The sequence below is a fragment of the Bergeyella porcorum genome (genome assembly GCF_042427575.1).
In the GTDB taxonomy this organism is placed as follows: domain Bacteria; phylum Bacteroidota; class Bacteroidia; order Flavobacteriales; family Weeksellaceae; genus Bergeyella; species Bergeyella porcorum.
This window is the reverse complement of the sequence record NZ_JBHMFD010000005.1, coordinates 1-57,671: the sequence shown is the minus strand read 5'-3', so window position 1 is coordinate 57,671 and position 57,671 is coordinate 1. Positions and strand designations below refer to the sequence as shown.

53 protein-coding genes (1 of these 53 running past the window's edge) are annotated in these 57,671 nt (G+C 37.3%); 17 read left to right on the top strand and 36 right to left on the bottom strand.

Annotated features, from left to right (window positions below):
- Positions 1 to 554, bottom strand: the start of a protein-coding gene (uvrB, locus tag ACFFUE_RS03255) for an excinuclease ABC subunit UvrB (RefSeq protein ID WP_376832786.1). The gene continues 1,438 nt to the left of window position 1, outside the view; the window shows 554 of its 1,992 coding nt (coding positions 1-554); it begins with the start codon at positions 552 to 554; its stop codon lies off the left edge, out of view.
- A gap of 289 nt (positions 555 to 843) precedes the next feature.
- On the opposite strand from uvrB, the gene ACFFUE_RS03250 reads away from it, so the two are divergent.
- Complete coding sequence (locus tag ACFFUE_RS03250; protein ID WP_376832785.1) at positions 844 to 969, top strand: hypothetical protein; 126 nt, start codon at positions 844 to 846, stop codon at positions 967 to 969.
- A gap of 335 nt (positions 970 to 1,304) precedes the next feature.
- On the opposite strand, the gene ACFFUE_RS03245 is transcribed toward ACFFUE_RS03250, so the two are convergent.
- The 3 genes from ACFFUE_RS03245 to ACFFUE_RS03235 form a co-directional block, all read right to left on the bottom strand.
- The gene (locus tag ACFFUE_RS03245; RefSeq protein WP_376832784.1) at positions 1,305 to 2,849 is read right to left on the bottom strand and encodes a S41 family peptidase; all 1,545 of its coding nucleotides are present in this window, start codon (positions 2,847 to 2,849) and stop codon (positions 1,305 to 1,307) included.
- A 39-nt stretch (positions 2,850 to 2,888) separates the two neighbouring features.
- Positions 2,889 to 3,569, bottom strand: a complete 681-nt coding sequence (tsaB, locus tag ACFFUE_RS03240) for a tRNA (adenosine(37)-N6)-threonylcarbamoyltransferase complex dimerization subunit type 1 TsaB (protein WP_376832783.1) — start codon at positions 3,567 to 3,569, stop codon at positions 2,889 to 2,891.
- 119 nt (positions 3,570 to 3,688) lie between these two features.
- Positions 3,689 to 5,809 (bottom strand): carboxy terminal-processing peptidase, encoded by a 2,121-nt coding sequence (locus ACFFUE_RS03235; RefSeq protein WP_376832782.1) that lies wholly within the window; start codon positions 5,807 to 5,809, stop codon positions 3,689 to 3,691.
- Positions 5,810 to 5,930: 121 nt separating this feature from the next.
- On the opposite strand from ACFFUE_RS03235, the gene surE reads away from it, so the two are divergent.
- The 3 genes from surE to ACFFUE_RS03220 all read left to right on the top strand — a co-directional run bounded on the left by surE (position 5,931) and on the right by ACFFUE_RS03220 (position 7,921).
- Positions 5,931 to 6,704 carry a 5'/3'-nucleotidase SurE gene (gene surE, locus ACFFUE_RS03230; protein WP_376832781.1) on the top strand — a complete coding sequence of 258 codons (774 nt, stop codon included), beginning with the start codon at positions 5,931 to 5,933 and terminating at the stop codon, positions 6,702 to 6,704.
- A gap of 88 nt (positions 6,705 to 6,792) precedes the next feature.
- Positions 6,793 to 7,059, top strand: a complete 267-nt coding sequence (locus ACFFUE_RS03225; protein ID WP_376832780.1) for a hypothetical protein — start codon at positions 6,793 to 6,795, stop codon at positions 7,057 to 7,059.
- 58 nt (positions 7,060 to 7,117) lie between these two features.
- Entirely contained in the window at positions 7,118 to 7,921 is an 804-nt protein-coding gene (locus ACFFUE_RS03220; RefSeq protein WP_376832779.1) for a GLPGLI family protein, read from the top strand.
- A gap of 139 nt (positions 7,922 to 8,060) precedes the next feature.
- Here ACFFUE_RS03220 and ACFFUE_RS03215 read toward each other — a convergent pair whose 3' ends face one another.
- The 3 genes from ACFFUE_RS03215 to ACFFUE_RS03205 all read right to left on the bottom strand — a co-directional run bounded on the left by ACFFUE_RS03215 (position 8,061) and on the right by ACFFUE_RS03205 (position 10,441).
- Entirely contained in the window at positions 8,061 to 8,696 is a 636-nt protein-coding gene (locus tag ACFFUE_RS03215; protein ID WP_376832803.1) for a DUF502 domain-containing protein, read from the bottom strand.
- 10 nt (positions 8,697 to 8,706) lie between these two features.
- Entirely contained in the window at positions 8,707 to 9,285 is a 579-nt protein-coding gene (locus tag ACFFUE_RS03210; protein ID WP_376832778.1) for a MiaE family protein, read from the bottom strand.
- Between the two features lie 61 nt (positions 9,286 to 9,346).
- On the bottom strand, positions 9,347 to 10,441 hold the full coding sequence (locus ACFFUE_RS03205; protein WP_376832777.1) for an acyltransferase family protein: 1,095 nt from the start codon (positions 10,439 to 10,441) through the stop codon (positions 9,347 to 9,349).
- Between the two features lie 156 nt (positions 10,442 to 10,597).
- On the opposite strand from ACFFUE_RS03205, the gene ybeY reads away from it, so the two are divergent.
- Positions 10,598 to 11,023: an rRNA maturation RNase YbeY gene (gene ybeY / locus ACFFUE_RS03200; RefSeq protein WP_376832776.1), complete on the top strand. Its 426-nt coding sequence runs from the start codon at positions 10,598 to 10,600 to the stop codon at positions 11,021 to 11,023.
- Positions 11,024 to 11,065: 42 nt separating this feature from the next.
- On the opposite strand, the gene ACFFUE_RS03195 is transcribed toward ybeY, so the two are convergent.
- The 6 genes from ACFFUE_RS03195 to rpsL form a co-directional block, all read right to left on the bottom strand.
- Positions 11,066 to 11,860 (bottom strand): GLPGLI family protein, encoded by a 795-nt coding sequence (locus ACFFUE_RS03195; RefSeq protein WP_376832775.1) that lies wholly within the window; start codon positions 11,858 to 11,860, stop codon positions 11,066 to 11,068.
- 5 nt (positions 11,861 to 11,865) lie between these two features.
- Positions 11,866 to 12,093, bottom strand: coding sequence for a hypothetical protein (locus ACFFUE_RS03190; RefSeq protein ID WP_376832774.1), 228 nt, complete (start codon positions 12,091 to 12,093; stop codon positions 11,866 to 11,868).
- 190 nt (positions 12,094 to 12,283) lie between these two features.
- On the bottom strand, positions 12,284 to 12,589 hold the full coding sequence (rpsJ, locus tag ACFFUE_RS03185) for a 30S ribosomal protein S10 (RefSeq protein WP_002661363.1): 306 nt from the start codon (positions 12,587 to 12,589) through the stop codon (positions 12,284 to 12,286).
- Positions 12,590 to 12,608: 19 nt separating this feature from the next.
- Complete coding sequence (gene fusA, locus ACFFUE_RS03180; RefSeq protein WP_376832773.1) at positions 12,609 to 14,726, bottom strand: elongation factor G; 2,118 nt, start codon at positions 14,724 to 14,726, stop codon at positions 12,609 to 12,611.
- 6 nt (positions 14,727 to 14,732) lie between these two features.
- Positions 14,733 to 15,209, bottom strand: a complete 477-nt coding sequence (gene rpsG / locus ACFFUE_RS03175; protein WP_376832772.1) for a 30S ribosomal protein S7 — start codon at positions 15,207 to 15,209, stop codon at positions 14,733 to 14,735.
- A 25-nt stretch (positions 15,210 to 15,234) separates the two neighbouring features.
- Positions 15,235 to 15,618 carry a 30S ribosomal protein S12 gene (gene rpsL, locus ACFFUE_RS03170; protein ID WP_327983541.1) on the bottom strand — a complete coding sequence of 128 codons (384 nt, stop codon included), beginning with the start codon at positions 15,616 to 15,618 and terminating at the stop codon, positions 15,235 to 15,237.
- A gap of 500 nt (positions 15,619 to 16,118) precedes the next feature.
- On the opposite strand from rpsL, the gene ACFFUE_RS03165 reads away from it, so the two are divergent.
- The 4 genes from ACFFUE_RS03165 (at position 16,119) to ACFFUE_RS03150 (ending at position 21,346) form a co-directional block, all read left to right on the top strand.
- Positions 16,119 to 17,774, top strand: coding sequence for a leucine-rich repeat domain-containing protein (locus ACFFUE_RS03165; protein WP_376832771.1), 1,656 nt, complete (start codon positions 16,119 to 16,121; stop codon positions 17,772 to 17,774).
- Positions 17,775 to 17,841: 67 nt separating this feature from the next.
- Positions 17,842 to 18,216: an HU family DNA-binding protein gene (locus ACFFUE_RS03160; RefSeq protein WP_376832770.1), complete on the top strand. Its 375-nt coding sequence runs from the start codon at positions 17,842 to 17,844 to the stop codon at positions 18,214 to 18,216.
- 403 nt (positions 18,217 to 18,619) lie between these two features.
- Positions 18,620 to 20,494, top strand: a complete 1,875-nt coding sequence (locus tag ACFFUE_RS03155; RefSeq protein WP_376832769.1) for a M1 family metallopeptidase — start codon at positions 18,620 to 18,622, stop codon at positions 20,492 to 20,494.
- A 93-nt stretch (positions 20,495 to 20,587) separates the two neighbouring features.
- On the top strand, positions 20,588 to 21,346 hold the full coding sequence (locus ACFFUE_RS03150) for a type III pantothenate kinase (protein ID WP_376832768.1): 759 nt from the start codon (positions 20,588 to 20,590) through the stop codon (positions 21,344 to 21,346).
- Between the two features lie 29 nt (positions 21,347 to 21,375).
- Here the strand turns inward: ACFFUE_RS03150 and ACFFUE_RS03145 are convergent, their stop codons facing one another.
- A complete protein-coding gene (locus tag ACFFUE_RS03145; protein ID WP_376832767.1) occupies positions 21,376 to 21,807 on the bottom strand; it encodes a nucleoside deaminase in 432 nt (143 codons plus the stop codon).
- Between the two features lie 344 nt (positions 21,808 to 22,151).
- Here ACFFUE_RS03145 and ACFFUE_RS03140 point away from each other — a divergent pair, with 344 nt between their 5' ends.
- The 3 genes from ACFFUE_RS03140 to ACFFUE_RS03130 all read left to right on the top strand — a co-directional run bounded on the left by ACFFUE_RS03140 (position 22,152) and on the right by ACFFUE_RS03130 (position 26,055).
- On the top strand, positions 22,152 to 22,823 hold the full coding sequence (locus ACFFUE_RS03140) for a C40 family peptidase (protein ID WP_327983806.1): 672 nt from the start codon (positions 22,152 to 22,154) through the stop codon (positions 22,821 to 22,823).
- Between the two features lie 110 nt (positions 22,824 to 22,933).
- Entirely contained in the window at positions 22,934 to 23,302 is a 369-nt protein-coding gene (locus ACFFUE_RS03135) for a hypothetical protein (protein ID WP_376832766.1), read from the top strand.
- Between the two features lie 110 nt (positions 23,303 to 23,412).
- The gene (locus ACFFUE_RS03130; protein ID WP_376832765.1) at positions 23,413 to 26,055 is read left to right on the top strand and encodes a TonB-dependent receptor domain-containing protein; all 2,643 of its coding nucleotides are present in this window, start codon (positions 23,413 to 23,415) and stop codon (positions 26,053 to 26,055) included.
- A gap of 325 nt (positions 26,056 to 26,380) precedes the next feature.
- Here ACFFUE_RS03130 and ACFFUE_RS03125 read toward each other — a convergent pair whose 3' ends face one another.
- The 10 genes from ACFFUE_RS03125 to msrB form a co-directional block, all read right to left on the bottom strand.
- Positions 26,381 to 29,503, bottom strand: coding sequence for a type I restriction endonuclease subunit R (locus tag ACFFUE_RS03125; protein ID WP_376832764.1), 3,123 nt, complete (start codon positions 29,501 to 29,503; stop codon positions 26,381 to 26,383).
- Positions 29,504 to 29,752: 249 nt separating this feature from the next.
- Positions 29,753 to 30,481, bottom strand: coding sequence for an Abi family protein (locus ACFFUE_RS03120; RefSeq protein ID WP_376832763.1), 729 nt, complete (start codon positions 30,479 to 30,481; stop codon positions 29,753 to 29,755).
- 311 nt (positions 30,482 to 30,792) lie between these two features.
- A complete protein-coding gene (locus ACFFUE_RS03115; RefSeq protein ID WP_376832762.1) occupies positions 30,793 to 31,956 on the bottom strand; it encodes a hypothetical protein in 1,164 nt (387 codons plus the stop codon).
- Entirely contained in the window at positions 31,946 to 33,001 is a 1,056-nt protein-coding gene (locus tag ACFFUE_RS03110; protein ID WP_376832761.1) for a nucleoid-associated protein, read from the bottom strand. The genes ACFFUE_RS03115 and ACFFUE_RS03110 overlap by 11 nt, the downstream gene beginning before the upstream one ends.
- Before the next feature lie 13 nt (positions 33,002 to 33,014).
- Entirely contained in the window at positions 33,015 to 34,064 is a 1,050-nt protein-coding gene (locus ACFFUE_RS03105; RefSeq protein ID WP_376832760.1) for a restriction endonuclease subunit S, read from the bottom strand.
- 8 nt (positions 34,065 to 34,072) lie between these two features.
- On the bottom strand, positions 34,073 to 34,198 hold the full coding sequence (locus tag ACFFUE_RS03100; RefSeq protein ID WP_376832759.1) for a hypothetical protein: 126 nt from the start codon (positions 34,196 to 34,198) through the stop codon (positions 34,073 to 34,075).
- Positions 34,188 to 35,741 carry a type I restriction-modification system subunit M gene (locus ACFFUE_RS03095; RefSeq protein ID WP_376832758.1) on the bottom strand — a complete coding sequence of 518 codons (1,554 nt, stop codon included), beginning with the start codon at positions 35,739 to 35,741 and terminating at the stop codon, positions 34,188 to 34,190. Before ACFFUE_RS03095 ends, ACFFUE_RS03100 begins: the two co-directional genes overlap by 11 nt.
- A gap of 2 nt (positions 35,742 to 35,743) precedes the next feature.
- A complete protein-coding gene (locus ACFFUE_RS03090) occupies positions 35,744 to 37,120 on the bottom strand; it encodes an RNA/DNA-binding domain-containing protein (protein ID WP_376832757.1) in 1,377 nt (458 codons plus the stop codon).
- Entirely contained in the window at positions 37,107 to 37,361 is a 255-nt protein-coding gene (locus tag ACFFUE_RS03085) for a hypothetical protein (protein ID WP_376832756.1), read from the bottom strand. The genes ACFFUE_RS03090 and ACFFUE_RS03085 overlap by 14 nt, the downstream gene beginning before the upstream one ends.
- Before the next feature lie 197 nt (positions 37,362 to 37,558).
- Positions 37,559 to 38,017 (bottom strand): peptide-methionine (R)-S-oxide reductase MsrB, encoded by a 459-nt coding sequence (gene msrB / locus ACFFUE_RS03080; RefSeq protein ID WP_376832755.1) that lies wholly within the window; start codon positions 38,015 to 38,017, stop codon positions 37,559 to 37,561.
- A gap of 111 nt (positions 38,018 to 38,128) precedes the next feature.
- Here msrB and ACFFUE_RS03075 point away from each other — a divergent pair, with 111 nt between their 5' ends.
- A complete protein-coding gene (locus tag ACFFUE_RS03075) occupies positions 38,129 to 39,370 on the top strand; it encodes a DUF445 domain-containing protein (RefSeq protein WP_376832754.1) in 1,242 nt (413 codons plus the stop codon).
- Between the two features lie 35 nt (positions 39,371 to 39,405).
- Here ACFFUE_RS03075 and ACFFUE_RS03070 read toward each other — a convergent pair whose 3' ends face one another.
- From ACFFUE_RS03070 to ACFFUE_RS03025, 10 genes are all read right to left on the bottom strand, one after another.
- Complete coding sequence (locus ACFFUE_RS03070; protein ID WP_376832753.1) at positions 39,406 to 40,413, bottom strand: quinone-dependent dihydroorotate dehydrogenase; 1,008 nt, start codon at positions 40,411 to 40,413, stop codon at positions 39,406 to 39,408.
- A 116-nt stretch (positions 40,414 to 40,529) separates the two neighbouring features.
- Positions 40,530 to 42,206 carry a DUF6909 family protein gene (locus ACFFUE_RS03065; RefSeq protein WP_376832752.1) on the bottom strand — a complete coding sequence of 559 codons (1,677 nt, stop codon included), beginning with the start codon at positions 42,204 to 42,206 and terminating at the stop codon, positions 40,530 to 40,532.
- A gap of 221 nt (positions 42,207 to 42,427) precedes the next feature.
- Positions 42,428 to 43,165, bottom strand: coding sequence for a sulfite exporter TauE/SafE family protein (locus ACFFUE_RS03060; protein WP_376832751.1), 738 nt, complete (start codon positions 43,163 to 43,165; stop codon positions 42,428 to 42,430).
- On the bottom strand, positions 43,156 to 43,611 hold the full coding sequence (locus ACFFUE_RS03055; RefSeq protein WP_376832750.1) for a FixH family protein: 456 nt from the start codon (positions 43,609 to 43,611) through the stop codon (positions 43,156 to 43,158). Before ACFFUE_RS03055 ends, ACFFUE_RS03060 begins: the two co-directional genes overlap by 10 nt.
- A gap of 20 nt (positions 43,612 to 43,631) precedes the next feature.
- Entirely contained in the window at positions 43,632 to 45,089 is a 1,458-nt protein-coding gene (ccoG, locus tag ACFFUE_RS03050; RefSeq protein WP_376832749.1) for a cytochrome c oxidase accessory protein CcoG, read from the bottom strand.
- A 163-nt stretch (positions 45,090 to 45,252) separates the two neighbouring features.
- Positions 45,253 to 46,134 carry a c-type cytochrome gene (locus ACFFUE_RS03045; RefSeq protein WP_376832748.1) on the bottom strand — a complete coding sequence of 294 codons (882 nt, stop codon included), beginning with the start codon at positions 46,132 to 46,134 and terminating at the stop codon, positions 45,253 to 45,255.
- 6 nt (positions 46,135 to 46,140) lie between these two features.
- Positions 46,141 to 46,338, bottom strand: coding sequence for a cbb3-type cytochrome oxidase subunit 3 (locus ACFFUE_RS03040; RefSeq protein ID WP_327983799.1), 198 nt, complete (start codon positions 46,336 to 46,338; stop codon positions 46,141 to 46,143).
- Positions 46,339 to 46,362: 24 nt separating this feature from the next.
- Complete coding sequence (gene ccoN, locus ACFFUE_RS03035; RefSeq protein ID WP_376832747.1) at positions 46,363 to 48,618, bottom strand: cytochrome-c oxidase, cbb3-type subunit I; 2,256 nt, start codon at positions 48,616 to 48,618, stop codon at positions 46,363 to 46,365.
- Between the two features lie 13 nt (positions 48,619 to 48,631).
- Complete coding sequence (gene ccoS / locus ACFFUE_RS03030; protein WP_376832746.1) at positions 48,632 to 48,820, bottom strand: cbb3-type cytochrome oxidase assembly protein CcoS; 189 nt, start codon at positions 48,818 to 48,820, stop codon at positions 48,632 to 48,634.
- Positions 48,821 to 48,935: 115 nt separating this feature from the next.
- On the bottom strand, positions 48,936 to 51,323 hold the full coding sequence (locus ACFFUE_RS03025) for a heavy metal translocating P-type ATPase (RefSeq protein WP_376832802.1): 2,388 nt from the start codon (positions 51,321 to 51,323) through the stop codon (positions 48,936 to 48,938).
- Positions 51,324 to 51,415: 92 nt separating this feature from the next.
- On the opposite strand from ACFFUE_RS03025, the gene ACFFUE_RS03020 reads away from it, so the two are divergent.
- Both ACFFUE_RS03020 and panB read left to right on the top strand, forming a co-directional pair.
- On the top strand, positions 51,416 to 52,132 hold the full coding sequence (locus ACFFUE_RS03020) for a Crp/Fnr family transcriptional regulator (protein ID WP_327983797.1): 717 nt from the start codon (positions 51,416 to 51,418) through the stop codon (positions 52,130 to 52,132).
- A gap of 25 nt (positions 52,133 to 52,157) precedes the next feature.
- The gene (gene panB / locus ACFFUE_RS03015; protein WP_376832745.1) at positions 52,158 to 52,973 is read left to right on the top strand and encodes a 3-methyl-2-oxobutanoate hydroxymethyltransferase; all 816 of its coding nucleotides are present in this window, start codon (positions 52,158 to 52,160) and stop codon (positions 52,971 to 52,973) included.
- A gap of 146 nt (positions 52,974 to 53,119) precedes the next feature.
- On the opposite strand, the gene ACFFUE_RS03010 is transcribed toward panB, so the two are convergent.
- On the bottom strand, positions 53,120 to 54,079 hold the full coding sequence (locus tag ACFFUE_RS03010; RefSeq protein ID WP_376832744.1) for a hypothetical protein: 960 nt from the start codon (positions 54,077 to 54,079) through the stop codon (positions 53,120 to 53,122).
- 208 nt (positions 54,080 to 54,287) lie between these two features.
- On the opposite strand from ACFFUE_RS03010, the gene ACFFUE_RS03005 reads away from it, so the two are divergent.
- Positions 54,288 to 55,895, top strand: coding sequence for a fumarate hydratase (locus ACFFUE_RS03005; protein ID WP_376832743.1), 1,608 nt, complete (start codon positions 54,288 to 54,290; stop codon positions 55,893 to 55,895).
- A gap of 90 nt (positions 55,896 to 55,985) precedes the next feature.
- Positions 55,986 to 56,906 (top strand): GLPGLI family protein, encoded by a 921-nt coding sequence (locus tag ACFFUE_RS03000; RefSeq protein WP_376832742.1) that lies wholly within the window; start codon positions 55,986 to 55,988, stop codon positions 56,904 to 56,906.
- Here the strand turns inward: ACFFUE_RS03000 and ACFFUE_RS02995 are convergent.
- A partial coding sequence (locus ACFFUE_RS02995) for an IS30 family transposase (protein WP_376832741.1) occupies positions 56,890 to 57,671 on the bottom strand: 782 nt, incomplete at its 5' end. The genes ACFFUE_RS03000 and ACFFUE_RS02995 overlap by 17 nt on opposite strands.

Genomic DNA, 57,671 nt, shown 5'->3' with positions numbered 1-57,671 from the left:
TTAAGCGTTCTTGAGTATAACGCATTAACCAAAGAATGCAGAAGAGCCGTACGGGTCATTTTGTCTCCAATAGCGATTGAAACGAGCGATTTGTGAAATTCGGTAGGGTTTCCAATACCATAAATGCAAGATACCGAAGCCACAATCAGTACATCTCGCCGCCCCGAAAGCAAACTTGCCGTAGCCGAAAGTCTTAGTTTTTCCACTTCCTCATTGATGGAAAGGTCTTTTTCTATATAGGTTCCTGTGCTGGCAATGTACGCCTCTGGCTGGTAATAATCATAGTATGAGACGAAATATTCCACTGCATTTTCTGGAAAAAACTCTTTAAACTCCATAAATAGCTGTGCCGCCAAAGTTTTATTGTGAGCCAAAACAATGGTGGGGCGTTGCACTTGGCTAACGACATTGGCAATGGTAAAGGTCTTTCCAGAGCCTGTAACCCCCAATAGCGTCTGGTATTTCTCCCCCGAAACAATCCCTTCACTAAGTTTTTGGATGGCTTGTGGCTGGTCTCCCGTAGGTTGGTATTCTGAATGCAGTTTGAATTTCATCTCAATAAATAAAAAACAAAGATAGTACAAAATAATATTACGCTGTAAGCGTTAAGCCGTAAGCTTTAGGCTGAAATAATTTTAATTAATTCCCAACAAATCAGCATACAGAAAGTACAAAAAAATCACTATTTAAAGAGGAGTTGGGGATGTTATGACATTCATTTTCGGCTAAAGCCTCTTCGGAAAACCATATTAAAAGTCGGGTTAAAACCCGCCCCTATTGAAAAGTGAAAGGATAGAACATTGACATTAAAAAGCTAGGAAATTAAAAGGCAATCTTTCTAAAATGAGAAATATTTTTTCTGCTGCTTCATTTAATATAAAGACCCAATTGGGTTTCACCAAAAAGGAAGCTTCGTTTCATATAAAAGGAAGCTTCGTTTTGGGTAAAAAGAAGCTTCGTTTCGCATAAAAGGAGGCTTCGTTTTAATATATATAAAGTCAATAGTTTTTAATAACCTCACTTAATTTTGATAATCAATAAGTTAACCACTATTTAAACTAAAGGTTATTGATAAGTATTTAAAACCTAAATTGAGTAGGCTTTAAGTGGTAATTCCATTTGCTATACTGAATGATGCTAACCTCAACAAGATTTTCTAATTGGGCTAAAGCCCTTTTGGAAAAACATCTCAGAAGTCGGGTTAAAACCCTATTGAAAATTGAAAAGGATAGAAAATTAATTTTCTTTTAGAATAAAAAAGAGCGAGAATAAACCTCGCCCTCGAAAAAATTACTATGAAAAATCTAATCTCTCTTTCGTTCCAAATAAGCCTTCATATCATCCAGATGCAATCCTTTGGCTGCATTGTGAGGTTTAGTAATGACTTTCTGTGGTGTATCTACAAAGGTAGTTGCCCCTGCTCTCCCTGTGGTTTGCCCCGTGATGCGGGCTAAAGCCATCTTAAGCTCTGGGTCTGTGGTTACGCCAAATTCTTTAACATTGTTAATCCATTCAAATGGGTGCACTCTGTTTTGGGATAAAGGCAGGATAGCCTCTTTGGTACTTCCATCAGCATACTGTACTATTGGATGAGCGTCTCTATCTTTGTTGAAATACTTGAATGTGATGGGTTGCAATTGCCAATTGTGGGTTTTGTTTCTGTTCTCATAGCTGATGTATTCATTATTAGGCGAATCGTATAATGTATGAGACCCTACAAATTTACCTCTAGTAGCGTAGCCAATGGTTTCTACATTGATGAGCTTGCTAAGACATATTACTGTAAGCTCACTCGCTGATGCTGAAGATATAGATACCAAAGCATAAATCTTAGGTAGAGAAAGGCTATTAATATTTTCTGTTCCTATTTTTTCTGGATGACCATTGACCAGATTGTAGGTATCCAACTTATCAGAGAGCACATCATATCCAGAATATTTGGTGTTCTTTTTATTATACTCCATATACAGATAGTTTTGTCCTGTATAACTTCCGTTAATCATCTGTGCTAAGCCCAAAGCAGATGTAAGCGAGCCCCCACCATTGTATCTTAAATCTAAAATCAAATCGGTAATACCATCGGCTTTCATCTTGGCAAACTGAGCGTTGAGCTCATCATTATACTCTATCTTGAAAGCATTGTACACCAGATATCCTATTTTTTTACCATTTTGCTCAAACACTTTATAGAATGCTATAGGATTTTCTTCTACGCTCGTTTTCGCGATGGATAGATTCTCACTTTTATCTGTAGTTGATATTTGGTACGAACCATTAACGATGCTTACGGTAGTAGTTTCTGCTCTAGTGATGGTGAAAGAGCTATCATCAAAAAGGGTATCATAGTTATAATCATTGATATAGGAACCATTCACTTTGGTAATGACATCCCCTCTTTTCACCCCTGCGTTTGCGGCAGAGGAGTTGGGCACCACATAATTAACAAACGCAATATAGTTGCTCCCAGAGCCAGGGAAAAGAGTTAAATCTAAACCTGTAATAGCTTCAAATTCAGATGCCATTCTTCCCGTGGCAGAAACCACTTGATTGTTATTTTCTATCCAAGAATACAAGTCCACATTACCGTATTGGTACAATAAACTTTTATAAAACAAATCATTGGGAGTTCTACCATTAATCAAAGTAGTATATCGGGCATTATCTGCTGGGAGGTTGTCTGCCAGATTTGGATTTTCAGCTTGCCAATAATACCATAAATTCATTGCCTTCCATACAAAATCATTGATGGCGTCAACTTCTGTAGTAGTAGTAGTAGTAGGCTCATCCTCTCTACAAGACATTATCCAAAATAGCGATAATATGGATAATATTAATACTTTATTTTTCATAATTTCAAATATTTTCATCAAAACTCAAAAACATCTTTTTTATTGTGCCTTATCTTTTTTCTTTATGCCTTGAAACTCTTTCAAGTAAAATGGCTCAAAATAGGCAATATCTTCAAATGCTTTATTTTCATACTTTTTTACCACTGGATGTATCAAATACTTGGCAGATGGATAGACATTTTCCCGATATTCTGCCGAGCTTAGTGCAAGGCATTCTTTGGCTTTGGTACACCCATCTCCCACAAAAAGTATCTTGTTCCCCTCATAAGTAGCAAACGAGGTTTCATCTAAAATCAAATTGTGCGTTGCGGTAATTTCTTCTCCTGTTATACCAGAGTACACCGCTGTATAAACTTCCATTCTTCTGGCATCTAATAAGGGGATAATCAGTTCAAATCCTTGGTTTAGAAATGGCTCTACCATTGTTTCCATAGAATTGATGGCAATAAGAGGTTTGCCTAGTGCAAAACAAAAACCCTTGGCTGTAGCCGCACCTATCCGCAGCCCTGTATAAGAGCCTGGCCCCATCCCCAATGCTACCGCATCTATATCTCCTAGCCGAATATCAGCTCCCTCCAATGCCCACTCTACAAAGGTATGCAGGCTCTCACTTTGCTTGTAGTTTTCTGAGATTTCTTCGCATAAACAGAGTAATTGCTCTCCTTCCGAAATGGCTACAGAACAGTTCTTAGATGAAGTTTCAAGATGTAATATTTTCATTTTATTGAGATATCGGATAGAATTGAAATGACAAATTTAGGCTTTTCTAAACTTCTTTACACGCTTTGCTTAAATATTTTTCCACAAAAAAGACCGCCCGAAAGCAGTCTTTAACAATGTTACTTCATCTCCGAAATGATATTCACTGTTTCTTTCAGATAAAGGTCTCTCTGAAGGTTTTTCACCCAGTTTTCAGATTTTTTCTTGAATACATCATCTGTTTTCTCTCTGGCAAGTTCATCATTGTATCTGATGAATTTCAGTCCATTATTAAGTTTTATAAGAGATTCAAACTTTTTTATCTGCGTTTTTCTCTCCTTCATCACTTCATTGAATTTGGTTTCATTCAAAGTAATGGATTCCTCTTTATTGAGTGCCTCTCTCCATTTTGCAGATTCCTGAAGCAACTGATAATCTTTATCCTTTGCCAATCGTGCAGCACTATTCTTCTTCAGTGTTGCAATATCCAGAGTGGTGATTCTATTGAATGCCGCGGGCTGTATTTTATCCCAAGCCAAAGCGTAATCATCATAGCGTTCGCCAATCTCTGCGTGTGTGAACAAGTCATTCATCTTGACATCCGCTTCTATACCCTTCTTCTGAGTAGATTCTCCCGTTACTCTATAAAACTTCTGAATGGTAAGCTTCAACGAGCCAAAATCATCATTGGTACTAAGAAATCTATTAAGATCCACAAAGGTCTGTACCGTTCCTTTTCCGTAAGATTGCGGAGAACCTACCACAATACCTCTGCCGTAATCTTGTACCATACCTCCTAAAATTTCAGATGCCGATGCTGAAATTTCATTCTGCATAATCACCAGAGGGCCTGTCCAAATAGGTGTATTGGTTTTACTTTTCAAGGTTTCTATTTTGCCGTTACCATTTTTCACTTGCACATAAGGTCCTTCGTTCATAAAGAGTCCCATAATATCTCCTACCTCCGTGAGTGAACCTCCTCCATTATTTCTAAGATCTAAGATAATCCCAGAAATACCGTGGGCTTTCAGTTTATTGATTTCATTTTTGACATCATCAGAAGCGTTTCTTCCATCTTTTTTCTCAAAATCCGCATTGAAACTTGGCAGATTGATAAACCCATACTTCTTACCATTGGGTGCACTGATGATGATGCTTCTTGCAAAGGTATCCTCTATAGACACTTCCTCTCTCACCATTGTTACCTCTCGGATAGACTTATCTTTCTTCTCCACCGTAAGGGTTACTTTAGTTCCTTTCTCACCACGGATAAGCCTTACCGCTTCATCTACCAACATTCCAGATACATTTACGGGTTCTTCATTGGGTTTGCTCTGTACTTTGAGAATTTTATCACCTTCACTAAGCTGTTTAGACTTCCACGCTGGTGCTCCTATGGTAAGCGTCCCCAGATACAGGTGCCCTTTTTTCTCTTGTATCAATGCCCCGATACCGATAATCTCTCCTTTGAACAAAGAGTCAAAATCATCTTTATCTTTTGGTGAAAAATAATTGGTATGAGGGTCAAATACTTGGGTATAAGCATTGATGTACATTGTAAACCAATCAATTTTCTTTCTTTTCTTAATTCTTCTAAAAGATTGTGCAATAAGGTCTTTCACCTCGTCTGTCGCTTTGATTCTTTTTTGCTCTGGAGTAAGCACTTCCACCTTGATGGTATCCACCATTTTATGCTTAATAACAGAATCTTTTTTCTTTCTTTGAGATTCTTCTCGGGAATTAAGTGTTTCTATTTCTTGCAAAATATTATACTTGATGAATTTTTTCCACTCGTTGTATTGCTCTTGCTCTGTTGCGGGATACTTTTTAGATTTCGGTTCTAGGATAAAGGTTTCCTCCTCATTCAGGTCAATAGATTTGCTAAGGATGTCTTGTGTCATCTTATCAATCTTATCCATCCTTTCAAAAAGACGATTATAGGTTAGATTATAAAACTGCAAATCCCCTTTATTGAGGTAATCATCCAATTTTGTTCTATGCTTAGAAAACTCATCTACATCCGTCTGAAGGAAATAGCGTTTTGCTGGGTCCATCATTTCCAGATATAGATCATAGACATTTTGAGAATAAGCATCATTAATAGGCTTAGGGCTATAATGAAGATAGCTGAGGGTATTTCTTACACTGATCATAATGGTTTGCATCTTCTCATCATCATTCTTAGGTGAATTGAAGCAAAATATCAGTGTGGTAAGTGGTAATAAAAATAAAAGCGTGTTCAGTTTAATTTTTTTAAACATATAATGTTGTCTTGGGTTAAAATACTTTGGGTTAATTCATCTTTTTGAGGAATCAAATTTAATACCTTATTTATAAATAGCGGTACTTTTTTTATTTATTTTTGCTAAAAATAATACTATAATGCAAAAACCCCTGATTTTAGTAACCAATGATGATGGCATCACGGCACCAGGCATAAGACATCTGGTAGAGTTTATGAACGAAATTGGCGAAGTGATTGTTGTTGCTCCCAACTCGCCACAGTCTGGCAAAGGACACGCCATTACCATCAATTCTACCCTTACTTTTGAAGAAATCTCGTTAGATGGTCCTCAGACGGATTACGCTCTGAGCGGAACTCCTGTAGATTGTGTAAAATTTGCTTTGGATAAAATCCTCACCAGAAAGCCAGATGTAGTAGTTTCGGGGATTAATCATGGTGCCAATTCTTCCATCAATGTAATCTATTCTGGGACGATGTCTGCCGCTGTAGAAGCTGGCATTGAAGGACTTAACGCCATTGGTTTTTCCTTGCTCGATTTCAGTTGGGATGCAGATTTTACTCAGGCTAAAGAACATATCCAGAGAATTGTAAAAAAGGTTTTAGAACATCCACTTCCCAAAGGCGTTGTGCTGAATGTAAACATTCCGAAACTAAAGAAAGAAGACATCAAAGGCGTAAAGGTTTGTCGCCAAGCGTATGCCAAATGGGAAGAGAGCTTTGACGAGCGTACCAATCCTCACGGAAAAAAATACTATTGGCTTACAGGATATTTTAACAATATGGATACCGATGAAAATGCCGATGAAAACGCTCTTGCGGACGGCTATATCTCCATAGTTCCAGTAAAATTTGATTTAACCGCCCACGAGTATTTAAACCCTCTAAGTGAATTACTAGCACACAACCCTTAATACAAATCATTAAAAAAAGCAATATGAATTTTGTCATATTATTTTTTTTATTAGCTTTACAATCGATAATTTAAAAACTCTTATTTTTATGAAAAAGCTCTTATTAATTGCAGCGCTAACTACTGTTGGTGCTCTGTCAGCCAAATCTAACCCTGTAAAAGAATCAAAAGATTCTGAGAGAAAAGCTCAATCTGAAAGAAAGGCTACTGCTAATAGTCATAAACTAAACGAAGTATCCAACGATATGACCTGCTGGGTGGTTATGTTTGATTGTGGAAAAACAGGAATGGTGTGCGCGAAAACATTTGAAGGAAGACTTAAACTTGCGGCCGAGATGGCAGGTGAGGTATGCTAAAACAAATCTACACCTTTAATGTTGATTAAACATTAAAGGTGTCTTTTATCATTTTGCAATGAAAACAATATACTTTATTCTATTATTCATTATCGCTGGGCTTTTGCAAGGACAGACCATTGATAAAAAACATCTGAATGTTTATTATCGCTTGTCTTATCAACCAGATTCTACGAACACTCATAGGCTGGAAGAAGATTTTTATCTTAATATTGATGAAGAGACTTCCGCTTTTCTCTCTGTTAATAAGCTCAAAGGTGACCTATACATTGCCCAAAAATCTCAAAATCTTACAGAGGATTCATTCGCTTCTGCATTGGCTGGCGTTCCGAAAACACGCTTCAAATTTCTAATCATCAAAAAAGAAGATGAACTCAATTTTTATGACGAAATTTTAAACTATCAATTTCATTACAAGGACAATATCCCTACGAAATGGAAACTCTATAATGACACCAAAACACTTCACGGATACACTTGCAAAAAGGCAGAATTAAACTATGGTGGCAGAATTTGGACAGCTTGGTACACCGAGGATATACCCATTCCTGAAGGTCCGTACAAATTCAAAAATTTACCCGGATTGATTATTGAAGTTTCTGATTCGCAAGATTTCTTTGCATTTGAATTGATAGAAATAAAAAAGGGACATCAGAACTTTGTGTCGACTTATTATCCTGATAAGATTTTGGACAAATTCAAGAAGGTATCCAAAGAGGAGTATTTTAAAGCAATGAGAAACATTAATGATAATTATATCAAAGAAATGGAAATGGCAGGAATGTTTCTTGATGAAAGCGGAAAAGAAAACGTTTTGAAAAACAGAAAGAAAAGAAACAATGCTCTGGAAAAATCAAAATAAAACGGGATACCTTCAAGCATCCCCGTTTTATTTTGATTTAACCGCCCACGAGTATTTAACGCAATTGGGAGATATTTACAATCAATAGATTAAACAAAAAAAAGAAACTATCCCGAATTCGAGATAGTTTCTTTTGATATTAAAGTTCATTTTCTTTTTCCTCGGAAGAAAAACTCACATCCCCACCGTGAAAGCCAGCCACACCACCACTCACTGCAAACTTCATTGCAGAGGCTGCGTTCATCCCTACTACAGGTTTTATATTTTTCTTTTCGGTAATGATAACCCAACCCGAAATAGCATAAGAATGTGGTAAATACACCGCTACAAACTGATGCTTACCCACAGCTCCCATATCCTTCTGGGTAAGAAAGCCTATCCTCCACATTTCAGGATTTTCATTGGTTTTCACCCACACAGGGTCATTAAATTTCTTTTTATCTCCCACAAAGGAAGACATTACCTCTTTAGTTGGAGTGTAGATATGCTTCACCCCAGGGGTTTTCTCCAAAAAACCATCTATCCTATCAAAGATAAACCTTCCAAATACCAGTTTATTTCCCAGATAGCCAATGCCCACCGTAGCCATCACCACGATGAGGAAGGTAATCCCCGGATATAGATTTTCCGAGAGAAAAGGAATATTGCTATCAATAGATGAAATGATAGACCATATCACAAAAACCGTAAGGGTGATAGGTCCAATAATCATCAATCCCTGAAAAAGATATTTCAGGAATTGATTCAAAAAGTATTCGCTATTTTTTCTTGGCATTGAATGAAAATTATCCGTGGATGGTTTCTTTTTTACCATAACTTTGGATGACTTTCGCCTCGTATTCTAGCCATTCCTCCCAGCGTTTATTCACTTTTTCAGGGTCTCCCAGTTGGCGTGCAAAACCTATAAAAGTGGTATAATGGTTGGCTTCGGAAATCATCAGTTCACGGTAAAATACTTTCAGTTCTTCATCTTTGATGTTTTCTGTAAGCACTTTGAAACGCTCACAGCTTCTGGCTTCTATCATTGCAGCAAATAGCATTCTATCAATAATCAAATCCTCGCGAGAGCCTTGCACGATGAACTTTACCAAATCGTTCACATAATCATCTTTTCGTGCTCTACCCAATTCAAAACCACGGGCTTTGATAATCTCGTGCACTTGATTGAAATGCTCCAACTCTTCCTGAGCAATCGCCAAGAGTTCGGTTACAATTTCAGGATATTCTGGTAGCATTGTGATGAGCGTAATGGCATTAGAAGCAGCTTTTTGTTCGCACCAAGCGTGGTCGGTAAGGATTTCGCTAATGTTTCCTTCGGCAATATTTGCCCATCTCGGGTCGGTAGGAAGTTTTAGTTTAAACATTGTAATAATTTTATGCGAAAATAGTGATTATTAATTAATTTCTTATTTCGTATTTTTAGTTTCAGTGCTTTGAAGCTGTTTTGGCTCTCAAAAACTCCAAAATTTTCCACCCTTGTGCGTCTATCCATTTCAGTACTTCGGCAAGAATAACGGCAAGGATAACATTAACCACGAAGATGATTACCAATAAAACTGCCCAGTGCATCATCTCTTTCATCGGAACAACCAAAAAGTAAACTAAAGAAGAAGAAATTCCCTGTGCAAAGTAATAGAAAATCGCATTTTTCCCTATGTAATTGATAAAATTCGGTTTTGTGATTTTCAATCGGTTATATAGTACAAAGAGTGTTACGAGCGAGAATAACGCCCATACAATATAAGGGATTTTTGGTGGAAACTTCTGTTTATTAATTTTATAGAAAATATCCGTTCCGTAATACCAAAACATCACTCCCAAAGCCGCAGCCACAGCAATATACAGTATAGGAATCCATCGCGTAGGGATTTGCTTGCCTTTCATCTTATTGGCAATAAGGAATATCGCTAAGTAAATCGCCACATAGCCCACTTGCCCCGATGGATAATACCCTGGATAAACATTAAATAACAAGGTAAGCCCTAGACAAAGCCCTATAAACCAATGGATATGTTTCGGGAAAAATCTCAAAATCAAAACACCGAAAACCGTTAGAATAAAATAGACTTTCAGATACCAAAAACTTCCCATCACCACAGGGAAGGTATCAGCATTGGTGTAACTATGAAGGTACCAATTTCCCAAATTTTGCCACTGAGGATATTCTGAAAGGCTGGTAGGGGTATATTTCGCCCCAAAGGTGGAATAAAACGCTTTCATTTTTTCAAAACCAAAAATATTCAGTCCGAAAACTTTAAAGAAATAATCTACAAAGAAAAGGAATGTCACGAAAATCATAAAAGTAATCTGTAAGCGCAACAATCGGTAAAGCGTTTTTTCTATATTCCCCCCCGATGTAATACCACTAAGGGCATAGAACAAAGGTACATCAAACAGTAAAGATAGAACTCTAACCTCCGTAGGAACATAAAACTGACCGCTCCAAAAAACGGTATGGATAAAAATAATGGAAAGGGTAGCCGCTCCCTTAGCAAAATCAATATATAAATCTCTTTTCATAGGCCATTAAATGATTTTCTTTTTCTAAAAATTTATTAACTTGCAGTCGGTAAACTTTACAATTTATAACCATCTCAATTCGCTTCAAAGATACTTAAAGTTTTATTTTTGTACAATGAAAAACATTGAGTAATCCTTAAATAAACCATCTGAAAAATGCTCAACTTCTTTTTTGAAAACATTGAAAATCTTTCAATCAACGAAAACATAACATCTTGGATAGAGTACATCATTACCCACGAGGGTAAAAAGCTGGGGGATATCAATTATATTTTCTGTGATGATGAGTATCTTCTAAAGATTAACCAAGATTACCTTCAACACGATTATTACACCGATATCATCACCTTTGATTATGTAAAAGGGAAGAAAATTTCTGGCGATATCTTTGTCTCCGTTACACGAGTTTCAGAGAACGCTCCCCTGCTATCCAAATCCTTTGAGGAAGAGCTTCATAGGGTATTGGCTCACGGAGTACTCCACCTCTGCGGTTATAAAGACAAAACAGAAGCAGAAATAAAAGAAATGCGAAGCAAAGAAGATTTTTACCTTAATGCGATTTCTGAATTTATAGCCCTCTAAAAACAAAACTCCCTCTACGCTGTTACATAGAGGGGAATTGTATTATGGTTTAAGTTCAAGCGGATTGTTTTTCTTTTTTTGTCTCTGATGGTAATTCCTTTCCTGCTCTATTGAAACCACGCCACCCATCTCTTTGAGAGCATTAATCATATTATCTTTCTCGCTTTCAATGGCTTCGTAAAACTTTTTCTTTGAAGTTTGCTTAGCTTGTTCTAATATTTTCTTAGGTAGTTCTAAGCCAGCATCTTCCACTGTGTAACTCTGCACAAGTTCAAAGCTATAATGCTTCTTGCTATCTTCTATCTTTAGAATTAAACCTGGAAGATTTTTGAAAATATAAGGTCCATCAAAAACAGGAATTTCATCAGAAAACCACGCTCCAAAATGTCTCCCAGAAAAATCGACCTCTGCATATCTGGCTTTCATCCCTTGTATAGAAGCCACTTTATCATTATTGATTTTCCAGTGCAATGGAGTGGTTTCAACATAATAAAAATTTCCTCTATCAATTCTTTGTTTCACAAAAACAGAATCATTGGTCTTCAAGACTTGGTATTTAAAGTCCGTTTTGGGCATCTTAGTAGCATCAATACGCGTGAGCGTACCTCTATCAAAATCCTTTTGTAAAGTAGATGCAATGGAATCTCTTTTATGTAAATTGAGACTTAAAAATGTAGAATGGGTTTTACTATGGGTTAAAATAAAATATTCTGTTTTTTTACTCCCAACATCTAAAGAGTCTGGCTGATAGTCCAACTTATAAACAAAACGATGCGTCTGAGCCACCATACAAGCAAAGTTCATTATAAAAATAAACTGTAAAATTTGTTTTATCATTCTTATCATTTATTTCCTCCACAAAAAGCCTCTTCTGCTTTTTCCCAATAATCGATTAATTCTTGTAAACTTTTAGCTCCACACTTTTTAGAAAATGTACAAGACAAATAAATCCATGTACAATTATCCGAAGAGGAGGCAAGATACTTTTCTATCTTAGTATTTTTCTTTTGAACAATACCTGTACTCGCACTCACTAATCCTGCAACTCCAAGAGCTGCCACTAATAACATTTTTTTCATGATAAATCAACTAACGGGGTTTAATGTTAGTGATTCAAAACTAAAACTAAAACTAAAACTACGCAAATTTTATATGACAAAAATCACATAATATCACAAATTTATAATCATTCTAAATAAACAAATCTCCCTCTACGCTGTTGCATAGAGGGAGATTGCTTATCTTAAAATGGAATTAAAATCACACTTTAATTTCTACATCTACTCCTGAAGGAAGCTCTAGTTTCATAAGAGCATCTACAGTTTTAGAAGAAGAAGAGTAGATATCCATCAAACGCTTGTGTGCAGAAAGTTGGAACTGCTCTCTTGCTTTCTTGTTTACGTGTGGCGAACGAAGAACCGTAAAGATTCTTTTGTTCGTAGGCAATGGAATAGGCCCATTAACCACAGCACCAGTAGCTTTTACTGTTTTTACGATTTTTTCAGCAGATTTATCCACCAAGTTGTAATCGTAAGACTTAAGTTTTATTCTGATTCTTTGTGACATTTCAATTTAATTTTAAAGATTATCCTTTAGCTTTAGCGATTACTTCGTCAGCAATGTTTTGTGGTGCTGCTTCGTATCTTTCAAACTCCATAGAAGAAGTTGCTCTACCAGAAGATAGTGTTCTCAATGAAGTTACATAGCCAAACATTTCTGAAAGTGGAACGAAAGCTTTGATAACTTTAGCGTTATTTCTATCGTCCATACCATTCACGGTACCTCTTCTTCTGTTAAGGTCTCCTACGATGTCCCCCATATACTCTTCAGGCGTTACTACCTCAAGTTTCATAATAGGCTCCATAATCACCGCCTTAGCTGCTTTTCCTGATTCTTTGAAACCAAGCTTCGCTGCCAATTCGAAAGACAATTGGTCTGAGTCTACCGCGTGGAAAGAACCATCTTTCAAGGTAACTTTCATTGCATCTACTTCAAAACCGGCTAGTGGTCCGTTTTTCATTGCTTCTTTGAAACCTTTTTCTACAGAAGGGATAAATTCTTTTGGAATGTTACCACCTTTGATTTCATTGATGAATTCAAGACCAGATTTACCTTCATCAGCAGGACCAATTTCGAATACGATATCCGCAAATTTACCTCTACCTCCTGATTGCTTTTTGTAAACCTCTCTGTGGTTAGCTGTTTGCGTAAGAGCTTCTTTGTACTCTACCTGTGGCTGACCTTGGTTTACCTCTACCTTGAACTCTCTTCTCAAACGATCTACGATGATATCCAAGTGAAGCTCACCCATACCAGAGATGATGGTTTGTCCAGAAGCTTCATCTGTTTTCACAGTGAAAGTAGGATCTTCTTCTGCCAATTTCGCCAAAGCGTTACCCATTTTATCTTGGTCTGCCTTAGTTTTAGGCTCTACTGCGATACCGATTACTGGATCTGGGAAGATCATAGATTCTAAAACGATAGGGTTTTTCTCATCAGAAAGGGTATCCCCCGTTTTGATATCTTTGAAACCTACTGCTGCACCAATATCTCCAGCTTCGATGTACTCTACTGGGTTTTGCTTGTTAGCGTGCATTTGGTAGATTCTTGAAATTCTTTCTTTGTTTCCAGATCTTGTGTTCAACACATAAGAACCAGCATCTAATCTACCAGAGTAAGCTCTAAAGAATGCTAGACGACCTACGAATGGGTCTGTAGCGATTTTGAAAGCTAATGCTGCGAAAGGATCTTTCACATCTGGTTTTCTGGTGATTTCTTCGTCTGTATCTGGATTAGTTCCTTTGATATCATCTTTATCCAATGGAGAAGGTAGGTAACGGCAAACCGCATCTAGCATAAACTGAACTCCTTTGTTTTTGAAAGATGAACCACAAGTCATCGGGATGATAGAAAGGTCTATAGTAGCAGCTCTCAACGCAGCGTTGATTTCTTCTTCTGTGATAGAATCTGGATCTTCGAAGAATTTCTCCATCAAAGTTTCATCATATTCAGAAACAGCTTCTACTAGTTTTTCTCTGTAAAGTAGTACATCATCCTTCATATCATCAGGAATTGGCACTACATCAAAAGTAGCTCCTTGAGTATCTTCGTGCCATACGATGGCTCTGTTTTTAATCAAGTCCACTACCCCTTTGAAGTCTTCTTCAGCTCCGATAGGAAGTACGATAGGCACGGCATTAGACCCGAGCATTTCTTTTACTTGATTCACTACATTAAGGAAGTCTGCACCTTGTCTGTCCATTTTGTTTACGAAGCCCATACGCGCAACTTTATAGTTGTCTGCAAGTCTCCAGTTGGTTTCAGACTGAGGCTCTACTCCATCTACCGCAGAGAAAAGGAATACCAATCCATCTAATACTCTAAGAGAACGGTTTACCTCTACGGTAAAATCCACGTGCCCCGGTGTATCGATGATGTTGAAGTGATAACCTTTTGTTTCTGGAAGCGTTTTCCCTTGGTCTGTAGGGAAGTTCCAGTTACAAGTGGTAGCTGCAGAAGTAATGGTAATCCCTCTTTCAGCTTCTTGCTCCATCCAGTCCATTGTAGAAGCTCCTTCGTGTACTTCTCCCAATTTGTGGGTTTTTCCTGTATAGAACAAAATTCTTTCTGTTGTGGTGGTTTTACCGGCATCAATGTGAGCGGCAATACCAATATTTCTTGTGTATTTAAGATCTCTTGCCATTTCAGATTAGAATTTAAAGTGAGAGAAAGCTTTGTTAGCTTCTGCCATTTTGTGAGTATCTGTTTTCTTTTTGAAAGCTGCACCTTCTTCTTTAGAAGCGGCGATAATTTCTGCGGCTAATTTAAGTGCCATAGACTTATCGTTTCTTGCTTTCGCGTATTTGATTAACCATTTCATTGCCATAGAGATTTTTCTATCAGCTCTGATAGGCATTGGAATTTGGAAGTTAGCACCCCCTACTCTTCTTGAACGCACTTCTACATGTGGCATTACATTGGTAAGGGCATCTTTCCAAATTTCAAGAGAAGATTTTTCATTATCTCCTTTTTTAGATTCTACGATATCTAATGCATCATAGAAAATCTTGAATGCGATGGATTTTTTACCATCAAGCATCAAGTTGTTCACGAATCTAGTTACCAACTGATCATTAAATTTTGGATCTGGTAACAACGGTCTTTTTTTCGCTTTTGTTTTTCTCATTGTTCTTCGTCTTAAAATTTAATGATTACTTTTTAGCTTCTTTAGGTCTCTTCGCTCCGTACTTGGATCTTCTTTGAAGTCTTCCATTTACACCAGCGGTGTCTAAAGCTCCACGAACAATGTGATAACGAACTCCCGGTAGGTCTTTCACCCTTCCGCCTCTTACCAATACTATCGAGTGCTCTTGAAGATTATGTCCTTCGCCCGGGATATAAGCGTTTACTTCCTTACCGTTAGAAAGTCTTACCCTTGCTACTTTTCTAAGTGCAGAGTTTGGTTTCTTCGGTGTAGTTGTATATACTCTCGTACATACACCTCTCTTTTGTGGACAAGAATCAAGGGCAGCCGATTTGCTCTTCTTGGCAAGTGAGGCTCTTCCTTTTCTTACTAATTGTTGAATAGTAGGCATTTAATTGCTTTTTATTTTAGGGTGCAAAAATATAAATTTATTTTGAAATGAAAAAATTTTATGCTGATTTTTTAGGCTAAATTTAAGCTTATTATAATTTTGCGTTTCAAAAAAAAGTTTTACATTTGTAGCCATCTAACACACAGAAAAAACATAAAAAAGTGGAAAAGTTTTTACTAAATAGCTTGCACACTTCCCTAAAAAGCGTATGGGGGGGGTAAAACTTCTTCTTATATAGCAAGTTATACACTTTTATCGGAAATATTTCTAAGGTTTCATTCCCTCTCGGAGAGTGAAACCTTTTTTGTGTTGTTAGGGATAGGTTGTTAGTTGATAGTTGATAGTTGTTAGTTGACGGCTGATGGTGAACGACCCAAAACTCAGCACTCAAAAATGGTTGCTAGTTGACGGTTGATGGTAATTCCCCCTTCGGGGGTTAGGGGGCTTTCCTTCGGGGGACAGGGGGCTGATTCAAAACTTAAAACTTAAAATTTATATAGATGAAAAAACAATTTATTTTAGTGGGACTGCTAGTAGCTGGATTTGCTAGTGCCCAACAGAACGAAGACGAAAAGTATTGGGGTAAAGTAGGGATTAATACAATAACGCCACAGGCGACCATAGACATCCGCCCGAATGATGATAACAGACAAGAAACCGCTACAACCAACGAGGGAATCCTTATCCCAAAAGTTTCTAAAGCCCGCATAGCCAATATTGCAGATGCTAATCTTGTGAAAGGTACTTTGATCTTTGTAGATGAAACCACCTACGCTGGTACCAATACTAAAGTGGAAAATATCTCTTCTGAAGGGTTTTATTTCTATGATGGTGCTACTTGGCAGCCTATGCAAAAAAGCACCCCAAAACTAGACTACATTGTGAGTGCTGATGGCACCATCCTTATGCAGTGGTTTAATATATATACCAACAGCATAGATATGAACAATTTTGCGGATATGGCAAATGTAAGTATGATTGCATCTGGTCTACTAGAAAACTCTAAAGTGCAAAATTTTGTAATAAGAGAAGGCGTAACTACCATTGAAGAGCGTGCTTTTTACAACAACCCACAGATGACCGTTTCTTTTCCTAACAGCCTTCTGCATATAGAAAAAGATGCTTTTTACAACTCTAGAATTCCTTCTCTAGATCTCCCCAATCTTCTTACCATAGGGCAGAGTGCATTTTACGGTAACACCTCGCTTACCAGCATTAGCCTTCCTGCTGCTACTACAATAGGGCAGAGTGCATTTTACGGTAACACCTCGCTTACCAGCCTAAGCCTTCCTGCAGCTACTACCATAGGACAGTATGCATTTAGAGATAACACCGCTCTTACCAGCATAAGCCTTCCTGCTGCTACTACCATAGAAAGGGGTGCATTTCAAGGTAACACCTCGCTTACTAGTATTAACCTTCCTGCAGCTACTACCATAAGGGATTATGCATTTAGAAATAACACCGCTCTTACCAGCCTAAGTCTTCCTGCTGCTACTACAATAGGAAGTAGTGCATTTCAAGGTAACACCTCGCTTACCAGCTTGAGTCTTCCTGCTGCTACTACAATAGGAAGTAGTGCATTTCAAGGTAACACCTCGCTTACTAGTATTAACCTTCCCGTAGCCACTACAATAGGAAATAGTGCACTTGCTGGAAACACCGCGCTTACTAGTATTAACCTTCCCGTAGCCACTACAATAGAAGCTGGTGCATTTTCTGACAACACCTCGCTTACCAGCATTAACCTTCCCGTAGCCACTACCATAGGGGATTATGTATTTGCTAGAAACATCGCTCTTACTAGTATTAACCTTCCCGTAGCCACTACAATAGGGAATTATGCATTTAGGGATAGTACCTCGCTTACTAGTATTGACCTTCCTGCAGCCACTATCATTGGACATAATGCATTTTATAATAACACCGCTCTTACCAACGTTACCATAGGACCAAATGTTACAATAATGGGAGGTGATACCTTTTATAACACTTCATCTAATCTCGAAGTAACGATACAGGCTACTACACCTCCTAGTTTTCAAGGAAGCTTAGGAAATCCTAGTGTGACCATCAAAGTGCCTATGGCAAGTGTAAATGCTTATAAAACAGCACCAGGATGGTCTTACTATGCCAATCAAATAGTGGGGTATTAAGAGCAATGATGTTTTTGTGTTTTAGAGATAAATCTATTTTTGTTTAACCAATGTTATTTTTTAAATTATGCCAATAAAATACAAAACCGTAGAAAAGCCATTACCAGGCAAGTCTGAAAAGAAATGGTACGCTTCTGCTAATACTAGCGGAGAGAAAACTTTAGAGGGGCTCACCACAGATATAGAAAAAATATCTACCGTAAGTGGTGCAGACATCCGTGCAGTACTGTATGCCTTAGTAGATGTAATGACCACCTCCCTTGCCGATGGGCAAATTATTAGGCTGGGTGAGTTGGGCAGTATGCGTGTAAATATCAGTAGTGAGGGCAAAGACAAGGCAGAAGAGGTAACAGCAGCAGCCATCAAAGGAGCTAAAATCATCTTCACTCCAAGCACGAAGATTAAAACAATGCTCAATAATCTTAAATACGAGAAAATGTAGCGTTTCATTTTTATCGTAACAAGCTCTTAAACGAGATGCGTCTTTTTTCAAATGAGACGCGTCTTTTTTATTTTTAGTCGTGTCTTTTTTCAAACGAGACGCGTCTTTTTTTCGTCCTTACTGATAGATGGCTAGCTTCAATAAGGTCGCTCTGATAATGGTAGGGCATTACAATGTAGGGGCGAATTGCATTCGCCCTATTATGATGGAACAATGCCCCCCGCAAATATAATGGGCGTATGCGATACGCTCCTACAAATTTCCCCTATTACCATCAACCGACAACTAACAACTATCAACCAACTACCGCATAATCTGGGATAAAACAGGCCAAACGCCAACCACAAATTGCACACTATCACAAAAAAAACGTATCTTTCCCACATCAAAAAAATAAAATGCTATGACCCAAAGAGTTTTTTTACTTTTTTTATCCCTATGGATGGGCTGGAACTTTGCCCAGCAACACCCTTACTATCAGCAGTATGCTAAATACAAAATGGATATAGATGTAGATGCTGAAAACTTCACTTACAAAGGCTCCCAAACCCTGAGCTATACCAATAATTCTCCCGACGAGCTTCGGGTGGTCTATTTTCATCTTTATTGGAACGCCTTCAAAGCAGGCTCTATGATGGACCAAAGAATCCAAAGCCAAGGCACTAATGGTGATGGCAGATTGCAGGAAAAAGGCATTTCCAGATTGGCTTCCATTCCTAGTAATGAAGAAGGCCAACAAAACATCCATTGGATAAAACAAAACGGAAAACCACTGAAATTTGAAATCCAAGAGACCATTATGAAAGTAGAATTGGCAGAAGCCATCAAGCCAAACTCTACCACTACTTTCACTATGGAATGGGATGCTGTAATCCCGAAACAGATTCGCCGCTCTGGGCGTAATAATAGGGAAAACATCGCAATGTCTATGACGCAGTGGTACCCTAAAATCGCAGAATACGACTACCATGGTTGGCATACCTTTGATTATATCGGGAGAGAATTTCACGCTCCTTTTGCTGATTTTGACATCAATATCAAAATTGATAAAGACTACATCATCGGTGCGGGGGGCACTCTGAAAAACCCGAATGAAGTGAAAGGCTATTCTGATAACGCCCGTATTGCCGAAGATGAGAGTGGTAAAGCCACTTGGAAATGGACCGCTCGCAATATGCTAGACTTTGCCTGGGCTGCCGACCCCAAATACACTGTAGAGAGTTTCACTATCTTAGACGGCCCAGAAATCTTTTTCGTGTATCATAAAAATGAAAAGACCCTATTTTGGGAAGAAAGCAAACCTTACATCACCAAGTTTTTCCAAATAATGAACGCCACATTTGGACGATACGCATACCCAAGCTATAGCTTCATACAAGGGGGCGATGGCGGTATGGAGTACGGAATGTCCACCCTTATCTTGGGCGAGCACCGCAGCTTAGAACGCCTTGTAGGGCTTATGGTACACGAGGGGGCACACTCTTGGTTTCAGCAGATGCTGGCATCCAATGAAAGTACCCAGCCGTGGATAGATGAAGGCTTCACCAGCTACGCTGAAAGCCTCGTAATGCATCAGCTCTTCCCACCGAAAGAAGCCACTCCAAATCCGTTTTTGGGTTCCCTTAATTCTTATATCAACTTTTCCAAAACAGGCAAAGAAGAGCCTGCCGCTTGGCTAGCAGACCACCACGATGATGGCAGAGCATACTCTGTGGCAAGCTATACCAAAGGAGAACTGTTTTTGGTACAGCTGGGTTATATTATGGGAGAGCAAAATTTATCTTTAGTGATGCGAGATTTTTTCAACCAATGGAAGATGAAACATCCATCAGATAAGGATTTTCTACACATCGCCCAGAAAGTTTCAGGAATGGACTTAAAATGGTTTCAGCACTATTGGATTAATACCACCAAAACCATAGACTACGCCATAGAGAAAGTAGAATATGGCAAAGATACCACTACCATCACCCTTGCCAATAAAGGCGGTATCCCTATGCCAATTGACTTTAGTCTCCTTACCAAAGACAACACCGTTGTTACCTATCATATCCCTATGAATATGACCCGCATTTGGAAAAGGCAAGACCTCTTTGGTAGTTTCCAAACCTTGCCATATTGGGCGTGGACGCAGAAAGAATACCAGCTTACCGTACCCTATACCAAAGAGCAAATCACAGCGATGGGCATAGACTTTTCCCAAAGAATGGCAGATGTAAATCCTCAGGATAATTTTGTAGAAACCACTCTTCAATCTCCAAAGGGAAAGAATCGTTAAATTGGGGTAATGGTTGCTTAAAGCATTTGAGCTACTGATAAAAAGCTCATCAGCTTCAGCCTAAATCTCCTTAATCTCTCATTCCTAAATTTTATGAAAACTATTGTAATCAATATCGGAAATACCAATATTCGTTTTGGACTTTTTAATGACGACCAATGCGAACGCTCTTGGGTCATTAATACCAAGCCTTACAGAACTAGTGATGAAATGATGATACAGTTTATGATGATGTATCAGACCCATCATATTGATGCAGATAAGATAGACCGCATCATCATCGGCTCGGTAGTACCACAGATTACCCAAGATGTGCAAAGAGCCATCAAAAAACTGCACAACAAAGCACCTATCTTAGTAGATAGAAATACGCCATCAGGCGTACAGCCCAAATCGAAACAAATGGGCACCGATATCTATGCCAATCTGGTTGCTGCCCATCATCTCTATCCAGAGGGAAAGAAAATCATCATTGATTTTGGCACCGCCCTTACGGCAAGCTGCATCGCCGAGAATGGCGAGACCATAGGCGTTATCATTGCCCCAGGCATTATCACCTCGCTCAATTCATTGGTGGGACAAACGGCACAGCTCCCCGAGATAGAACTGGTAAAACCCCAGTCGGTACTCGGTTTAGACACTATTTCTTGTATGCAAAGCGGTATGGTATATGGCTTTCTAGGAATGGTAGAAGGCTTTGTAGAGCGTATTAATGAAGAGGTGGAAGACCAATGTATGGTGATTGCCACAGGTGGGGTATCTCATATTTACAAGCCACTTACCAGCAAAATCCATATTGCAGATAGACTGCACACCTTGAAGGGACTTTACCATTTAGGAGCAAATATTTAGCAACAGAGAAGCCTCACATCGAGGCTTCTTTATCTTTTACTTTTAAAAAAATCTAAAAGTAATTGTGAACATTCATTTTCCAAAACCCCAATGATGACTTCCGTTTTAGGATGAAGACTTAGGTTTTTACTCATAAATCCTCGCCGTTCGTCCCTTGCACCTATCACCACTTTAGAAATCTGCGACCAAGCCAAAGCTCCAGCACACATCACGCAAGGCTCCAGCGTAATATACATAGTGCAGTTTTTCAAGTATTTCCCTCCAAGATAGTTAGCCGATGAAGTGATGGCTTGCATTTCTGCGTGAGCTGTTACATCATTTAGCATTTCGGTAAGATTGTGAGTCTTCGCAATGATTCTATTTTGAGAGACCACCACGCACCCTACAGGGACCTCATCTTGTTCCATAGCCATCAACGCTTCTTGCAAAGCTATTTTCATAAAGTACTCATCTGTGAACATAAGCTTATTTTCCTGCAAAGATACATCACCGGTTGATAGGTTGTTTTGATTTCACTGAAAAACCATAATGATAGGAACCCACCTCTCCATAGTTGGAATTATATAAAAGCGGAAGATTAAAGTATAAAATGTTAAGAAACCTTAAAAACAAAAAAGCCGCAACTCCCATTTTATTGGGGACTACGGCTTAAATGTATTTAACATTCATAAAATAAATGTTAAAAATTGTTAAATTCCAACTCCTCCAATTCCGAAAAAACACCTAGTTTTAGGTAATTCTCTACTTTTGTAAAGCAAAACAAAGGAGAAATCTTTTTAACAACACTAATTAAATAATAATATATATGAAGAAAAGAGTCTTATTTTACTTAGCTGTAATTACTTCTATATTTTCATTACAATCTTGTGTTACCAACTATGTTGTTTCACAACCTACAACATACAAAACCGATGCCAAACTGGCTGCTGTTCCTACAATCAACATCGCTAATGAGGCAAAAAAAATATCTCCTTCTAAGCAAATTGATATGGCTTTAGCAAGTATAGAAAAAGCCAACAAAAATGCTGAAATCCAAAAAACCATCCTTTTTGAAAAAACAATGGATGGGCTTTTAGCCGAAGCCGAATCTTACTTGGGAACACCTTACAGATACGGTGGCACTACCAGAAGAGGAATTGATTGTTCAGCATTTGTTCTTTCTGTTTTCGGAGCTACATTGGGAATGAATCTTCCGCGTGTTGCCGCTTCACAAGCTTTGGAAGGCGAAAGAATTTCTAGAGAAGAAATGAAAAAGGGAGACTTGGTATTCTTTTCAAGAGGAGGGAGAATCTCTCATGTAGGCATCGTTCATCATACAGATGAAAATGGCGAAGTACACTTTATACACTCTTCTACTTCAAAGGGCGTTATCATCTCTCCACTCAGTGATTCTTATTGGGGACCGAAATTTAGATTTGCAAAAAGAATCGTTGATGAGAACACAGTAGATACTTCTTCTCTTGCTAATAATTTGTAAGATAATAAATAATTGATAATAATTTGTTTCATAAAAGTTGCTTTCTCCTAAGAGGCAACTTTTATCATTTTTTTAATTAAGAATAAAATTATATCTTTGTCGTCTGTAAAATGAAAAAAAGACTTCAAATATTGCTGATGATTTTTGCTTTGGGCATCTTTGTAATGCCTAAACAGATGCTTTTGGCTCAGTTTGAAGCTTCTGCAATGGCGTGTTGCTCCACTTCTAATAGCGATGACAACTGCCACCATACCTCAGAGCAAGAAAACCCTTGTAAGGACAGCAAGCAACCTTGTTCTACCAATTGTTGTACTACTTGCAGCAGTTGTGCTTATGGTTTTACCCCATTGGCTAAACCTCAAGTTTTTCTCATATCAGAAGCCTTGATTGCCATTGAGAAAAAATCTGAGTTCAACTATGAAACGCCCCATTTTTCCACTTATTTAAAAGACATTTGGCAACCGCCTAAGATAGCTTAATCATTTCATCCTTTGGTTAAATCCACTATGATTTAACCCTATCTTCACATTCCATTGTTTTGAACCAATAGATTCAATGGATTCCTATTAATTATTTAAACTATCTAAAAATGAAAAATATTTTAAAAGCAAGACTTTCCTTGCTATTTGCGGTATGCTTTCAAATCTTTGTTTTTGCTCAAAATACCGCACAATTAGCCGTAAAAGGCAACTGCGAAATGTGTAAGGCAACCATAGAAAAAGCCGCTAAAAAAGCTGGTGCAACCTCTGCCGTTTGGGATATAAAAACCAAAACTTTACAAGTTAATTTCAATATTGAAAAAACTTCGATAGACCATATCCTAAAAAATATTGCCAATGCAGGATACGATAATCAAAAATATACCGCTCCTACCAGCGTGTATACCGCACTCCCTGCCTGTTGCCATTACAGAGAAAATCCAGAACATCACACCACGAAAACATCTTTTCTAGTAAAAGGCAACTGCGATATGTGCAAAACCAGAATAGAAGATAATGCCAAAAAAGCAGGAGCCACCACAGCGGTTTGGGATGCTGAAACCCAACTATTAACATTAGATACTGATGCTGCCAAAAACAGAATAGAAGAAATCCTAAAACAGATTGCTAATGCTGGGCACGATAACGAAAAATACCAAGCCCCCGATGAGGTTTATAACAATCTCCCTGGGTGCTGCCTTTACAATAGAGCCTCTACGAGCCAGCCCACAACAGAGCATTCCAAACAACAGCACAGCTCAGAGGAGACTCAACCCTCTTCAGCCCTAGAAAAAACACCAGTTGACAAACTCATAGAAGGCGTTACGCTCACCAAATACCAAGCTGCTACTGCTATTGACAGTAAAAGTGCTGGGCTAACATTCAATATTGGAGAAAAAGAGCTTTTGAAAGCAGCGTGCTGTAACCTTTCTGAAAGCTTTGAAACCAATGCTACAGTAGATGTGTCTTTTAGCAACGCCGTTACAGGAACTAAGCAACTGAAAATGCTAGGATTAGACCAAAAATACACTTCCTTGACCAAAGAACTTCTTCCCGAAATCCGAGGATTGGCAACGCCTTATGGTCTCAATTTTATCCCAGGACGATGGATTGGCAGTATCCAACTCACCAAAGGAGGAAGCACCGTTAGCAACGGCTATGAAAGCATCACAGGACAAATCAATACCGAATTGGTAAAATTCCAAAAAGAACCCGAAACAACGCTGAATGTTTTTGCTGATAATAACGCAAGAACCGAGGCTAACATCACCCATACCTCTACCCTTGGTGAGCATTGGAACCATACCATATTGCTTCACGGCAATGGCACCTTAGCCAAAATGGACTATAACCACGATGGCTTCTTAGACCAACCTACAGGCACTCAGATTAATATGGCTTATCTATTAAATTACAATGATTTAGACCACACAGGATGGGGCAGCCACTTCGGGGTTAATTTTCTTCAAGACAAAAGAAAAGCGGGGCAAATGGATTTCAACCACAGCTTACATCCTTCCCAGCAAAATGCTTATGGTGTGGGGATTGACATTTCAAGATTTCAAATTTGGAATAAAACAGGACATATCTTTAAAGGAAAGCCGTATCAAAGCATTGGATGGATGAATCAATTCACTTACCATCAGCAGAATAGCTTTTTCGGACAAAGATTTTACGATGGCAAACAAACTACCTTCTACTCTAATCTCATCTTTGAAAGCATCTTTGGAAACACCAATCATAAGTACAAAACGGGAGCCAGTTTCCTCTACGACCGCTATAACGAAAGCTATCTCTACCTTCCTATAAAAAGAACCGAAACCGTCCCAGGATTGTTTTTTGAATATACCCTTACGGGGAGCAAATATACCCTCGTAGCAGGTGCTAGAACAGATTTTCATAATCTTGCAGGAACTCAATTTACCCCAAGATTAAATTTCAAATATGATTTCACTAAAAATACCATTCTAAGACTTTCCGCAGGAAGGGGATTCCGTACGGCGAATATTTTTGCCGAAAGCCAAGGCTTTTTTGCCTCAAACAGAGCCATTGAAATAAAAGATAATGGTGGCAATATCTATGGATTAAAACCTGAAATTGCGTGGAATTATGGTGCGAGCCTTCAGCAAGATTTCAAATTTCTAGGAAGAAAGTCTACCATCATTGCTGATATTTTCAGAACAGATTTTAAAAACCAAGTGCTTTTAGATTTAGACCAATCTCCTAATAAAATAGTATTTTACAATTTGGAAGGAAAATCGTTTGCTAAGAGCTTTCAAACCCAATGGGATTTCATTCCTTTCAGAAATTTTGAAGTAAGAATGGCTTATAAGTATTATGATGTACAAGCCGACTTTGAAGGCGGTAGAAGAGCGGTTCCATTTATGGCAAAATACCGTGGCTTTTTCAATATCGGATACAGTACTACCAAAAACAATAAAGGAAGATTTTGGAATTTTGACACCACGCTTAATCTCGTAGGAAAGCAAAAACTACCTAACCTGAATAGAAACCCAACAGCCTATCAACTCCCAGAATATTCCAACAGCTATGCAACGCTCAATGCTCAGATTGCCAAACACTTTAATGATAATATCAGGGTTTATTTGGGCGGAGAAAACCTTACTTCTACCAGACAAAACAATCCCATCATAGATGCTCAAAACCCGTTTAGCAACTACTTTGATGGTGGAATGATTTACGCCCCAATAATGCCTGCAATGCTATATGTAGGTGCTGATTTCAAATTCTAACCCCAAAAGATTCCCCTCCTAAATCCTCTTTTTGCTACTTGTGAAAAGGGGATTTTCTTTCTACCAAAAGAACGGTTTCTTTTCCTTTCCAATTTCAAGGTGCCAACAATCTGTTCTGGCGAATAATCTTTTGATAACAAATCTATTACCTCTCTTTGAACTTCTTCTGCAAATCCAATTCTCTTAGATTTCCCTTTTTTATTTGCTCTCTAAAAAGTTACCTTTGTGAGTTGAATGTGCCCTTAAATATATAACGATACAAAAATGAGATAAATACATTTAATTTTCATTAGAAAAATTTCTTTACTCCCCATCACTACCTCTCTCAAAAATTCCCTGCTTGCTCTAGGACTTCTTTATACACTTCCTCTTGGGTAATGGGCGGATATTTGTACTGGTGCAGCTTTACAATAATTTCCATTTTTAGTTGGGCTTTCAAATCTTCTCTATCTCTCCAAGAAGGATATTTGGTTGTATTTTCCACTATTTGCTTAATTTCTTTCGCGAGTTCCCACATTTTATTTTGCTCAAATTCAAAGCCGTGTTTTTTCTGCACAAACTCCAAAATATCATAAAAGGCTTTTAATTGACAATCAACTCCTTGTTCAGGATTTAGTTCCTGACGAAGTTTGATTATTAAATCTAACATTTGCTCGGCAGTATCCGTTTGAATAGCTTCATAATCCAAAATATCGGCCTCGTTGCGTTCGTTATATTGATTTACAATTCCTTGCAATCTTTCAGAAAATTCCACGCCCTTTATTTTATTAACCTCTTTAAGTTTCCCAATATTTTCTTTTAGCAATCGCTCCAAAATTTTGACTTTCACATTGGGCAGTTCCAACACACTAATTTTTTCAATAAATTTATCATTAAAAAGGTCAATGGCATTGGCTTTATGGTCATCTATTTTGAAAATTTCTTCCACACCCTGCGAAATAATCGCCTCTTCTACCATTTTGAGAACTTTAGCATTCATCTGCTCAGTATCTGGTGCTTCGCCTTTGGTGAGTTTGGCAATGATGGATTTCACAGCAAAATAAAAATGAATTTCATCTACTTCTTCTTCGGAAAAAAGCCCCGAACCGCTGACCAAATTATACGCCGATTTGAGTTTTTTCGTAAGGTCAAAAAATAATTTTTCGCTTTCCTGCGTTTTCAAAACATAGTCCGATGCTTTTTGCAAACACGCCAATCGCTCATTGGGATTTCCGTTGAAATAAGGTTGGGTATCAAAATGATGAAAAAGCTGGCGGAGGAGTTCCATTTGGTCGCGAATAACAATTTCCACTTGGCTTAAATCTTTGAAATCCTCGGGGTCATTTTGATTGTTAAACTGTCCCAATGCTTCGTTTAATCGTTTTTTAATACCGATATAATCTACCACCAAGCCATTTTGTTTGCCTTCAAATTTACGATTCACCCTTGAAATAGTTTGTATCAAGTTGTGCGTTTTCAGAGGTTTATCTATGTAAATGGTATCCAAAAACGGCACATAAAAGCCCGTGAGCCACATATCTACCACGATGGCAATTTTGAAGTTGGAGTTCTCTTCTTTGAATTGGCGGTCTAATTCTTTTCGGCTTTCCTTATCGCCCAATAACTCGTACAACTCTTTTTCATCATCTTTATTGCGAGTCATCACCATTTTAAGACGTTCAATGGGTTTTATTTTCTTTTTTTCTTCTTTGGAAAGGTTATCAGCAATCTTAATTTCTCCCCATTCTGGGCGAATATTCAAGATTTCTTTATACAATTTGTAGGCAATTTCACGCGAAGCACACACAAACATTGCTTTTTGAGCTACGGTGGCTTTTTCCTCTATTCGTTTTTCATAATGAGTTACAAAATCTTTGGCAATGGCTTTAATGCGGTCTTTGCCACCCAAAATAATTTCCATTTTCGTGGTCGCCTTTTTGCTAGCTTCTACCTGATATTCAGACGCCCCTTCGGCTACTGCACTTCCGTAATATTCCTCTATTTCTTGTACCTTTTGGTTGTCTAAATTCACTCTGGCAGCTCTTCCTTCATACACTAAACGCACGGTAATTTCATCATTGACAGATTCAAACATTGTGTAAGAATCTACTACATCGCCAAAAACTTCCAAAGTTTTGTCAATGGGCGTACCTGTGAAGCCTACAAAAGTAGCGTTAGGCAAAGAATCGTGCAGATATTTGGCAAATCCGTAAGATTTTTTTACCGTATTGTCTTGGTGATTTACTTTTACTTTCAAGTCCAAATTAACCTGCGAGCGGTGGGCTTCATCGGAAATACAAATAATATTGTCTCTTTCCGAAAGCAATTCGGTATCTTCGGAAAACTTTTGAATCGTGGTCAAAAATACGCCTCCACTTTCCCTACCACGGAGTTTTTCTCGCAAATCTTCCCGCGATGCAATTTGGATAATATGCTCATCGCCAATGAATTTCTTGGCATTCATAAAATCTTTGGAAAGCTGATCGTCCAAATCATTCCTATCGGAAATAATAACAATAGTAGGAGCCGAAAAATCGGTAGAACGCATCAGAAGGCGTGTAAGGTAAAGCATCGTAAAGCTCTTTCCGCAGCCTGTTGCCCCAAAATATGTCTCACCCTTTCCGTCGCCGTGTGGTTTCTTATGAGTTAAAATATTCTGATACAATTTATTAGCGGCGTAATATTGCGGATAACGGTACAGAATTTTAGTTTCTTTTTTAGAATTGTCAGGAAAAAGTACAAAATGATGAATAATATCTACCAATCTTTGAAGATTGAGCATTCCTTGTATAAGCGAATGAAAGCCCTCTATCCCTTGTAAAGCTTTTTTCTCTTCACCTGTGATTTTATTCCAGCCGTAGAAAAATTCATAAGGTGAAAAAAGTGTTCCTGCCTTGCTATTCATCCCATCAGAAATGATGCAAAACACATTGTATTTCAAAAGTTCTGGAATATCTCGGCGGTAGCGAATGGTGAGTTGCTTAAAAGCATCGTGAATGGTAACTTCTTCATTGATAAGTGTTTTCAGCTCTGCAACTACCACAGGAATTCCGTTGATGTACAAAATAAGGTCGGGAATACGCTTTTCAGAGCCTTGAATTTCTAACTGATTGACCGCCTTGAAGGTGTTGTTTTTCCAATTTTTCACATCTATATAACAGATATACAGGTCTTTATGAGCAGGATTGTTTCTTTTAAAAATAAAACCTTCGGACAATAATCTGCCGATATTTCTGTTAGATTCATACAAATTAGAAGCCGACTGATAGGCAATTTGGTTGATAATGGTTTCCACCTCTATCGCCTCCAAATCAGGGTATTGGCTTAAAAGAAATTTTTGCAAATCCTCGCGGAGCAAAACTTCTTTTTCGCTACTTCGCACCACATTTTTACCGTTTTCATAGGTGTAGCCCTGCTCGGTAAGGAGCTGAATAAAAGCCTGTTCTAATTGGGATTCGGTGAATTTCATTTTTATTTAGAATTATTTATAAAATACTATTTTTTAAGATTGCCATAATGGTTGTTTTTCCCAATCTAATAAATTACCATTACCATCGGAAGGAATACCTAAATATTGAATAGGTACATTGGTGTATTTTTCAAATAAAAGGCGTAATTTCTCTGTAAAACTATTGTTAGGATTTACCCGAATCAAAAAATATTTCAATACACAAAGGAAATAAAATACTCTTTTGTTATTGTCAAATTCTTTACTAATTCAAGCTCCCTTAGGTTTTACTAATTGTATAGGCTCTACGGCTAAATCTTTGTTCCACAACCTGCTATGATGTGCACAAATGTTTCGTACATAAGTAAGAGTGTGAAGCCAAGAGGTAAAAACAGTAGGATGCAAATCAAAAAAACTCGCAATTCGTTTTTTATCTTCTTTGTGTTTCAATCCGCGATAAAGATGAGACAATTCTCCAATAGTCAAAAGTTCAAAACACATCCACGAAGGCGGATTTTTGGGCATATCGTAGTTCTCTGTATAATGTTTGATAAACACTTCGGGGCGTTGGGCTGTTTTAGCTTTGGAAATAACCGCTTGAAAATCAGAAAATGGGTCTATTTTTGTCCCAACTTTATTATAAAATGGAGGAATAAATAAATTTTGATTGTCTTGCCAATGGCTGTCATTATAATGTATTGCCATTTGATAAATAAACTGCGTGCGGATAGCCACCTCTATGCGTTCTATACAATCAAAAACAAGCAGTCGTAATTCTCTATCAAAGGAATATAGATTGACAATTTGCCTAAAATCTACTTTTTCATTGAACTTATCTTTTTCTTTCTGAAACGGCAAAAAATATGCACTGAGCCTAAAATAACTTATTTGGCTCAATTTTTCCAAAGCATAATGCTCCTCTGAAACCAAAAGACCTCTATCCTTTAGCGTTTTTAACTGATTGTCAAAAGTTAGCGGTGACTTATCAAATTTTTTCATTGCCTTAAAAAGAAAAGACCTCCCAAGTGTGCTACCTAAAAGGTAAGCCTGAGAGGTGTATTATTATTCAGTGAAAAAACTATCAATACAAGAAAATCCACAATAGGATATTGCAGTGCAGATGTACGACATTTTATTACATCTTGAATCATTTTAACCCATTTATTTTTTTTTACCAATTTACATTTTACTATTTTCATAGGTATAGCCCTGCTCGGTAAGAAGCTGAATAAAAGCCTGTTCTAATTGGGATTCGGTGATTTTTTTCATAGGTTTTCGCTCGTTTTATTTATTTTCTTTATTGATTTTAATTATTTAATGTTTGTAAAATACATTCTAAAAAAAATCAAAATCGTTTTATAATAATTGATTACTAAAACAACAAAAATAGGCAAAATTAGTGTTAGCCATAATAATATTTGAATATATTGAAGCCTTGTATTTTGCTTATCTCTTTCACTATCAACTTTACAAAAAGATTTATTCAACTCCTCTTGATTATCTTTATGAGTATTTTTATAGTATTCTATATTTTCCTCTATAAATTTCAAGGCTGATTTCTGATTGTTAATAAATATCTGAATAAATAGACAAAATATTATCAAACCTAATATAATTAGATAGTTTTTTAAATCATTAACACTATCATAATTTAATGTAGAGAAGGCAAAAATTAAAGCAGTAGGTATAGCGACTAATTTTGTTTGAGAATCATTAACAATCCCCTGTAATTTTTGATAATATTCCAATGCTTTTGTATCGAGTTCCATTTTCAATTTGTTATACGAAAAATTTCTTAAATAAAAATTGTAACTTGCCGAAGCTCTATGTATAAAATCATCAAATTTTTGAATGAAATATGAAAATCTATCTTTTTCATCTATCAAAACTAAAAAATCTATCATCTCATTGATATAAATATTTTTTCTATCAGGTGTAATATCTTCATTTAAAATATCAATAAAATTCTTTAATGATTTTAATTTTATATCATCAATAGTCTCCAAATCTTTTATAAAATACTGCAAATATAAAGGTAAAGACTTATCCTCTTGAATTATTAAAAGTTGTAATATTTCAATCTCCTTGTGTAACCATTTAGAACTTTTTTCTAATCCTCTAATTAATTCTACAATAGTTGAATATTGTTCGTTAAATAAACTATCATTACTTAAAAAATTGTTTATTTGATGAATATAAACATTATTTGTTGGAATATTATAATAATTCCATTGTAAAAAAGATTCTTTTGTAAGATAAAATCCTTTTGGTCTTAAACTTGAAATTAAAAATTCCAAAACAATTGTATCATTTTCCTTATAATCATCTATAACAGAATTTGCAATTAAATTGTTATCATATAAAGAATTTAAAAAGTTTATATCATTAATTAAATATTTACAAAGTAATAAATCATCTTCTATTGTTACAGATGATTTATTTTTTGTTATTATTTCAACAATTTTATTGAGCATTGAATTCTACTATCTGTTGTTTCAGTGAATTTGGAACATTTTTAATTGTTATTCTATTTTTCTTTTCATCGTAATGAACCGTTTGATCAGCAAGTAATTTTGTAGCAAATTCTAGTTTTAAATCATCATCTTTATAAGTAATCATTCTTGATAATCTTAATCTTGATTTATCTCCACTGATAACAGCACTCACTTTACGCCCATCTTCTGTGGCAAAATCTTGAAATTTTTCTGGATTATCAATATCCATTATTTTAGAAATTTCTGAAAGTAAAATTTCTTTTTTCTGACTCATTCTGTCAAGACAATATGATACTACTTCATCTTTTTGTTTCACTTTTCTATTTCTATCCCAATTTTCTTGTTCCGCATAGTCATCTATCGCCTCTAACAATCTTTTAGTTGATTCTGTATTAGTATTTTTATTATCAACATCAATAAATTGCATAAAGTAATAACTAATATCTTTAAGTCCTTTCACAAAAGATAAGTATGTAATTCTATCCGTCGGATTATTATTTTCTATATCTTTCCAATCTGTCAAATTAATTAAACAAGCAACATCAACCTTATTTAAATCTAAATTTCGTACATTATCGAGAGTTAAAGAATCATTTACAACAAATCCTTCTTTATTATTTATCATCAGAACCAATAGCAAATCTTTATTTGATTTTGTATACTCACATAAAATCATATATCCCCCTGTCGCTTGTACTGTTTGCTCCAAGATTCTTTTATAATGATCCATTACTTTTGTTGAAAAATTATAAAAATCATATTGATACTCGATATAGTTATTTAATAAATTTTTAAATTCAGGATATTCTCCTGAAAAAATCCCATAAATAGGGTTTGATTTTTTATTATACGATATGTCAAGATTTCCTAAAAATAATTTTTCTCTTTCTCCAATATTCAAAACTTGAATAGCAGACTTAGCATTAACATCTCTTCTTCCAGCATCTTTTAAAAGCTGATGAATTATAATATTTTTAATTATAAGATTTTCTCCTATCTTTTGAACCTTTTTTTCCTTATTCATATTTTCTTTTATTTCACAAATTCACACCCTCCCCCATTTTTACCAATAACAGCGATTGTAGTTTTTTTAGGGTTTGGGATTGTTTTTCGATAATTATAATTTGCTCATCTAAATATTTTATTTTTTCATTAAATAAAACACTATTTTCTTTGTTGAAAACAACTTTAAGTTCAAATAATTCATCTTTGTTTATTGAACTAAATATTGTACCTGTTCCTTCGGATAAATCAAAATGGGATTTAAAATCTTTCATCAAATAAAATAAATACGACATTTCTTTTGATGAAATAGACGCAATTCCACGACCTATACTACAATCATTATCGGCTATATTTACATCTCCCACAGGTGCTCTTACTGACATTAAAACATCTCCCTTTTTCGCATTCTTTTTAGACAACTTTGTGAAAACTCTTATCTCTGGAATTCTAAAACCAAAATCCGTTCTTCCTTGATAAAATATTTTCCCTTCTCCTATTTCATTATAATTATCACTTTCAGGCGATTGTCCCATTATTATCTCCGCTATCTCCCCCAAACTTTTCACCTCCCAACCTTTGGGTATTTCTTTTTGGAGTTCTTCGTGGTAGACCATTTCTCCGCCGGAAGAAAAGTAAGGTTTTCCGTTTTCATTAGGAAACTCAAAATCTACAAACCAATGTTTGTACAAGGCTTGGGCAGTGGCTTCTAATTTCTCACAGAGGGCTTCATTGGTTTTTATCTTTGCCGCTATGCTTTGGTATTGGGCTACTATTTCTCGCTGTTTTTCTATGCTGGGAATGGGCAATAGTACATCGCACATATCTTCCCAATCAAATGTTTCTCGAACACTTCCAATAGAATAAAAACGAGCATATCGGTCAAACTCTGGGCGTGAAAACCACATCATCAAATATTCAGGTAATAATTTATTTTCATCAACTATTCTGAATGTTGTATAAGCCTGAGAAATTAACGCATTTTCAAAATCTTTCAATAAAGCAATACCTATTTTATCACCCCTTCTTGAAGTATCAGGAATATAAGTAAAATCATTTTTAAATATGACTTTATACTTACTCATATCTGTTCCTATTGTGTTGGCAATAGACGGAATAATTTTTTTTGTACAGACACTCCTAAAAGTGGAAAATCTAACAAATCTTTATTCCTCTCATCTATCAATTGAATAAAATCCCCCAATCTTTTATAACTCATAACCTAAGGATTTAAATACATTTTCTACTTCGGTTTTTAGTTTTTGCTCTTGGGCAAACAAATCTTTTAGCTCGGCTTGTAGGGTTTTCATTTGCTCATCAAAATCTACGGCTTCGTCTCTGTTGATAAATTCTATATACTTGCTCGGCACAAGGGAATAATCTTTTTGGCGGATTTCTTCCAATGAAACACTTTGGCAATATTCGGCTACATTTTCATAGACCCCATTTTTGGATTGCCACGCGTGGAAAGTTCCTGTAATTTTGGCAATATCTTCTTCGGAAAACTGAATGTATTTCTTTTCAAAAGGTTCGCCCATTTGGCGTAAATCCATAAAAAGTACCTCGCCCGCGCGGTTGCGGTAGTGTTTAGTGCCATCATTTACCTCGGCAGTTCGCTCGGTCTTGTTTCTGTTTAAAATCCAAAGCGTTACCGAAATATCGGTAGAATAAAACATATTACGCGGCAGCACCACTATGGCTTCTACCAAATCATTTTCTATGATTTGTTTGCGGATTTTGTATTCTTCGCCACCGCCCGACAAAGCTCCGTTTGCCAAAATAAACCCTGCCACGCCGTTTTGCGAGAGTTTGGAAATCATATTGAGAATCCACGCATAGTTGGCGTTAGATTTTGGGGGAACTTCGTATCCTGCCCAGCGAGGGTCGGTGGTGAGTTCGTTTTCGGCTCTCCAATCTTTCAGGTTAAAAGGCGGATTTGCCATAATGTAGTCGGCTTTGAGGTCTTTGTGTTGGTCTTGTGCAAAAGTATCCGCAGCTTGGCTTCCTAAATTGGCAGAAATCCCACGAATTGCCAAATTCATTTTCGCCAGTTTAAAAGTAGTATTGGTCAGCTCCTGCCCATAGATGGAAATGTCTCTTTTGTTACCTTGGTGCTTTTCCACAAATTTGAGCGACTGCACAAACATACCGCCCGACCCACACGAAGGGTCGTAAATCTTGCCACGATACGGCTCTATCATTTCGGCAATGAGATTTACGATGCTTTTCGGGGTGTAAAACTCGCCTTTTCCCTTTCCTTCGGCTATGGCAAACTTACTTAGGAAATACTCATACACTCGCCCTACGATGTCTTGGGATTCATCTTTGAGTGTATCGATATTGTTAATGGTATTGAGCAAAGCCGAAAACTTGGAATTATCCAGCCCCAAACGCGAAAAATAATTGTCGGGCAAGGCACCTTCCAGAGATTTGTTGATGCTCTCGATGGTTTTCAGGGCGGTATCTACTTTTAGGGTAATATCGGGCTGGGTGGCGTTTTGGATAATGTATTCCCAGCGAGATTCTTCGGGCAGATAAAACACATTGTCGGCTTGATAAAATTCGGGAATATCTATAAAAGGTTCTTTCCCATCGGCTATGAGGAAATTTCTTCTCTTGATGAATTTATCACTGGCAAATTTTAGGAATATCAAACTCAATACAATATGTTTGTACTCCGAAGGCTCTACCGAACCTCTTAATTTATTTGCTGCCTCCCAAAGACTTTCTTCGGTGCTTTTGGTTTGTGCTTTTTTTGCCATTTTTATTTATTCTTTATTTTTAATAAAACTTCTTTTCCGTTCTCTGTTAAGTAATATTTTTGTTTGCTACTGGTGGGTTTGTCAGGAATTGTTAGAGCTACCAAACCTTGTTTAATAGCGGGTTGAAGATACATTTTCCTAAAATTTTCTCTATCCGATAAACCTAACTTTTCCTGCAATTCTTCTCTAAAATGACTTCCTTCAAAAACCTGCAATAGCTTTTCAACTTGCGGGGTAACTTGCGGGGTAACTTGCGGGGCGACTTGCTCGGTAACTTGCTCGGTAACTTGGTCGGTAAATAGAATCTCTTCCTCTGCTGGTAAAATAATTTGCAAGAAATTTTCAGAGAATTTGAAATACTCTCTTGAATAATTTTGCAAGATTCTCGGCACGCCAGAGCCCAATTGTTCCACCAATTCCAAATCTTTGTAAATCCGCATCAATTCCTTATTTCTCGGTACAGAAAAACCTTCAAAAAACTCGTCTTGTGAAAATCCTTCGGGAAGTCCGCCATAGGAAGTAATGACCAATCTGTCCCTGAAAACCTCAAATTTTGGAGCAATTTCTTTGGTGTAATCATTATGCACAAAAGCATTGATAACCGCCTCTCGTAAGGCAATCGAGTTCCAAAGTCTTTTTTCTTGCCTTTCTTTGGCTGTTATTTTTGTAATCGTTTTATTTTCAAGGTTTAATTTATCCAAAACTTGCTTGGTGGCTTTTATCAAAGATTCGTATCCGTATTCTTCATTTTCAATTAAATCTACTTGATTTACGCCTGAATACTTCGCCACTTTTACTGAAATATTATTGATGTCATTCAACAAATAAGCTGCATAATTATACTCGTTTTCTTCGGTAAGAAGTTTCAAGTTTTTGGCAAATTGTTCGTTGAGGAGTTTGTCTGTGGATTGGTAATAAATCTGCAACTGCTGAAAGCGTAAATCCTGTTTTGGAGATTTTATTTTTCCGATAGAATTTCGGGTTCGTTTACTGAAAAGTTGTTCAATTTGTCGCGTAGACATTGGCTCTGCGGAGCTCCCTACACGAATGAAAACGCCTTTTTCCGAAAGTCCATATTTCTTTACATAATAAGGTTTTTCATAGCCTCCTGCCACTATGATTTTCAAGATGTTTTTATCTTCTTTCTTTTCTAAAACAATATCAAAAAGCCCCATACAAGAGGGCAAAATATTATGTTTGAATCGGTCTTTTAGTAGAAGTTGTTCCTCATCAGGCTTTTCTACACCAACGATTTTTCCCGTTTTATCAATCCCAATATAGATAACACCACCCTCATTAGAATTAAGAAATGCCACGACTTCTTTTTCTAATTCAGGCGTAACTTTTTGCTTGTATTCTATTCGATTATTTTCGTGCATAGGGTAGGTATTTTATTGGAGAATAAGGCAAATATAATGAAATTTCACTTTGTTTCATAGCCCTCTTTGAAGCGTAGAAACTCACCTGCATCTTTTGGATATTTTTAATTCTTTTATTAACCAAATCTGCATTATACTGCAATTTTCCATAAGATTTTACGCGACTTTCTCCTAAATTAACACTGTGAATAGTGTTTTTCTTTATCAGTCTATAAATAGTCCCTTTTGAAACACCAAACAAAACAACAGCTTCACTTACCGAAATAAACTATCTTAATTGCAGAACTTCGATTTTATCGGTATATTTTTCTAAAACTTTTTTCTCTTTTCTGCAATTCTCATTCTTTCTTTTTTCTGTCTTTACCATTTTTATTTGCACACATACGAGAACAAAATCGAGTTATTATAATTTTCGATTCAAACAATGCTTTTTCATTATTATTTTTTTAGATTGTTATCATTTTCAGGGATAAATTTCAGGCTAATGGAATTCATACAATATCGCATTCCCGTAGGTGCTGGTTCATCGTTAAACACGTGCCCCAGATGCGCATCACAACGATTGCACAGCACTTCTATCCGCTCCATACCGTGAGAAGAATCTCGCCTATAGGACACGCCATTTTTATCCGCCTCGAAGAAACTTGGCCATCCGCAGGTGGAAGCAAATTTCTGTGTACTTTCAAAAAGATGATTGCCACACGCCGCACAGTAATAATGCCCTACCTCATCAAAATCGTTGTACTGCCCTGTAAATGGGCGTTCTGTACCTGCCTGACGAGCAATATGATACAACTCTGGCGAGAGCACCTTTGCCCATACCTCGTCAGAAAGCTGTACTTTAGTAGTATCCGTAGTAGAAAAATATGGATTATTTTTTGCTGATAGATGTTCCATAGTTGCGATATTTGTGGGATAATTGGTTTTTGTACAATTTTGCAAAACCAATACTATTAAAAATAAATAAAATAATTTCATCAACGCCAAATTTACAATTTTATAATCATAATGAGCAATTCTAAACAAAATCAACTCCGTAAACACAAGTGGTTTGCCACGGGACTTTTCTTGCTAATGGCAATTATCTTTATAGGGGCAAGCCTCCTCCAAAAGCAAAGTGATGCCAGCTGGATAGGCTATGTAAAGGCTTTTTCCGAAGCGGCTATGGTAGGTGCTTTGGCAGATTGGTTTGCTGTAACAGCGTTGTTCCATCATCCTCTAGGCTTGAAAATTCCCCATACCAATTTGATTCAAAAGAAGAAAAAAGATATCGGAGATAATCTGGGAAATTTCGTGGTAGAAAATTTTCTATCCCCTCAAAACATTCGTCCCAATATTCTAAAACTAAGAGTAGCACACTATGCTGGCGACTGGCTTTCTAAGCCTCTTAATCAAGAGTTTTTAACAAAAGAAATCTCTACCATTATTACCGATGTGGTTCAGAAATTGGATGATGACAGCGTGGTAAAATTTATCATTTCCAAAACAATTGAAATATCAGAAAGTATCAAAGTGAACGAGATGGTGAGCAATGGACTGAACTATATCCTTGAGCAAGGTGACCATCAGCCCCTCATCACTTCATTGGCTAACCAAGTGAAAAACTATGTTCAGCAAAACCAAACCCTTATCCGAGAGCGGGTAAAAAATGAAAGCCATAGCCTGATTCCTAAATTTGTAGATGATGCCATAGCGGATAAAATCACTAAGGGAATTTACAATTATTTTGATGAAGTAGAACATAATGCCCTGCATTCTATAAGAGATGAAATTTCCCAAAAACTCTATCTTTTTGCTTCGGAGCTCAAAACCAAAGCAGAGTGGAAATCCAAACTCAACACTCTAAAAACAAATCTCTTAAAAGAAGATAAACTTCAGCATTACTCCCAAGACATCTGGCACTCTATCAAATCATCCTTGATAAAAGAATTGAACGATGACACTTCACCCTTGAAAAACTATCTTCAAAAGAGTTTGGCAGACCTGTCCCATAATCTCCGTACAGATGAAGCCCTTCAGTATAAAATAGACCATTGGATAAAGGTAACTTCTTACAAATACATCTTGAAACATCGCCAAAGAGTAGCCATACTCATCAGCGAAACCGTGGAGCAATGGGAAGGAAAACAGCTTTCTGAAAAATTAGAATTGGAAGTTGGCAAAGATTTACAATACATCCGCATCAACGGAACCATCGTAGGTGGCTTGGTAGGACTCGCTATCTACAGTCTTGCCCAATGGTTGATTTAAAATAAAAACATCGGCACCTTACCGATGTTTTTCGTTTATGCAGTTTCCAATATTTTTTTGTTAATTTTTCTTATCAACTCTGGACCTTCATAAATAAAACCTGTGTAAAGCTGCACCAGACTAGCACCTGCATTCAGTTTCTCCATAGCATCTTCCGCTGTATGAATACCACCTACCCCAATGATAGGGAATGCCTTTCCGCTTTTCTCTGAGAGAAATCTAATCACCTCTGTAGAACGCTTGGTAAGCGGTTTCCCCGAAAGTCCACCAGATTCTTTTTGATTCTCGGATTTCAGATTCTCACGGGAAAGCGTGGTATTGGTAGCGATGACACCTGCAATCTGAGTTTCCTTCACGATATCTATAATATCCAGCAACTGCTCATCTGTTAAATCAGGAGCAATTTTCAATAGAATAGGTTTTGGCTTTGGCTTTTCCCGATTCAGTTTTTGCAATTCACCTAAAAGCTTCGTTAAAGGTTCTTTATCCTGAAGTGCTCGTAAATTGGGCGTATTAGGCGAAGAAACATTGACCACAAAATAATCTACATAATCAAAGAGTTTCTCAAAACAGATTTTGTAATCATTCACCGCTTCTTCATTGGGTGTTATTTTATTTTTCCCGATATTCCCTCCTATTAGCACCCCTTTATTTTTCTTCAATCGCTCTACTGCTACATCCACACCGCTATTATTAAACCCCATTCTATTGATAATCCCAGAATCTTCTATCAGACGAAACAGGCGTTTTTTTTCATTTCCAGGTTGAGCCTTCGGCGTGATGGTACCTATCTCCACAAAACCAAAACCTAAATCTGAAAACTGCTGGTATGCCACCGCATCTTTATCCAAGCCTGCAGCTAAGCCTACTGGATTTTTAAACTTCAACCCGAATACTTCTCTTTCCAAGCGAGGGTCTTCTATGGGTTTTCCTAAAAAAAAGGAAGCTAAGGAGCCGAAATTTTTCAGTAAAGAAAAAGTAAGATGATGTGCCTTCTCTGGATCTAATCTGAATAATAAAGGCCTGATAATAGTTTTGTACATAATGGTTTTGTTTTTATATAAAAAGAACTTGCTCAAATTTCGTTCTTCAAAACTAAAAAAATAAATTTAATTTTTCGGAAGATTTGAGCAAGTTCTATTGAGATTATATCAAGGAATTAAGCTTGAGAAGATTCTAAGATTTTCTCAATAATCTTACCTGTAATCATATAAGTAGGCTTCACACCCGTAAGTCCCAGACCACCAGAGGATAAGGTACTTCCTGTTTCCAATGGATTATCCGAAGCGTAGTACGCATACATTACAAATAAATCTGGGGAAATATGATGGCGAATTTTGCTTGCCACTTGTATCGCTTTTTGATAATGAGCTCCTTCCATCTCAAGTCCCACAGCCTTCCAAGAAGTATTCATAAAATAAGAAAGGATATCCTTGTTTTGCAGTGAAGTTCCCAAAACCGTAATCATAGAACCTTCAAAAGCCTTGATTTCATCATCTTGGAAATCATCTAATTTCAAGGCATTTTCAAACACATAATTATCAGCCGTACCTTCAAAGATATGCGAAGTTGGAATCATAATATCGCCTTTTTCTCCTGTAAGAATACCCGCCTTACCCATTATAGAAATGGATTTTACCTTCATTGTATAGACTTCGCCGTTATGCTCGTAAGGTCTTAGTAACTCATCCATAATCTCATACGCCTGTTCTCCGAAAGCATAATCAAATACCAAAATCACATCATCACCCTTATATTGAATCTCTGAGAAAGGAGTGTTTTTTAAGTCCATCTTACTCAAGTCAATAATCTGAACATCGATATTACTACCACTATCGTCTTTGATGTATATTAACCCAGATTTTTCGGAGTAATCCAATACTTTTTCTTGTAGCGTTTTCTTGTTGCTGATTTCTTCGTACAAGGAATAATCTACAGCTTTGGATGCTTTTTTCCCAACAGCATTATTGGCAAAGAGCATATTTTTTACCGAATGCATATTGGCCGAAATGATGTGCAGAGGACGCATATGCAAATTATTAGATGCTAAAACTTCCTTTACTTTGTTCGCCCATTTTTCACCGAATAAATGGTGTCCTACCCTCTCTCTAAGTATCGCTGAAAAGAAAACTTCCCTCTCTTTGAGACCTTGTAAGTCTTCCAAACTATTTTTTCCTAAATGGTAAATAATCTTGAATAACCTATCTGGGTTTTGATCATCACCAAAATTATTATATGCTTCCAAAACCTCATCAAAAGTTCTTCCTAAAAGTGATGAAAGGTGAATCAAAGCCACTTCTTTTTCCTTTCGGCTCATTTTTTTCTCACCTTTTGCTACCTCTTCTATGATACTCCAAGTTCTGGTTGGACGGTAGTTTTCATCTTTGATATAGCCCAATTCCCTAATCTTATCTGCCTCAATGTACAAAAATGTAAGGTGGGTAAGGATATCATAGATTTCGGAACGCCCCAGAAGCACCTCTATATTCATCTGATGTTCATCGATACGATAGCAGTTGCGTCTTCGTTTTTTAGGAACAATCACTTGAAAGTTTCCTTTCTCAAAACCTTCATCGGAAGTTAAATTCACAAAAGCGGTTTCCTCTATCCCTTCGGGAAGACGGTCTAATACATAAAGTAACCCATTAAGCTCTACTTTATTAGGAATACTCATAGAACCGTAAATCTCTGGGGAAATGGTCATTAAAAGTTTTCTAAGGGAATCACCAGAAACGCCGCCTGGCTTGAAAAAACCTCTATAGAATAGGTGTCGCATAGTAACATACAAACGCTCAATGGCTTCTGTAGTCTCGCGTGCTCTAAGATTTGTTGCCATAATTATATATTTTTAATATTTACATTATAATTAAGACGCACAAAGATAGGAAAATTACTCAACTCTCACAAGTTTATTACGATATGATTTCTAACGAAAATTAATCCATCAACCAAAAGCCTTAAATCTTTTTCTAAAAAGCCCGCCTGTATTTTTAAAAAGCAGGCGGGCTTTTATATGAAAGCATTATATCAATTTTAGTTTTCATCAAAATGGCTGATCTAATGGCAAGAATGCTCTCCATCATGGTGCATCTCATCGTGATGAATGATTTGCAAGGCTTCTTCTTTTGGGGAAAGATAGGGAATACCCAAGCCTAAGCCTCTCAAAATAAATAGCCCACCCAATAGTATCATTACAATAGGAATGAATCTAAGAACTTTCAGTCTAAAAGCCTGCGTCATCATAGCCCCAGCAAACACCACCGCAAACATAAAAGGCAAGGTTCCCAATCCGAATAACGCCATAAATACTGCCCCCTGCCATACGCCACCAGCCGCCAATGAAGCCGTAAGGGCAATGTAAACCATACCGCAAGGGAGCAACCCGTTCAGCAGACCTGTGAGGAATCTGGAACGATAATCGCCTTTTTGTAGGAGCTTGCCCAAAGCCATTTTTACCTTCAATAACCAACCTGAAAGAAAGGGTATTCTGGAAGCGAAATCTTTTCCACCAAAAGAAAATACCGCCATAATAATCATCAGCACTCCCACGGCTATGGATAGGTATTTCTGTATGCCCACCATATTAAACCCCTCTCCTACAATGCCCAAAAGACCTCCCAGAATGGCGTAGGTAACCATCCGCCCTAGATTATAAGTGATGTTTTGCAACTGAAAGCCCAGAGCTTGGCTCTTAGTTAACCCCATAGAAAGGGCAATAGGGCCACACATTCCAATGCAATGGAAGCCCGATGCAAAGCCTAAGCCTAATGCGGAGAGTATTAATGCTATTTCCATAAGACATCGTAATCTATTTGGTAAGGTTTATCATTTTCTTTCCAAGTGATTTTCAAAGTATATGAACCTGGGAAAATAATTTTACTTGGGATTGTGATGCTATTATTAGCGTCTAAGGTCAGAGGCTTTTTCACATCCAATTTTGCATCATTGGTTCTGAACAGATGAAAATCTACTATAGATTCATCTATCTTCCTTTCTTTTGGAAAGGTGATGGTAATGCCATTGATATCTTGGTGAAAGCTAGGTTTTTCAGATAAAGCATCTGCATTGTTTTTAGCATTGATAACGCCTTGATAAGCCAGTTCATCTGCATAATAGTTCTCCGATACCATCTCGGCATTTTGCCAGTTTTGTGTGAAGATGAAAATCATTGAAAGGATGAAAATCATAAACAAGCCCATTGCTGCAATGATGCCGTGTGCCCAAGTGAATTTTTTCAGCATAATCTAATCATTCAAAAATATTAAAAGCTAAGCTTAAATGGTCCTTCAAAATAAGTCTCGTAAGAATCCAATAGCGTTCCTTTTTCATCATAAACACCGATGGTAACATTCTGTTTAGAAAGCTTAATTTCAGCTTCTGGGAAGCTTACATTAATGGTGCCTTTGGTTATTTGGTCTTTTTTGATTTTAATTTTATTATTCTCGCTGAGTACTATAGTGCCATTTTTAGGGCTAAGCACCTTGATGGTAACCACTTTATCCTCATTGCTTTTGTTAAGGAAAGTATAGTTGTAGGTATTGCTTATCTTGCCATCTTTCACAAAGAAAGTAGAACCCGCTGGCTTGATGAATTTGGCTTCCATCGTTCCACGGTTGTAAAGCAAAAATCCTAAAAACCCAACCAGAAGAGCTAATACTACGGTATAGGCTTTCATTCTTCCCGTGAATTTAAACGGTCTTTCTTGCTCTATTTCATCTTCTGTAGCATAGCGAATGAGCCCCTTCGGTAAGCCTACTTTTTCCATTACTTCATCACAAGCATCAATACAAGCGGTGCAGTTTACACACTCCAGCTGCTGTCCGTTTCGGATATCAATTCCCGTAGGGCATACCACTACGCACTGGTTACAATCTATACAATCGCCTTTGCCTAAGGCTTTTCTATCTTCCCCTTTTCTCCATTTAGAGCGATTTTCGCCTCGCTTAAAATCATAGTAAACATTGATGGTTTGCTTGTCTATCAGTACCCCTTGTAATCTTCCATAAGGGCAAACTAATGTACATACTTGCTCTCTGAACCACGCAAATACAAAATAGAAAGCACCCGTGAAGAGAATCATCACCATAAAATTGGTAGGATGAGCAAAAGGTCCTTCTTTCATAATTTTGAACACTTCCCCATAGCCTACAATGTACATAAACATAAAGTGGGTGATGATGAGGGAAATCACAATATAAATGCTCCATTTTAGTCCTCTCTTCCAGATTTTTTCACCATTCCAAGGCTGATTGTCTAGCTTGATTTGCTTATTTCTATCGCCTTCTATAGCGTACTCTATCTTTCTAAAAATCATTTCCATAAAGATAGTTTGTGGGCAAATCCACCCGCAGAAAATTCTACCAAACACCACCGTAAATAGAATGATGAATACAATAGAAGTGATGGCGCCTAATGCTAGGATAAAGAAATCTTGAGGATAAAACGGTTGTCCCAAAATGAAAAACTCTCGGTCTAAGACATTAATCAGTAAGAAAGGATTTCCGTTGATTTTCACAAAAGGAAGGGAGAAATACACAATAAGCAAAAAGATACTCACCAATAGGCGATAGTTGGTATATTTTCCTTTTGGTTTTCTTGGATAAACCCATTTTCTCTTCCCTGTTTGGTCCATTGTATTCACAGAGTCACGGAAGGTTTCTGGGTCTAAAACCTGACCTTGTCCGCCTTTCACTTCCTTTTGAGATTTATTTTCAGACATTATTTTAGAATTAATAAAATTGAGTACAAATTTACCTAAATTCTATGAAAGGACTTATCCCCTTAATATGAAAAAAGTCTTATTTAGAATGGATAAAATTAAATGTGACTCAAAAAAAATCCACCCTTAAAAAAGGATGGATTTTTCAATTTAAGCTAATAAACTATTGTTTTTCCCAGTTAGCAACTTCTCCTTGCGGAGCGGCACCCCCTTGAGCTGGGGTAACAGGTTGTTGCTCTTGGTTGATATGATAGATGTACGCTGCCACTTTCTCAATATCATTACCAGTAAGCTGTCCGTTTTTACCGAAAGCCACCATCGTAGGGTTATTAGGAGAACCGTTCCACACTACGTGGAATACACTTTTGAAGAGTGTAGATTCTGGTTGATTAATCCAATTGTTATCTGTAAGGTTTGGACCAATACCACCTTTACCACCATCCATATGACAAGACACACAGTTGGTTTTAAAGATTTCTTCTCCCTCAGCAATGTTATCTGCAGAGTATTTAGCCGTTTCTAAAGTAGCCTGTGGAGCAGTTTTCATATATTCTTCTACGGAAGCAATCTGAGCTTTGTGCTCCTCATCGTACTCCTTAATAGGATTAGCAAAATCCGTAAAGAAAAACGCAACAATATATACCACACAATACGCTACACCGAACCAGAATAATCCTAACCACCATTTCGGAAGCTGGTTGTCTAGCTCCATAATGCCATCAAACCCGTGGTCGATAAGCATATCTTTTTCCTCTTTAGCCGATTGCTTTTTGAAAGCACTTTCCCAAAGGGATTTGAAGTAAGGCTTGTTTTTTAGCTGAAGGTAAGCCGCTTTCTCTTCTTCGGATAAGTTTTTGAACTTTTGATTCTCGATAAGATCTCCAATAGAGCCGTGAATCAAAGCCATAATGCAACTAATCACCACTGTTCCCCAAAAATATGGAGATGCTAAGAATGAAGTGTTCTGTACAAACATATAATATACTACAAAAAGTATCGTAAGGATAACGAGTATATTAACAATGACAGGAGTTCTTTGTTTCATAAGAGTTTAATTTTTAAAATTAAAAGGTTGTTCATCATCGTCCAATGGAGCATTAGCATCATCTTGGTAGTATTTTTTAGGTCTGCTAAAAACATAGAACACCATTCCGATAAAAAATGCCATAAATATCAGCAGAGCCAGGGTCTGAAACAACCCTGTGTATTGCTCGTTTGATAATATATCTCTTAGATTCTGAGGTATCATTTTACTAATGCTTCTGGATGAATATTAATTATTACTTGCTGTTTGTACTTGAGTAGTTTTAATGTCTGTACCCAATCTTTGCAAATAAGCAATTAATGCGATGATTTCTTTTTTCTCCAACTCACCCGCTGGTCTATCAGCATAAGCTTGCTTCAAGTCTGCTGCTTCACTAAAGATTTGTTTTACAATATCTTTAGCTTGGTTGTCTGCCCAAGTATTGGCTGAGTCTATTTCCGCTTTTGTATAAGGAACATCAAATACATCTTTCATTAGTTGCAGCTTATTTACCATCTGTGATCTATCCAAATCATTGGAAATCAACCAAGGGTAACGCGGCATAATAGAACCTGCAGAAGTAGATCTTGGGTTATACATATGCTTGTAATGCCAAGAGCTTGGGTTTTTACCACCTTGTCTGTGCAAGTCTGGTCCAGTTCTCTTAGAACCCCAAAGGAATGGTCTGTCATATACAAACTCTCCTGCTTTAGAGTATTGTCCGTTTTTACCGTTAAATCTTACTACCTCATCACGGAACGGACGAATCATCTGAGAGTGACACGCGTTACATCCTTCGCGGATATATAAGTCTCTACCTTCTAATTCTAGTGGTGAATATGGCTTCACCGCTGCAATTGTTGGTACATTTTCTTTCACAGTAAGTGTAGGGATAATCTGTACCGCTCCACCAATAGCCACTGCTACGAATGAAAGAATAGAGAACAACAACGGCATTCTTTCTAACCAAAGGTGAGTGCCTTCCCCCTCTTTTCTTGCAGAGCTGATGTTTGCCAATGCAGGTGCTTCAGCAGGTACTTCTTTTTGGAATGAACCTTTTCTTACTGTAGCAACAACATTAATACACATTAAAATAGCACCAGCAACATACAATGCTCCTCCCACAAATCTTGCAATAAAGTGAGGAATGATAGCTGTAACGGTATCCAACCAATTTTTCCATACCAAAGTTCCATCAGGATTAAATTGCTTCCACATCAAACCTTGTGTGAAACCAGCTACATATAAAGGAACAGCATAGAAGATAATTCCTAAAGTACCTAACCAGAAATGCCAGTTAGCCAACTTCACAGACCATAACTTGGTTCTCCACATAATTGGAACGAGGAAGTAGATGATACCGAACGCCATAAAGCCATTCCATCCTAAAGCACCAATATGAACGTGCCCAATAACCCAATCGGTAAAGTGTCCAATTTTATTTAAAGTCTTAGTTGCTAAAAGTGGTCCTTCAAAAGTAGCCATACCATAGCACGTAACTGCTACTACGAAGAACTTCAATACAGGATTTTCCCTTACTTTATCCCAAGCCCCTCTTAGGGTCAAGAGACCATTCAACATACCTCCCCAAGATGGAGCGATAAGCATCACAGAGAACCCTGTACCTAAAGCCTGTGTCCAAGCTGGTAGAGCAGTGTAAACCAAGTGGTGAGGCCCTGCCCAGATGTACACGAAAATCAATGACCAGAAGTGGATGATGGACAACTTGTAAGAGAATACAGGTCTATCCGCCGCTTTTGGAAGGAAGTAATACATCAACCCTAATACTGGTGTAGTAAGGAAGAATGCCACCGCGTTGTGACCATACCACCATTGTACCAAAGCATCTTTCACACCTGCATAAGCAGAGTAAGATTTCCACATGGTTAATGGCACAGCCAAGTTGTTGAAAATGTGAAGCATCGCTACAGCAATCCAAGTTCCTATATAGAACCAAATCGCTACATACAAGTGACGCACCCTTCTTTTGGCAATAGTACCAAAAAGGTTAACCCCAAATAGCACCCAAGATACGGTGATTAAGATGTCAATAGGCCACTCGTGCTCTGCGTATTCTTTAGAGGTATTGATACCCATAAAGAATGTTATCACCACGGCAACAATCATAATTTGCCAAGTCCAGAAGTGAAGCCAAGAAACAGTATCGCTAAACATTCTGGCTTTGAGCAATCTCTGCATAGAGTAGTAAGCCCCAGCAAAAACACTGTTGCCCACGAATGCAAAAATCACTGCACTGGTGTGAAGCATTCTGATTCTACCGAACCCGAAAGCCCCTTGTGAATTGATTAATCCCTGAATATTACCTGCAGCCAAACTCTTAATGGTAGAGTCATCGGTTCCCAAGAAGAACTCAGGCAATTCGGGATAGAATAGCATCAAAGCAGCAGTAAGTCCAAGCAAAAACCCTACTACCCCAAATACGATGGTAGCGTAGAGGAATGCTCGCACAATACTGTTGTCATAACTAAACTTTTGTGTTTCCATACGATATAATTAATTACTTTTTTTCTTCTTTTTGATTTTCTGATTTTTCTTCATCATTTGTTATCTCATCATCAAATAAAATCCGCACCGCTGGGGATTCATCATCTTCAAACTGCCCTTTCTTGGCATTGATAATGAAGATTATCAAGAAAATAACGGCTAATGATACACTACAAATTATCATCAAATACAGTATATCCATAGCATTGCAAAATTAAAATTTTAAATCCCCCAAATTTAGAGAAAAAATATGATATTCCTCACTTATAGTTAAAGAAATGTTAATTTAAAACTTTTCTAAATAACCAACATTGGTTTTATGTATTGATTTTGAAATATTTAATGCTTCTGATCCAAGTAGCGATTGATGTAAATGCAACCACGGTAATGGAACTGATAGGCATCAATATCGCAGCAAATAGTGGTGACATCAGACCTAAAACCGCTACACTTATCCCTATGATATTGTACATAAAACTGATGAGGAAGGTAAGCTTTACTATTGCCATTGCATCTTGGCAAAGGTGAAGGTATTTATCCAATTCTACCAATTTCTCCCCGTTCATAATTACATCAGAAGACGGCGTAAAGGCGTTGGTATCATCAGCTATCGCTATTCCCACATTGCTTTGCTTCAAGGCTCCAGCGTCATTCAATCCATCGCCCAGCATTACCACTTTGCAGCCAGCATCTTGTAATGTTTTTATATAGCTCAATTTGCTTTCAGGGGCTTGGTTGAATGCCATTCCATCAAAACGAGGGATTAGCTTTTCAAGTTGTTCTTTTTCAGAAGCGTTGTCTCCGCTCAGAATGTGGATTTTATACGCTTTAAGTTTTTGAAAAAGAGAAGAAAGATTCTTGCGGTATTCGTTTTTGAAGATGAATTTTCCTAAAAACTCCTCATCTCTGCTGATGTAAACAGCGGTTTCTAAATTTTTGGAAATCTGTTGATTAAAACTTGCTGAACCAATCTTATAGCGGTGTCCACGCACCATAGCAGTATAACCTTTTCCGGGAGTATCTTCAAAGTTTTCCACTGGGAAATAATCATCTTCCACCGTGACAAATTCGTAAAGTGATTTAGACAAAGGATGGTTAGAATTTTTCAATAACGATTTGAGGTTCCTTAAATCAAATTCCTGAATTTCAGTTCCTTCGTACTGAATGTTGGATTTTTTAGCGTGGGTAATGGTGCCTGTTTTATCAAATACCAGCGTATCCGTTTTAGCAAGTTTTTCTATGGTTAGCGTGTCTTTTACATAGAATTTATTTCGTCCTAAAATCCTCATAATGTGCCCCAAAGTGAATGGTGCGGATAGTGCCAATGCACAAGGGCAAGCAATAATTAGAATGGCAGAAACCACCTGAAACATCTTTTCAAAATCTACGGTACTCCAATAGATTCCCGCAGTAATGGTGATGCTCAAAATAACGAGTGTGAAATACTTACTAATAGTGTTAGTGAGTGTATCCAAGCCAGTCTCTTGCTTTTTGAAGGCTTCTTTATTCCAAAGCTGAGTCAGATAGCTTTGGTCAACATTTTTTATCACTTCCAATTCTAGAATAGAGCCAATCTGCTTCCCTCCCGCAAAGATTTTATCTCCAGGATTTTTAGTAATGGTAACACTTTCCCCCGTGATGAAGCTATTATCAATATTTCCATTGCCACTAATGAGCACCACATCCACAGGGATAATTTCTTGGTTTCTCACCATAATTCTATCGCCCACTTTAAGCTCGGAAAGCAAAATATTTTCCTGCTTACCTTCGCTATCTAGCTTGGTTACCGCAATGGGATAGAATGATTTGTAATCTCTATCATAAGAAAGGGCGTTGTAGGTTCTTTTCTGGAATGTTTTCCCTAGAAGCATAAAGAACAGTAAGCCACAAAGTGTATCAAAATACCCCGGACCATAGTCGGTAAGCACTTCATAGATGCTCCTACCATATAATACCAGAATCCCTAAGACAATAGGAACATCAATGTTTACAATCTTGTTCCGAAGCCCATAAAGTGCAGATTTAAAATAATCTGATGCCGAATAAAACACCACTGGTGTCGCCAGCAAGAACATAATGAAGCGGAATAGATGCTTGTATTTTTCCATCCAAAAATCGGTGGCACCAAAGATTTCCATTGCGTATTCTGGATAGCTGAAAAACATTCCGTTGCCAAAAGCAAAGCCTGCTACCGCCAGCTTGATAAGAAGGGACTTGTCCAGCTGATGCTCTACTTTGTCTGCCGTTTCTAGGCTAATCACGGGTTTGTAGCCGAGATGGGTGAGGAATTTTGCCAATTCGCTCAATTTCAATTCATTGTGATTGAATGAAATCTGCAGTGTTTTCTTGGTAAAATGCACTTGAGAAAACTTAATATGAGGATTCAAGGTATTCAGACTTTCTAAAAGCCAGATACAAGAAGAGCAATGGATGACAGGGATTTTAAAGGTTACCAGCGTGGTATTTCCTTCTGAAAAATCAGTCACTCTATCAAAAATTTCAGGAGTGTCTAGGTAGTCAAATTGCGTAGAGTTTTCATCGGGTCTAATGCCAGAATTTTTATTGAGCTCATAGAAATTACCCAAGTTATTAAGGTTTAAAATCTCATAAACAGACTTGCAACCATTGCAGCAAAATGCCTTGGAATCAAAGTTTATTCTTTCTTTATCAATGGGTTGGCCACAGTGAAAACAATTATCGGACACGATTCTCAAATATTTTAGCTCACAAAATTATAACAAAATCTTTGGTTGGTAGAAAGAAAAAACTCTATTTTTGCTGACAAATATCATAGGCTATGTCAGTAGAAAAGCAAGAATTGATTGAAAAGAACCTATTGAGTGTTTTTAATGAGGATTTTTTTCAAGATTATCTAACGGAAGAAGATTTTAAGAAGTTTAAAGAAGTTCAGAAAGATGTGGATGTGAAAAAAGGAACACTTCTTTTTGGAGAAAATGAAAATGCCCAAGGGGTTTACTTTATATCCAAAGGCTTGGTAAAGCTTTCTAAAAGTGGTGTGTACGGAAAAGACCAAATCTTGAGATTTATCAAAGAGGGAGATTTGGTAGGCTATCGCTCACTCCTTATCAGTGAAGATTTTAAAGCTAAAGCAGAGGCAATGTCTGATGTGGAGGCAGCTTTCATTCCTGGGGATTTCTTTATTCATTTATTAGAAACTTACCCAAAACTGTCTTTTGCAATGCTGCAAAAATTCGCCTATGAGCTAGGAGAATCTTCTAATACCATTACTTTCCTTGCACAGAAAACAGTAAGAGAAAGATTAGCAGAAGTATTATTACTTTTAGAATTAAAATTGGGCACAGACCCAGAAGGTTTTATCAAGATTTCTTTAACCAGAGAAGAGATTGCTAATCTTATTGGTACCGCTACAGAAAGTGCCATCCGTTTGATTTCTGAATTTAAGTCCGATGGATTAATCAAAGCTGAAGGACGAAATATCAAAATCTTGAGCCACGAGCGATTGAAAAAATTAGCCCACGTAGTGGAATTGTAATTTTTTTTTAATTCAAATAATCAAAATGTCCATTCATACTGAAATCAAAAAAGTAACCACCGAAACGCTTCGCAAAATGAAGCAAAAAGGTGAAAAAATCACAATGCTCACCGCTTATGATTTTACCACCGCTAAGATGGTAGATGCGGGTGGTGTGGATACTATCTTGGTGGGGGATTCTGCGGCTAATGTAATGGCAGGCTATAGTACTACGCTACCCATCACTTTAGACCAAATGATTTACCACGCACAATCTGTAGTGAGAGGGGTACAAAGAGCTTTGGTAATTGTGGATTTACCTTTTGGCACCTACCAAAGTAATCCTGAAAAAGCATTGGAATCTGCCATTAGAATTATGAAAGAGACCGATGCTAATGCGATAAAACTAGAGGGAGGTGCCGAAGCAGCAGATGCCATCAAGAAGATTGTAGATGCAGGCATCCCTGTAATGGGGCATTTAGGACTCACGCCGCAGAGTATCAATCAGTTTGGAGGATATGGCTTGAGAGCAAAAGAAGAAGCTGAAGCAGAGAAATTGATTGCTGATGCTTTACTTTTGCAAGCTATGGGATGTTTTGGCGTGGTGTTAGAAAAAATTCCAGCAGCACTGGCTCAGCGTGTAACGGCACAATTGGCTATTCCCACCATTGGGATAGGGGCGGGCGTTCATTGTGACGGGCAAGTTTTAGTGTACCACGATATGGTAGGAATGAACGAAGGATTTGCTCCGAAGTTCCTTAGAAAATACCTCAACTTGTACACTGAAATTACAGGCGCTGTATCTACCTATGTGAAAGATGTGAAAGAACAAAACTTCCCTAGCGTAAGTGAAAGTTACTGATGTTTTTTCAACTTTATAAATGATAAAAGGCTACCTGAAAGTGGGGGGTAGCCTTTTTTATTCTAAATTACAGATTAACTTCGTTCAGGCTAACAACGGATTCAAAACTTATTGCTTGCCGTTTAAAGCCTATTGTACATCTATGCTTATTCTACCTCATCTGCTATTGCACTAGCTTCTCCCATAGGAATTTGCTCATAAGGCTTGAAACGCTGAGCATTAGCATCGTATAAAATAGCAGTACTGCCACCTTCATCAATGATTAGAACGCCTTCTCTAGGTGCTTTTACAAAAGCAGAAGAATTCATATAGATAGAAGCACCTTTAGAAAAGCTTTTTACTTTTAACTTGTTATAATAGTTTTCTGCAAATGCTAAATAGGCTTTTTTTGTGGCTTTGTTTACGGAAATAATGATAAGCCTAGAGTTTTGATTTTCATTGTCATCCAAGATTATAGCATAGTCTTTTATACCATCTCCATCAAAGTCTCCAGATGCCAAAGTGGATTTTGCCCTTTCTGCATTTTGGGTGATATTATAAGTGCTCTGATTGAAATAACGCCCATCCTGAGCCAATAGCTCTTTCTTAATGTTAGAAGGCAACGTATTGTATGGAGGCAGAGAAAACTTGTTTTTGAAATCTGAAAAACTATAATCTTCAATAACCATATCTTTATTCAAGATGATTTTCTGTGCATTAGGGTTGCTATCAGGATTTTCTAAAAATACCGTAGGGTCTTCTTTATTATAATCTTCGTAGTGAACGTACACTTTGTCCCCAAACTTAAGTGCCTGTCCGCTTGGTAAGCTGATACTGGAGGAAATAATTCTATATTCGGAGTAAGAAGACTCATCATATTCCCCTTCTTCATTAGGAATTCGGGCAGAGTCTTGTTTAGCTAATTTTGCTGAGTCTTGTTTTACGACAGCTGAGTCTGAAATAGCTTTGTTGGGGTTTGCATCTTTGTTTTTATCAGATAGTAGGAAATAGCCTCCAGCACCGCATACTGCTACCAAAAATACGCCGATGCCAATGTATAAACTCTTTTTAGAAATCTTGATTTCTTCTGAGCTTTTTTGAGGTTCAAAGTTTTGATTGTTTTCCATATATTGTATTTTTAACCTCACAAAAGTAATAAATTAAGATTTAATAGTTGAAAGAAATACTCTTTTTTTTGTTTAGAGAAGATTTGATATCAGTCAATTTCTAAAATAAAATTATTTAGAACTATTTTAAACTAAAATAAAAACGCCACATTGTTCCACTGAAACGCTCTACATTTTGTAAATTTACACAATAAAATTTTTTGGAACAATGGAATTTCATTATCAAGAGCCTTATCCTATTTTAAAGGATGATACAAAATACAAAAAACTCACATCAGACTATGTAAAAGTAGAAAAAGTAGGAGATAGAGAAATCCTAACGGTGGATCCGAAGGGATTAGAACTACTTGCAGAGCACGCCTTGGCAGATGTTTCATTTATGCTGCGTTCCTCACATTTGGAAAAACTTCAAAAGATTCTCAATGACCCAGAAGCTACGGATAACGATAGATTTGTAGCATACAATCTTTTGGAAAACGCCGCAGTAGCGGTGGCAGGAGCGTTGCCAAGCTGCCAAGATACAGGAACGGCTATTTGTGTTGCTAAGAAAGGCGAAAATGTCTATACGGGAGTGAATGATGCGGAGTGGATTTCCAAAGGTATTTATAACACCTATCAAAACAGAAACTTAAGATATTCTCAGGTAGTGCCTCTTACAATGTTTGATGAGAAAAACTCAGCTACCAACCTTCCTGCCCAGATAGACATCTATGCAGAGCAAGGTAACGAATACAAATTTTTATTCTTAGCCAAAGGTGGAGGCTCCGCTAATAAGACTTTTCTATACCAAAAAACCAAATCTCTTTTAAATGAAAAATCATTGGAAGAATTTGTGCGTAAAACCATTTTAGACTTGGGTACCGCTGCTTGTCCGCCTTATCACTTGGCATTTGTTATTGGAGGAACTTCAGCTGAAGCTAATCTTGCTGCAGTGAAAAAAGCCAGTGCGGGGTATTATGACCATCTACCTACCGAAGGTAACGCAGGAGGGCAGGCATTCAGAGATTTGGAATGGGAAAAACGCATCCAAGAAATCTGCCAAGAATCCTCTATCGGAGCACAGTTTGGAGGTAAATATTTAACGCACGATGTTCGCGTTATTCGTTTGCCGCGTCACGCAGCGAGTTGCCCTGTAGGAATGGGGGTTTCCTGCTCTGCAGATAGAAATATCAAGGCTAAGATTAATAAAAACGGTATTTTCTTAGAGCAATTGGAAGAGAATCCAAGCAGATTTTTACCAGATACACCACCACATTTGGAGCAAGCGGTGGAAGTGAACCTTAACCGTCCAATGCCAGAGATTTTAGCAGAACTTTCCAAGTATCCTATCAAAACAAGATTGAAGCTAAATGGAACTTTGATTGTAGCCAGAGACATAGCCCACGCAAAAATTAAAGAAATCATTGATAGTGGAAAGCCAATGCCAGAATATTTTAAAAACCACCCTATCTATTACGCAGGGCCGGCAAAAACCCCAGAAGGGATGCCATCTGGAAGCTTTGGACCTACCACGGCAGGAAGAATGGATGTGTATGTAGATGAATTCCAAAGCCACGGCGGAAGTATGATTATGCTAGCAAAAGGAAACCGAAGCAAAGAGGTGACCGATGCTTGTGCCAAATACGGAGGTTTCTATCTAGGCTCTATTGGTGGACCTGCTGCCATCTTGGCAAAGGAAAACATTAAATCGGTAGAAGTGGTAGATTTTGAGGAGCTCGGTATGGAAGCCGTAAGAAAAATAGAAGTGGTTAATTTCCCTGCATTCATCATTACAGATGATAAAGGAAACGACTTCTTTGCGAGCATTGCTCACTAATTTATTTAGCAATGTAATAGAGTTAAAAATCACAATGTCAGCATTTTGGCATTGTGATTTTTTTTCTTATTTTGGTCAGAAAGAAAATATATGAAAACATTAGCAACAACACTATTCTTATGTTTAGGGTTTATTACCAATGCCCAATACCATCGTTTCGTTTATGAATATGAGTTTACCACAGATTCTACGCAAACGGATAAGACGACTAAAACCCTTACGAATCTGGATGTTCACAAAAATCATTCTGTATTTTATAGCCAAGACGCTTATCAAAGAGATTCTCTGGCAGCGGAATCGGTCATTAAACAAAGGAAAATCAGTCCAGGCAGTATCAGTATTCCCTTTAAAAAAGTGAAATTTCCAGAGGTTGTTACCAAGCAGTACCCTAATTATAACACCCAATGGCAAACGGTGATAGAATCAGAAGCATTACTGGTAGAAGAACCACAAAAATTCAGCTGGAAATTGCATCCAGAAACAGAAGTAATAGAAGGATACAAATGCCAAAAAGCCACAATGAACCATCAAGGAAAAGAATGGACAGCGTGGTTTACCAATGAAATTCCTCTGCCTGAAGGTCCCTATAAATTTTCTGGATTATCAGGGTTAATTGTAAAAATGCACGATGCCCAAAATACACATCGTTTTACTTTGAAGGGAAATGAGAAATTAGATGATAAAAGCCTGCCTTGGGAAAAACTTTTAAAGCTGAAAGAGGAAGCGAGAAATTTTATAAAACCTCTAAAAATCAACAGACAGCAATTTAAGAAGCTTTATAAAGAATATGTTAACGACCCTGTAAAGCAACTGAAACAAGAATTGGCAATGCCCAACTATTCTATGACCTTGAAAGTAGATGAAAAAACCATCACCGATAATAATGAAATTATCCGTTATTATGAAAAAACAGAGCGAGAAAAACTAGCAAAGTTTAATAATCCATTAGAACCGAATCTCTATAAGTGTAGATTCAAGCCCCCAACGCGAAAATTTACCCGTCAAATATAGGAATAAATAGGGAAATTGGAGATTTATACCCTAATTTTTTACGAGGTCGGGTATTTAGACGCTTGGTGACTTCTGCAATGTATTGAAAATCAAAATCTTTGATGTTACTTTTCTTTGGGATATATTGACGAATCAATTTATTTGTATATTCATTTAGACCTCTTTGCCAAGAACTATATGGGTCAGCAAAGAAAAATTTTGTATGAAGCTTTGCCGAAATTGCTTCGTGGTTCATAAATTCCCTCCCGTTATCAGAGGTAATTGTGTGAACGTATTTCTTATAAGGAGCCAGCATATTAACAACTGCTTTCTCTACCGTCTTGGCTTTTTTATCTTTCAATTTCTGAATTAAACAAAATGATGATTTCCGTTCTACCATTGTAAGGGCGAAACTTTTATGATTTTCCCCCTCTATCAAATCGATTTCCCAGTCGCCAAATCGTCCTCGTTCGTTCACAATATCGGGTCTTTCGTGAATCGAAACCCTGTTTTTAATTATCCCCCTCTTTTTGTATTTTGACAACCTTTTACGCCTTGACTTCACTTGGGTACGCAATCTAGTGTACAACGTTCCGCCATTTTTAGCATCACTATAGATAAACTGATAAATTGTCTCAACGCTTACCATTGGTATGTCATTTTGTCTACAATACCCGTTTATCTGCTCGGGTGACCAATCCAGCAATATTTTTTCTTTGATGATTTTTTTCATATCATCGGTAAAGGTATTACGCCTATTCTTGTCGCGTATTCGGTCATCGGCAT

Bases quoted from the DNA above. Each gene is read 5' to 3' on its own strand.
- rpsL (WP_327983541.1), bottom strand. From the start codon at position 15,618: ATGCCTACTATTCAACAATTAGTAAGAAAAGGAAGAGCCTCACTTGCC.
- ACFFUE_RS03235 (WP_376832782.1), bottom strand. From the start codon at position 5,809: ATGTTTAAAAAAATTAAACTGAACACGCTTTTATTTTTATTACCACTT.
- ACFFUE_RS03070 (WP_376832753.1), bottom strand. From the start codon at position 40,413: ATGTACAAAACTATTATCAGGCCTTTATTATTCAGATTAGATCCAGAG.
- ACFFUE_RS03215 (WP_376832803.1), bottom strand. From the start codon at position 8,696: ATGCCAAGAAAAAATAGCGAATACTTTTTGAATCAATTCCTGAAATAT.
- ACFFUE_RS03005 (WP_376832743.1), top strand. From the start codon at position 54,288: ATGGAATTTCATTATCAAGAGCCTTATCCTATTTTAAAGGATGATACA.
- ACFFUE_RS03075 (WP_376832754.1), top strand. From the start codon at position 38,129: ATGAGCAATTCTAAACAAAATCAACTCCGTAAACACAAGTGGTTTGCC.
- fusA (WP_376832773.1), bottom strand. From the start codon at position 14,726: ATGGCAAGAGATCTTAAATACACAAGAAATATTGGTATTGCCGCTCAC.
- panB (WP_376832745.1), top strand. From the start codon at position 52,158: ATGTCCATTCATACTGAAATCAAAAAAGTAACCACCGAAACGCTTCGC.
- ACFFUE_RS03160 (WP_376832770.1), top strand. From the start codon at position 17,842: ATGCCAATAAAATACAAAACCGTAGAAAAGCCATTACCAGGCAAGTCT.
- ACFFUE_RS03045 (WP_376832748.1), bottom strand. From the start codon at position 46,134: ATGAAACAAAGAACTCCTGTCATTGTTAATATACTCGTTATCCTTACG.
- ACFFUE_RS03245 (WP_376832784.1), bottom strand. From the start codon at position 2,849: ATGAAAAATAAAGTATTAATATTATCCATATTATCGCTATTTTGGATA.
- ACFFUE_RS03010 (WP_376832744.1), bottom strand. From the start codon at position 54,079: ATGGAAAACAATCAAAACTTTGAACCTCAAAAAAGCTCAGAAGAAATC.
- msrB (WP_376832755.1), bottom strand. From the start codon at position 38,017: ATGGAACATCTATCAGCAAAAAATAATCCATATTTTTCTACTACGGAT.
- ACFFUE_RS03090 (WP_376832757.1), bottom strand. From the start codon at position 37,120: ATGCACGAAAATAATCGAATAGAATACAAGCAAAAAGTTACGCCTGAA.
- ACFFUE_RS03150 (WP_376832768.1), top strand. From the start codon at position 20,588: ATGAAAACTATTGTAATCAATATCGGAAATACCAATATTCGTTTTGGA.
- rpsG (WP_376832772.1), bottom strand. From the start codon at position 15,209: ATGAGAAAAACAAAAGCGAAAAAAAGACCGTTGTTACCAGATCCAAAA.
- ACFFUE_RS03195 (WP_376832775.1), bottom strand. From the start codon at position 11,860: ATGATAAAACAAATTTTACAGTTTATTTTTATAATGAACTTTGCTTGT.
- ACFFUE_RS03165 (WP_376832771.1), top strand. From the start codon at position 16,119: ATGAAAAAACAATTTATTTTAGTGGGACTGCTAGTAGCTGGATTTGCT.
- ACFFUE_RS03095 (WP_376832758.1), bottom strand. From the start codon at position 35,741: ATGGCAAAAAAAGCACAAACCAAAAGCACCGAAGAAAGTCTTTGGGAG.
- ACFFUE_RS03105 (WP_376832760.1), bottom strand. From the start codon at position 34,064: ATGAGTAAGTATAAAGTCATATTTAAAAATGATTTTACTTATATTCCT.
- ccoS (WP_376832746.1), bottom strand. From the start codon at position 48,820: ATGGATATACTGTATTTGATGATAATTTGTAGTGTATCATTAGCCGTT.
- ACFFUE_RS03155 (WP_376832769.1), top strand. From the start codon at position 18,620: ATGACCCAAAGAGTTTTTTTACTTTTTTTATCCCTATGGATGGGCTGG.
- ACFFUE_RS03055 (WP_376832750.1), bottom strand. From the start codon at position 43,611: ATGCTGAAAAAATTCACTTGGGCACACGGCATCATTGCAGCAATGGGC.
- ACFFUE_RS03110 (WP_376832761.1), bottom strand. From the start codon at position 33,001: ATGAATAAGGAAAAAAAGGTTCAAAAGATAGGAGAAAATCTTATAATT.
- surE (WP_376832781.1), top strand. From the start codon at position 5,931: ATGCAAAAACCCCTGATTTTAGTAACCAATGATGATGGCATCACGGCA.
- ACFFUE_RS03040 (WP_327983799.1), bottom strand. From the start codon at position 46,338: ATGATACCTCAGAATCTAAGAGATATATTATCAAACGAGCAATACACA.
- ACFFUE_RS03220 (WP_376832779.1), top strand. From the start codon at position 7,118: ATGAAAACAATATACTTTATTCTATTATTCATTATCGCTGGGCTTTTG.
- ACFFUE_RS03140 (WP_327983806.1), top strand. From the start codon at position 22,152: ATGAAGAAAAGAGTCTTATTTTACTTAGCTGTAATTACTTCTATATTT.
- ACFFUE_RS03125 (WP_376832764.1), bottom strand. From the start codon at position 29,503: ATGAAATTCACCGAATCCCAATTAGAACAGGCTTTTATTCAGCTCCTT.
- ACFFUE_RS03020 (WP_327983797.1), top strand. From the start codon at position 51,416: ATGTCAGTAGAAAAGCAAGAATTGATTGAAAAGAACCTATTGAGTGTT.
- ACFFUE_RS03210 (WP_376832778.1), bottom strand. From the start codon at position 9,285: ATGTTTAAACTAAAACTTCCTACCGACCCGAGATGGGCAAATATTGCC.
- ACFFUE_RS03190 (WP_376832774.1), bottom strand. From the start codon at position 12,093: ATGTTATTAGTGGCAGCTCTTGGAGTTGCAGGATTAGTGAGTGCGAGT.
- ACFFUE_RS03205 (WP_376832777.1), bottom strand. From the start codon at position 10,441: ATGAAAAGAGATTTATATATTGATTTTGCTAAGGGAGCGGCTACCCTT.
- ACFFUE_RS03060 (WP_376832751.1), bottom strand. From the start codon at position 43,165: ATGGAAATAGCATTAATACTCTCCGCATTAGGCTTAGGCTTTGCATCG.
- ACFFUE_RS03115 (WP_376832762.1), bottom strand. From the start codon at position 31,956: ATGCTCAATAAAATTGTTGAAATAATAACAAAAAATAAATCATCTGTA.
- ACFFUE_RS03225 (WP_376832780.1), top strand. From the start codon at position 6,793: ATGAAAAAGCTCTTATTAATTGCAGCGCTAACTACTGTTGGTGCTCTG.
- ybeY (WP_376832776.1), top strand. From the start codon at position 10,598: ATGCTCAACTTCTTTTTTGAAAACATTGAAAATCTTTCAATCAACGAA.
- ccoN (WP_376832747.1), bottom strand. From the start codon at position 48,618: ATGGAAACACAAAAGTTTAGTTATGACAACAGTATTGTGCGAGCATTC.
- ACFFUE_RS03000 (WP_376832742.1), top strand. From the start codon at position 55,986: ATGAAAACATTAGCAACAACACTATTCTTATGTTTAGGGTTTATTACC.
- ACFFUE_RS03145 (WP_376832767.1), bottom strand. From the start codon at position 21,807: ATGTTCACAGATGAGTACTTTATGAAAATAGCTTTGCAAGAAGCGTTG.
- ACFFUE_RS03130 (WP_376832765.1), top strand. From the start codon at position 23,413: ATGAAAAATATTTTAAAAGCAAGACTTTCCTTGCTATTTGCGGTATGC.
- ccoG (WP_376832749.1), bottom strand. From the start codon at position 45,089: ATGTCTGAAAATAAATCTCAAAAGGAAGTGAAAGGCGGACAAGGTCAG.
- ACFFUE_RS03120 (WP_376832763.1), bottom strand. From the start codon at position 30,481: ATGAAAAAATTTGATAAGTCACCGCTAACTTTTGACAATCAGTTAAAA.
- rpsJ (WP_002661363.1), bottom strand. From the start codon at position 12,589: ATGTCACAAAGAATCAGAATAAAACTTAAGTCTTACGATTACAACTTG.
- ACFFUE_RS03065 (WP_376832752.1), bottom strand. From the start codon at position 42,206: ATGGCAACAAATCTTAGAGCACGCGAGACTACAGAAGCCATTGAGCGT.
- ACFFUE_RS03100 (WP_376832759.1), bottom strand. From the start codon at position 34,198: ATGAGTTATAAAAGATTGGGGGATTTTATTCAATTGATAGATGAGAGG.
- tsaB (WP_376832783.1), bottom strand. From the start codon at position 3,569: ATGAAAATATTACATCTTGAAACTTCATCTAAGAACTGTTCTGTAGCC.
- ACFFUE_RS03250 (WP_376832785.1), top strand. From the start codon at position 844: ATGAGAAATATTTTTTCTGCTGCTTCATTTAATATAAAGACCCAATTG.
- ACFFUE_RS03135 (WP_376832766.1), top strand. From the start codon at position 22,934: ATGAAAAAAAGACTTCAAATATTGCTGATGATTTTTGCTTTGGGCATC.